Below are 57671 nucleotides of genomic sequence, written 5' to 3' on the forward strand. Positions count from 1 at the left end.
ATGAGTGAGCAAGATGGCTTCAGGAAAAAGTGCGTGCTGAGCGAGTGCGTCAAGCACTGGTGACGCTTCACCAGGATCGACGATCACACAGCGGTTTTCTTTATTGCTCAATAGCCAAATGTAGTTGTCCTGAAGTGCGGGGATACTGATAAGATTCATTCATCACCTCTTATTTGCTAGTAGCCTGAGGACGAGAACAGAAGATGAAATCGGCACAAATCCCTCAGACCATTGTTGCACCTGATTCATGGGATGATATCACCTGCGGGCAGTTTTATCGCGAGTCGCTTGAGCTGGCTTTGTCGTCGTGGTGGCCAAAACTCTTTGGTTTCCATCTTATCAAGGTCGGGGCGCTGAGTGCGGAAATCAACATAACGGAGTGCGCGATCGCGCATCAGGTTAACGTGGCTCCACACGGTGATAATCTTCATGTCGTGGCTGATGCTCATCAATTACCTTTCTCTGAAAAGTCGATCGATGCTTGCCTGCTTGCCCAAACGCTATCTTATTCCTCAGATCCGCATCGTGTGTTGCGTGAGGTTGACCGTGTTTTGGTTGACGATGGCTGGTTAATCTTGAGCACGTTTAATCCGATCAGCCTCGTTGGTCTGGGTAAATTGATTCCCAGACTCAATAAAAAGCATCCTTATTGCAGTCGTATGTTTACTCAAATGCGCATCACGGACTGGCTGGGGCTATTGAACTATGAGGTTATCCACCAGACGCACTTTCACGTTACGCCATGGCGAAGAAATAAAGGGAAGTTGAATAAGCATATCCCGATGCTAGGGTGCCTGACGCTGATTATTGCCCGAAAACGCACGATTCCGCTGACGTTTACGCCGATGAGGGCGCGGTTGCGTAAAGCATCAGTGCGCCGCACGGTGGGCGCAACAAAGATATATCGGAGATGAGGCGGACGCTTACGGTGATTTACTCAGCCTGATAACCCGTGTCATCGAGCGTTGGTGCACCGGCGGCGGCGCGAGCAAGTTCATCACAGCGCTCATTTTCCGGGTGCCCGGCGTGTCCTTTTACCCATTCCCAGCGTACGGAATGGCGTTGAATCGCAGTATCCAGCCTTTGCCAAAGATCGACGTTTTTGACCGGTTTTTTGTCGGCGGTTTTCCAACCTCGCTTTTTCCAGTTATGAATCCAACTGGTGATCCCCTGACGAACATATTGGCTGTCAGTGCAGAGCACCACATCACACTCGGTCGTCAGCGTTTCAAGCGCTGCAATAGCGGCCATCAGCTCCATCCTGTTATTCGTGGTAAGACGATAGCCTGCACTTAACGGTTTTTCGTGCTGCTTGTAGCGCAGCAGGGCGCCATAACCGCCGGGGCCGGGATTACCGAGGCAAGATCCATCGGTGAAAATTTCTACCTGTTTGCGCATCTCTGGTAGACTCTCCCTTATGGTAAAAACGGCAAGTCTGACATAAACGAAAACGATGAGCACTGAAATTACGCGACAAATCGTCCTGGATACAGAAACCACCGGTATGAATATGCTGGGGGTTCACTACGAAGGGCATAAAATTATCGAGATCGGTGCGGTTGAAGTGATCAACCGCCGCCTGACGGGCCGTCATTTTCACGTCTATATCAAACCCGATCGTTTAGTGGATCCCGAAGCGTATAACGTGCACGGTATCAGCGATGAGTTTCTTGCCGACAAACCGACGTATGCGGATATTGTGGATGATTTTCTCGATTTTATCCGTGGCGCGGAACTGGTCATCCATAACGCAACGTTTGATATCGGCTTTATGGATTATGAATTTCGGTTGCTAAACCGAGATCTTCCCAAGACAGAGACGTTTTGTAAGATCACCGATAGCCTGCTTATGGCGCGGAAGATCTTTCCCGGTAAGCGTAACAGTTTGGATGCGCTCTGCGATCGCTATCAGATAGATAACAGCAAGCGTACGCTGCACGGCGCATTGCTCGATGCCGAGATTCTGGCTGAAGTTTATCTGGCGATGACCGGTGGTCAAACGTCTCTGACTTTCTCGATGGAAGGCGAAACGCAGCAGAAGAACGAGAATACCGAAACGATCCAGAGAATTATCCGCCCTCAATCGGCGTTAAAGGTGCTTTATGCCGATGAAGCTGAGCTAGTCGCACATGAACAGCGTCTGGATTTGATTGCTAAAAAAGGCGGTAGTTGCCTGTGGCGAGCGGAATAACGCCGCCAGCGTATCGCCCTCTGTGTTGCAAAATGGCGAGGCCGCTCACACCATGGGTGAGAGAATAGTCAGTAAGATGAAATTATAAGCAAACAGAAACGGTTAGTTATAAAAAGCATTGACGTAATAGTGCCATCATCTTAGTATTCATCCCGCTCAGTGAGCATGAGTGGAGCGGTAGTTCAGTTGGTTAGAATACCTGCCTGTCACGCAGGGGGTCGCGGGTTCGAGCCCCGTCCGTTCCGCCACTTATTATGAAAGCCCTGAATCAGAAATGGTTCAGGGTTTTTTCATTTCTGGGCTATCAGAAATACTGTAGAAAAGCGTTTGTAGGAAAATGCGGCCACCCAGAAAGCAGTGGCCGTTTTTTTAGAAGTCCCAATCTTCATCTTCGGTGTTGACGGCTTTACCGATGACATAAGATGAACCAGAGCCAGAGAAGAAATCGTGGTTCTCATCAGCATTTGGCGATAGCGCTGAGAGAATTGCGGGATTCACATCCGTCATGCTGGCGGGGAACAACGCTTCATAGCCCAGATTCATCAGCGCTTTGTTCGCGTTATAGTGGAGGAATTTCTTCACATCCTCCGTCCAGCCGACGCCGTCATAGAGTTCCTGTGTATATAACACCTCGTTGTCGTACAAATCTTGTAGCAGATCGTAGGCGAAATTTTTCACCTGCTGCTGACGAGCAGGATCGGCTTTCGCCAGTCCGCGCTGGAATTTGTAGCCAATGTAGTAACCGTGTACCGCTTCGTCGCGGATGATCAGCCGGATTAAATCCGCCGTGTTAGTCAGTTTGGCGCGGCTTGACCAGTACATCGGCAGGTAGAATCCAGAGTAGAACAGGAACGACTCCAGAAACACGCTGGCGACTTTCTTCATCAGCGGATCGTCGCTGCGGTAGTGCGACAGAATAATGTCGGATTTCTTCTGTAGCGCCGGGTTCTCTTCACTCCAGCGATAGGCATCATCCACTTCGCTGGTCAGGCACAGCGTCGAGAAAATTGAGCTGTATGAACGGGCATGCACCGCTTCCATAAAACTGATGTTAGACAGCACGGCTTCTTCATGCGGCGTCACGGCATCAGGCATGAGCGTCGGCGCGCCCAGCGTATTCTGGATGGTGTCCAGCAGCGTCAGACCGGTGAATACACGAATCGTCAACTGACGCTCGCGGGCATTCAGCGTACTCCACGATGGAATATCGTTAGAGAGCGGCACCTTTTCCGGCAGCCAGAAGTTAGAGGTTAGCCGATTCCAGACTTCCAAATCTTTGTCGTCTTCAATTTTGTTCCAGTTAATCGCCTGGACGCGAGTGAGTGCGGTCATGCTTTCGATTTCCTTCCGCGATGGCTTATAGCGCACAGGACACACAGCCCTGAACTTCGGTGCCTTCCAGCGCCATTTGCCGTATGCGAATGTAATAAATAGTCTTAATACCTTTTGTCCAGGCGTAGATCTGCGCTTTATTGATGTCTCGCGTGGTGGCGGTATCACGGAAAAACAGCGTCAGCGACAGCCCCTGATCGACGTGCTGCGTGGCGGCGGCATAGGTGTCGATAATCTTCTGCGGCCCAATCTCATAGGCATCCTGGTAATACTCGAGATTGTCATTGTTCATGTAAGGAGCGGGGTAGTAGACGCGGCCGATCTTGCCCTCTTTACGAATTTCGATGCGTGACACAATCGGGTGGATACTGGACGTCGAGTGGTTGATATACGAAATCGAACCAGTCGGTGGAACAGCCTGCAAGTTCTGGTTATAAATGCCGTGGGCAATAACAGATTCGCGTAGCGCCGCCCAGTCCTGCTGAGTAGGAATGTGGATGTCGGCTTGTTCAAACAGTTCACGGGCGCGCGCGGTTGTGGGTTCCCAGCACTGTTCAATGTATTTATCAAAATACTCGCCTGTGGCGTATTTGGAGTGCTCGAAGCCTGAGAAGCGCTGGTTCCGTTCTATGGCTAACGCATTAGATGCCCTAATCGCGTGGAAAGCGACGGTATAGAAATAGATATTGGTGAAATCGACGGCTTCTTCTGTGCCGTAAAAGATACGCTCTTTCGCCAGATAGCCGTGCAGGTTCATCTGACCTAAACCAATCGCATGGGATTCGTCGTTGCCTTTTTCGATGGATGGCACGGAGCGGATATGGCTCATATCGGAAACGGCGGTCAGTGCGCGGATCGCCATCTCAACCGTCTGGCCGAAATCGGGCGAAGCCATCGCGTTAGCAATATTCATTGAACCGAGGTTACAGGAGATGTCCTTGCCAATGTGGCGATAGCCAAGATCGTCATCGTACAGGCTGGCGTCGTTGACCTGCAAAATCTCAGAGCACAGGTTGCTCATATTGATGCGGCCGTGAATCGGATTTGCGCGATTCACCGTATCCTCAAACATCATGTAGGGATAACCGGACTCAAACTGGATTTCGGCGAGGATCTGGAAGAATTCGCGCGCCTTGATTTGGGATTTACGGATGCGCTTATCGTTTACCATCTCGTGGTATTTTTCGGTGACGCTAATTTCTGATAGCGGTACGCCATAAACCTGCTCGACGTCATAAGGCGAGAACAGGTACATCACCTGATTATTCTTCGCCAACTGGAACGTGATATCGGGAATGACCACACCCAAAGACAGTGTTTTGATACGAATTTTCTCATCGGCATTTTCCCGCTTGGTATCCAGAAAACGCAGAATATCCGGGTGATGCGCATTGAGGTACACTGCGCCAGCCCCCTGACGAGCACCAAGCTGGTTGGCGTAGGAGAACGCGTCTTCAAGCATTTTCATGATCGGAATAATGCCGGACGACTGGTTTTCGATGCGTTTGATCGGCGCACCGGTTTCGCGGATGTTGCTGAGCATGAATGCCACGCCGCCGCCGCGTTTTGAGAGCTGAAGCGCGGAGTTAATGGCTCGACCAATCGACTCCATATTGTCTTCAATACGCAGCAGGAAGCAGGAGACCAGCTCGCCGCGCTGCTTTTTACCGCAGTTGAGGAACGTGGGGGTGGCGGGCTGGAAGCGCCCGCTGATGATCTCATCGACCAGCGCGCCAGCCAGTGCGGTGTCCCCTTTGGCGAGGGTTAGCGCCACAAGGCAGACGCGATCTTCGTAGCGCTCCAGATAGCGCTTGCCGTCAAAGGTTTTTAGCGTATAGCCGGTGTAGTATTTGAATGCGCCCAGGAAAGTTTGGAAGCGGAACTTGTGAGCGTAAGCCTGCTGGAAAAGACTCTTGATGAAATCGAAGCTGTATTGATCCAACACTTCCGCTTCGTAGTAGCCTTCTTCAACTAAATAACGCAGCTTTTCTTCCAGATTGTGGAAGAACACGGTGTTCTGGTTGACGTGTTGTAGGAAATAACGGCGCGCCGCGAGCTTATCCATCTCGAACTGGATATTCCCCTCTGCGTCGTAGAGGTTGAGCATCGCGTTCAGCGCGTGGTAATCGAGTGAGTGGGCATCTGAGTCGGCCTTGGTTGCCTTTGCACTCACGTGGTCTGTTGTTGCCAAAATTCAGTTACTCCCTTACGCACATTTGCAACGTCTTCTGCCGTGCCGAGCAATTCAAAGCGGTACAGGTAAGGCACCTGGCATTTCTGCGCAATGATGTCGCCGGCGATGCAATACGCTGCACCGAAATTGGTATTGCCTGCGGCAATCACGCCGCGCAGGTAAGCGCGATTGTGCGGATCGTTGAGAAAGATGATGACCTGACGCGGCACAGCCCCTTTCGTGCTGCCTCCGCCGTAGCTGGGGACAACCAGAATATAGGGGCGATCAACTTTCAATGCAGGCTGTTCTGTCGCTATCGGGATTCTCAGGGCTGGCAAGCCAACCCTGGAAATGAAGCGATGCGTGTTTTCCGACTGGCTGGAGAAATAGACCAGCGGGTTCATATTGCCCCCTTACTGCAATTGCAAGGCGGCGTTCAACGTACTGATCTTGTCTGGGCGGAAGCCGCTCCAGTGATCGTCGGCCGTCATCACGACGGGCACCTGCTGATAGCCCAACGCTCTTACCTGCTGTAACGCCTGTTCATCTTCAGTTAAGTCCACCAGTTGATAGTGAATTCCTTGCTTATCCAGCGCACGACATGTGGCGTTGCATTGAACACAATCTGGCTTAGTGAAAATAGTAATACGCATGATTCGTATTTACCCTTTGGCGTGAAAGAAGTATGTCGGAGCGGCTATCCTCAGGGTATGTGTACCCGAACCGATCCACTGGGTTGCGACGCGTTACGCGAGCGCCACACAAAGAATACTAGATGTAGGTGTTTTAAATTTCAACCACACAAGATATATGATTTTTAGTTGGCCTTAGACAAATTGATGCAAACCCAGATGCAGCAAGGCTGGCAGAGAATGCAAGTAAAAAATGCAGAAAGAAATAAATGTGATGCGCATCATTTTTGACGAAATAGTGTGCGACGAAATGAAGGGTAATGTGGGAAAGACAAAAGCCAACATGACTAATCCAGCTTTCCTTTGGTAAAAGCGGGCTTCTTAGTAACGCTTTTTATGCTGACTAAGAGACAGTTTCGTGCGCAATGATACCGTCATTTTCATGCTACTTCATAGCATGCGCCCGACGCAGGGCGCTCAGTCGCCGCCGCCCTGCGAACCCAGGCTTCCGGCTAAATTATGCCGCTACGCGGTTCCATCGGTGTCCATGCCCGCTTTTCGAGCCGCCAGCGACATGCTCCCGGCATGGCGCTGGCTTTCGCGACGTCCTGTCGCTCACTCGGCGGTCAAGCGCACCGCTGCATAATTTTTACGCCGGATAACGGCAAAATCCTTGATGCCCTTATATTTGTGACTAAGAGACAGCCTTGTGAGGTGAGATGTATCGATTAGATCACGGGCAAGTTTCTGCCGTAATAGATTTCCTGCATTTCGTGATACAGCAGATCGGTAATTCTTTTCCGTTCAGCAGCGCTGAGTTCTTCTGGGCTGACGTTGAACAGGTAGTGTTTCAGGTCGAAGTCTTTCAACAACATCTTGGTATGGAAGATATTTTCCTGATACACGTTCACGTCCATCATGTGATAGAGCGATTTCATGTCCTCGGACATGAAGTTCTGAACTGAATTTATCTGGTGGTCGATGAAATGTTTTATGCCATTGACATCACGGGTAAATCCTCGCACGCGATAGTCGATGGTCACAATATCGGATTCCAACTGATGGATGAGATAGTTCAGCGCCTTCAGCGGTGAAATCACGCCACAGGTAGACACTTCGATATCCGCGCGGAAAGTACAAAGCCCGCCTTCTGGATGGCTTTCTGGATAGGTATGAACACAAATATGGCTTTTATCCAGATGGGCAACGACGGAGTTGGGTAGAGGCCCTGGGTGCTCTGAGGTATCAACATCTCGCGGGTCGATGGGTTCTTCGCTGACCAGAATGGTCACGCTAGCACCTTGTGGTTCATAGTCCTGACGCGCGATGTTAAGGACATTGGCACCGATAATGGAGCAGGTTTCAGTGAGGATTTCTGTTAAACGGTTAGCGTTATATTGTTCGTCGATATAGGCGATATAACCGTCACGATCGTCGGCCGTTTTGGTGTAACAGATATCGTAGATACAAAAACTCAGGCTTTTCGTCAGGTTGTTAAAGCCGTGTAGTTTCAGCTTGTGCAATTTACGTCACCCCCTTGTGGTTATGTGATCACCCTAAGTGATGGATTATTGCGCATTCTGTAGCGCGCTTAACAGATACTGTGGCAGGGCAAAACTGCCGATATGAACATCAGGCGTGTAATAGCGACAGGTAATCCCTGATTGCGCAAAACGTTGGCGCAGTGTGATGGCGTCTATCTGGCGCAGTGCCGGGTTATTGCTGGCCCAGGCGAACGTCATAATACCGCCGTAGTACGTTGGGATCGCCGCCTGATAAAAGCCGACATCCTTGAAATAGTGGCTGAGCTTTTTATGGCTGCCGACGGCTTCATCCTGTTGCAGGAAACACACGCCATTCTGCGCGACGAAAACTCCGCCTTCATTCAGGCAGCGGGCGCAACCCTGATAGAAATCAGAGGTGAACAGGCTTTCGCCGGGGCCGATGGGGTCGGTGCAATCGGAAATGATGACGTCAAACTTGTCGCTGCACTGTCTGACGAAATTCACGCCGTCATCAATCACCAGATTAAAACGCGGGTCGTCATAGCTACCAGCGCTGTGATTGGGCAAATACTGGCGACAGAATTCCACTACGCCCGCATCGATCTCCACCATCGTGATATGTTCGACGCCGTGATGTCGGCTGACTTCCCGCAGCATACCGCCATCGCCGCCACCGATAATCAGTACGCGTTTGGCGTTGCCGTGTGACAGTAGAGGGACGTGGGTGAGCATTTCGTGATAGATGAATTCATCGCGCTCGGTGGTTTGCACCACGCCGTCAAGCGCCATTACACGGCCTAATGCGTCGTTTTCAAAGATGATGAGATCTTGATGATCGGTCTTCTCGTGATACAGCACGCGATCAACCGAAAAATACTGGCCAAAGTTGGCATGTAGGGTTTCATACCAAATTTCTTTCTGGGACATGTTAGGGCTTCCTCCGCGATAACAGCCATGAAAATTGGCGCGCCATCATAGCCGACTCTTTTGTCGCTTGCACGGTCAAATTTCAGTCAGCGCGGAGGAGGAAGGAGGGGATTACTGCGCGTAGGAGAGCAAGCCGAGTGAATTACGTGCCAGAGACTGGCATTTCTTTGGGGTAGGAATCGCAATTTTACTCAGATCGCGATAGCTGTCCTCGCCCATCGCCGTCATATCATAAGCGCTGTAATTGCTGAGATCCCAGCGGTTTTGCTGGGCAAAGGCGACCAGCGTCCGGCGAATCTGTTCATTCGGTAGATCTTGATAGCCGCAGTGGTTTTTCAGATAAACAAAGATCGCGGTCAGATCGGCTAGATCTTCCGCTTCAAATTCATTCAGCGCCTTGCTGGCGGAAGAGAAGCTCATCAGGCTTAGCAGGAGCAGAGCCAGCGCAGAGTTTTTCATGGTTGAACCTGTTCCAAATATCGTCAGATGACGTTATCACAGATATCCCATGCGGTTCCAAGTTTTCTTACGGGAAACATCTGATTGCGAGAAAAAGTCGAGGCCAAAAAGGCGGAAAAATAATAAGCGCAATCTTTTGAAATGGTTAATATTTATTTTACTGACGTGTGGTGATGAAAATCACCTTGAGGCAATCGCAGGATTAAAGCCCATTTATCGTTGTTTGATACGATGACGCCGCCGTCAGGCTCTGTTATTAATAACAGCGATCTCATCCAATACAGTTTTGATTCTATGATCTCCGGTGTCTGGCGCGTCAGTAGTTGGTTGTTGGCGGGACTGTTGCTGCTTCCTTTAGCAACGGTTTTTTATCAGGCTTTTTTTGCCGATGGGATGGGATTCGCCCAACTATGGCAAATCGGGTTACCCACCTACCTGATACATTCTGTCGTTATCGTGATTGGCACGCTTCTCTTCAGCTTACTGTTTGGGTTGCCTTCGGCCTGGTTTATCGCCATGTATCGCTTTCCCGGCCATCGTGTATTGCAATGGGCGCTTTGCCTGCCGATCGCGATGCCCGCGTTCTTGCTTGCTTACCTTTATACCGATGCGTTACGACATCTGTCGCCGTTGTTGCGGGAAGGCGGTCTGCAGATTGTATCGTCGTGGGAGGAATTCCACGTTGCTGGGCTATCTGTTTCACTGGGCTGCGTAAGTCTGGTGTTAGCGCTGGTGTTGTATCCCTACATTTACCTGTTGGTACGCGAGGCGCTAGTGAAGCAGCCGGCCAGCTTGATTCACTCGGCTCGTTTACTGAACCAAACGAGTTCCCAGGTTTTGCGCCGCTTATGTTTGCCTATTGCGCTACCTGCAATTGCCTGCGGTGGCGCGTTAGTGGTGGTCGAGACATTGGGCGATTATGGCGCGGCGTCCTACCTTAATATTCCAACCATGACAACACAGGTGCTGGATATCTGGCAGAAGCAGGGCGATCTCGGCGCAGCAGCACGCCTTGGTGTCCTGATCTTGCCTGCGATCTTCCTCTTGATGTTTCTGGTTAATCTTTGGCGCCGTAAGCAGAAAATTTATCAAGCTCAAGCGAACGCCTCTCAGGTGGCTCCGCCCGTGTTGAGTGGGTGGCGCAGCAAGGTGGTGCGTGGCTACTGTTGGGGAATCGTTTGTCTGTCGTTCCTGTTCCCGGTGCTGTATCTGTTATTTCTGGCGCTCCGGCACATGATGTCGGTATGGGATATGGCGTTCCTCCACGCGATAATGAATAGCCTGTTAGCCTCCGCTACCGCGACAGGCATCATTACGCTGATGGCGCTATCGTTTATCTTCTACACGCGCATGGCTGGGATCTTTGCCAATCAGACGCCAGTTCGGCTGGTCAGCCTGAGCTTTGCTTTACCCGGTGCGGTATTGGCCGTTGGGCTATTTACCTTGCTGTCGCTGGTGGATCACGGGATTAATCTGTTTGCCCACGCAGCGGGGTTACCGACTGCAGATGCCCTGCTGGCCGGGTCGCTGTTTATTCTTATCCTTGCCTATAGCGTTAAATTCGGGCGTCTGATGCTGGACAGCCTTGAGCGCAGTATGGACGCCATTCCGCGCTCGCTGGACAGCGCGAGCCTTGTACTGGGCGCCTCTCCCCTCAGCCGTTGGTCGCGCGTGCATATTCCGCTGTTGCGTCGCAGCCTGTTCATCGGGGCGCTGCTGATTTTTACGGAAAGTATGAAAGAGCTGAATGTCTCGCTCCTGCTGCACCCTTTTGGGATTGATACGTTGGCAACGTATGCTTTCCGCTTTACGGCGAGTGAGCAGGTTGCGTCATTTGCCTTTCCTGCGCTGGTGCTGGTGGCGGTGGGGCTTATCCCCGTTTTCTGGCTGAATCGCGCACTGAATATAAAAGGATAATCACATGGCCGCGTCGATAGATATTCTGAACGTGCAGGCGGTAAGCTGTACATTGCAGCAATCCCCTGTGTTGGAGAACATCTCATTTGCCGTACGCGACGATGAGACAATCTGCCTGCTAGGCCGAAACGGCTGTGGCAAAACGGCGCTATTACAGGTGATAGCGGGTTTGCTACCAATTACTCAGGGCAAGGTTTTGCTGGAAGGTGAACCCGTCAGCTCGCCGCAAGCGTACGTTCTGCCCGAACTGCGTCAGGTTGGTTTGATTTTTCAGGATTACGCGCTCTTTCCGCATCTGACCGTGGAAGGCAACATTGCGTTTGGGCTATATGGCCGCCCTGAAAGCGAGGTGAAGCCAATCTGTGCGGAAATGCTGACGCTCCTGCAGTTGGATGAGGTTGCTGCACGTTATCCACATGAATTATCGAATGAACAGCAACAGCGTCTGGCGATTGCCCGTGCGCTGGCCTGTGAGCCGAAACTGCTGTTGCTGGATGAGCCGTTTCCCGGTCTGGACAGTCAGACCCGTTATCGTCTGATTACCGAATTACGGCAGGTTCTTAAACAGCGGCATGTCGCGGCGGTTTTTGCCACGCATAGCCGGGAAGAAGCCTTTGCCTGCGCCGACCATCTGATTCTGCTGGATGAAGGGAAGATTATGCAGCAGGGTTATCCCTCCGAACTGTACCATCGCCCGAATAGCCGCTTTGTGGCTGATTTTATGGGGAATACAAACTATTTACCCGTGAAAATCATGAGCGACCACCAGTGGCAAAGCCCATTGGGCGATCATCATGCGACTCATCCACTCAATCAGCCGATGGATTCACAGTGCGACTGGATGGTACGACCGGCAGACGTGGCGCTGGCGCTCGATCCCGATGGTCCGGCGTCGATAGAAGATCGGCTGTTTATGGGGACATCAAACTTGTATCGGGTGAAGCTGGGAGAATTGATGCTGTTGGTGCAGACCGGTAACTGGTTTGAACCGGGGCAGCAGGTACGTTTAAGCATTAAGACGGATCCGCCAGTCTTGTATCCTGCTTTACCGGCCGCCAGCACTCCGGCTGACGGCTCTGAAAAGAAATAATTACGCCTCGTCGTGTAAATCTGCCGCAGGCATAAGCCAGGTGCTATTGTGCTTTTCAAACCCTAATTTTGGGTAGTAATCCACCGCCAGCGGCGCGGCCAGCAAAATGATTTTGCAGCCTTTTTCCAGTTGCTGAGCGGTTTGTTGAATCAGTTTCTTGCCTATTCCCGCATGCTGACACTCCTCTGACACCGCCAGGTCGGACAGATAGCAGCAAAAATGAAAATCCGTCACGCTGCGCGCAATGCCAACCAGTGTCTCCCCTTGCCATGCGGAAACCAGCAGGTTGGCGTGCTTAAGCATACCGGCAATCGCGGTCTCATCATCCAGAGGGCGGCGCGGCCCTAATGAGGTTTTCGCCAACAGCTCAACGAACTGCTGGCTGGAAAGCGGGGCATTCACTTTGTAGCAAACATCCACTGATGACGTGCTCATGATGTCTCCTTCATGGTGTGGTTTCTGATATACTTCGCGCGCCTGGGCATTGCCCAGACTGATGTAAACATCAGCATTGGCGCATCATCGATAATGAGTCTGTAATTCTGCCGATGGTGCTGAATACCTTACTTCAAAGAGTTATCAGTATGATGAAACATACCGTGGAAGTCATGATTTCTGAGCAGGAAGTGATGGCGCGGGTTACCGAACTGGGGCAACAGATCAGCGAACACTACCGTGATAGCGGCAGCGATATGGTGCTGGTAGGGCTATTACGCGGATCGTTTATCTTTATGGCCGATTTATGCCGGGCGATCGACGTCCCTCACGAAGTGGATTTCATGACGGCATCCAGCTATGGCAGCGGTATGAACAGTACGCGCGATGTGAAGATCCTGAAAGATCTGGATGAGGATATTCGCGGCAAAGACGTGTTGATCGTTGAAGACATTATCGACTCAGGTAATACGCTGAGCAAAGTACGGGAAATTCTGCAACTGCGTGAGCCGAAATCGCTGGCTATCTGTACGCTGCTGGACAAACCAGAGCGCCGTGAAGTGGCAGTGAAGGTCGAGTGGGTGGGGTTCTCGATTCCTGATGAGTTCGTCGTGGGTTACGGTATCGACTATGCTCAGCACTATCGCCATTTACCTTACGTCGGCAAGGTTGTTCCGCAGGAATAATGACAAGACAAGGCCGATGCCATGAGCGACGCCCAGCGAGTGGGCGTCAGGCAGTGAATCAAGGCAGAGAGGAAATCGCGCGGCGATAACGCTGTTCCAGCGTTTCCCGGTTGGTCGCTGTCACTTCCAGATCGCGCAGACGGCCATCCTGAATACCGTAAACCCAACCGTGTATCGTGACTTTCTGTCCACGCTTCCATGCGGACTGCATGATGGTGGAGTGGCCGAGGTTATACACTTGCTCGACAACGTTGATTTCACAAAGCGTGTTCAGGCGCTGTTCGGGAGGCAATTCCCCCAGCAGCGAACTATGCTTGTACCACAAATCACGGATATGCAGCAGCCAGTTGTTAATCAAACCCAGTTCTGGGTTTTCCACCGCAGCCTGAACGCCGCCGCAGCCGTAGTGGCCGCAGATGATAATGTGTTCGACTTCGAGAACTTCGACGGCATATTGCACGACAGACAGGCAATTGAGGTCGGTGTGAATAACCAGATTTGCGACATTGCGGTGAACAAACAGTTCACCAGGCTCAAGGCTGGTCAGACTTTCCGCAGGTACGCGACTGTCCGAGCATCCAATCCATAGAAAACGGGGACGTTGTGCCTGCGCCAGACGTTCAAAATAGCCAGGATCCTCTTCCACCATCGTTTTAGACCAAAGCTGGTTGTTCGCGATGAGCGTTTCGATTTCTTTCATGAAAGTAAATGACCTGTAACAAACAAGGGGCAGTGGGGAGTAATATAAGGCAACATGCGTCGTTTGAAAAACGATAGTTTATACTCGTCATACTTCAAGTTGCATGTACGTTGGCTGCGCTACTCGGCCCACTCGCGTGGACCTCGCCCCGTTGGGGGCGCTGCAAGCAGCGTTCAAATCTGCCTCTGGCAGATTTGTCAGTCACCCGAATCACTTACCTGAGTAAGCTCATCGGGATGAAATGAGAGACATCCTGTCTCTCACCGGAGGCCAGCCGTTGGCTGGACAAATTCGTTCCCGACGAATTTGTCCTTCTCTTGCCGCGTTACGATGCTCATAGTTGAGCATCGCCCTAAAGAGCCAACGCGTTGCGTTGTTCAAAACGTTAACGTTTTGTCCTGAAACTTGAATTATTTAGAGTATTAATTTGTCACACTTCGAACCTGTAGAACTCACTGATAATAAGGCAATCCATTTCTTATGACATATGCACTGGAACTGGCGCAATTAACCAAAACCTATCCGGGAGGCGTCAAAGCGTTACGGGGGATCGACCTGAACGTGGAAGCGGGGGATTTCTATGCGCTGCTGGGGCCAAATGGCGCGGGAAAATCCACCACGATTGGGATTATCAGTTCGCTGGTGAACAAAACCGCCGGTAAAGTTCGCGTCTTCGGCTATGACCTTGAGCTGGATAAAGTGAATGCGAAACGCCAACTGGGGCTGGTCCCGCAGGAATTTAACTTCAACCCGTTCGAAACGGTATCACAGATTGTGGTTAACCAGGCTGGCTACTATGGCGTGAAACGCCAGGATGCATTGCTGCGTGCCGAAAAATACCTGAAACAGCTGGATCTGTGGGAGAAACGCAGCGAAAAGGCGATGATGTTATCCGGCGGGATGAAGCGTCGTCTGATGATTGCGCGTGCGTTAATGCACGAGCCTAAACTGCTGATTCTTGATGAACCGACCGCCGGTGTAGATATCGAATTACGTCGTTCTATGTGGGGCTTTTTGAAGGAGCTGAACGCACAGGGCACCACGATTATCCTGACGACGCACTATCTGGAAGAAGCGGAAATGTTGTGCCGCAACATTGGGATCATCCAGCGGGGAGAGCTGGTGGAAAATACCTCAATGAAGCAGTTGCTTGGCAAGTTGAAATCAGAAACGTTTATTTTCGATCTGGCGGCGAAAAGCCCACTGCCGCAGCTTGAAGGCTACACGTTCCGCCTGACGGACACGTCAACGCTGGAAGTCGATGTGATGCGTGAGCAAGGTCTGAATGCGCTATTCAGCCAGTTGAACGCACAGGGGATAACGATATTAAGTATGCGTAATAAAGCGAACCGGTTGGAAGAGCTGTTTGTCACGCTGGTGAATGGGACAAGCGGTAAGGGAGATAAGGCATGATGCATTTGTATTGGGTGGCGCTACAGAGTATCTGGGTGAAAGAAGTTACCCGATTTGGGCGTATCTGGATTCAGACGCTGGTGCCGCCAGTGATCACCATGACGCTGTATTTTATTATTTTTGGCAACTTGATTGGTTCACGCATTGGCGAAATGCATGGTTTTACCTACATGCAGTTTATCGTGCCGGGTTTGATCATGATGGCGGTGATCACCAACGCGTATGCCAATGTGGCCTCTTCCTTCTTCAGCGCCAAGTTTCAACGCAATATTGAGGAACTGCTGGTTGCACCAGTGCCGACTCACGTGATTATCGCGGGCTATGTTGGCGGGGGTATCGCTCGTGGCCTGTGCGTGGGAGTTTTGGTAACGGCGGTATCGCTGTTCTTCGTCCCGCTGCACGTTCATGCCTGGTGGGTCATTGTTCTGACGCTGTTATTGACGGCAATGCTGTTCTCGCTGGCGGGATTATTGAACGCGGTATTTGCGAAAACCTTTGATGATATCAGCCTGATTCCGACGTTTGTGTTAACGCCGCTGACCTATCTGGGCGGGGTGTTTTACTCACTGACGCTGCTGCCACCGTTCTGGCAGGCTGTGTCTAAACTGAACCCGGTGGTGTACATGATTAGCGGCTTCCGTTACGGTTTCCTCGGAATTCAGGACGTGCCGCTGCTATTCACGATGTCGGTACTGATTGCCTTTATCGTGGTGTTTTATCTGCTGGTCTGGTGGCTGATTGAACGCGGGCGCGGGTTGCGGACGTAGTATGTGAATGAGAAGGCGGTGGTAACACCGCCTTTTGCTTAGCGATCAGGCAACCTGAACCGGAATCGCTTTGGCCTGACGTTGCAGCTCGTTATCGCCAGAGAAATAAGCAACCTTGGGGTTGTGGCTTCTGGCTTGCTCGTCGGACATCTGCACATAGGAACAGATAATCAGTTTGTCGCCCACGCAGGCAAGGCGAGCGGCGGCGCCGTTTACGGAGATAATGCGTGAACCTCTTTCTCCCGCAATCGCGTAGGTAGAGAAACGCTGACCGTTATCAACGTTGTAGATATCAATCGCTTCGTATTCCAGAATGCCAGCGGCATCCATGAAATCCTGATCGATGGCGCAAGAGCCTTCATAATGCAAGTCAGCCTGAGTCACTTTGACCCGGTGCAGCTTGCCTTGCAGCATGGTACGTATCATCGCTTTGTTACCTCGGTTCATACAGTCAAATCGACCTGGTGGTTATCAATCAATCTGGCCTTGCCTAACCAGGCAGCCATCAAAATCACTGCTCGTGTGCTGGCAGTGTTCAGCGGTTGTAGCGTATCAGCATCGCGGATGAATAGTTCATCAGGCGTAAAGCCCGCTTCGCGCAACTGCTCTGCGGTTTGTTCCAGCATGGTCTCTATCTGGCGATCGCCGTTGTCCAACTGCGCTGAAAGCGCCATCATCAGCTGATAAAGTATGGGTGCCAGTTGGCGTTCTTCAGCACTGAGATAACCATTACGCGAGCTCAATGCCAAACCGTCTTTGGCACGCACGATAGGGACACCGATGATATCAATGTCATAACCCATATCGCGGACGAGCTGCCGAATCAGCGCTAACTGCTGGTAATCTTTTTCACCGAAGCAGGCTACATCCGGCTGTACCAGATTGAACAGCTTGCTGACGATGGTGGCTACGCCGCGAAAATGGCCGGGACGGCTGGCGCCTTCCAACATAGAAGACAGTCCAGGCACATCGACAAACGTTTGCGACTCCAGTCCATTTGGGTATATCACATCCGGGCTCGGTGCGAAAACCAGATCGGCACCGCGGCGATTCAATTTCTCGCAGTCTTCCTGCAACGTCCGGGGGTAGCGGGCTAAATCATCTGGCCGCTCAAACTGCATGGGATTGACAAAAACGCTGACAATAACGATATCGGCGCGAGCTCTGGCTTCATCGACCAGCGTCATGTGCCCGTCATGCAAGTTACCCATGGTGGGAACCAAAGCAATGCGTTTCCCTTCCTGACGCCAGCGACGGACTTCGCGGCGCAGCAGCAGAGGGGTTTCGATTATTAACACACTCGTACTCCTAAAAAATATACCCGTCATACTTCAAGCTGCATGTGCGTTGGCTACGTTCACTCACCCGAATCACTTACTCAAGTAAGCTCATCGGGATTCTTTCTCTTGCCGCCTTCCTGCAACTCGAATTATTTAGGGTATAAGTCCGATTAACGGAATGCTCGTTTTTTAATGAAATGAATGTTCTTCGGCCGGATAGATACCCTGTTCGACTTCTTGTGCATACAGGCCTACCGCCGCGCGGATATCACCGCCGCTTTGCGCCAGAAAGTTCTTGGCAAACTTAGGCGTTTTGTCACCGGTAATGCCGAAAGCATCATGCATAACCAGAATCTGCCCGTCGGTAACGTTGCCTGCGCCAATGCCGATCACTGGAATCGATAGCGCGTCGGTGACGCGTTTAGCCAGCGCGACCGGTACGCATTCCAGCACGAGCAGCTGCGCTCCTGCTTCTTCAAGCGCGAGCGCATCAGCTAGCAGTTGATTAGCATCGCTTTCGCTCCGCCCCTGAATTTTATAGCCACCGAAGATGTTAACGGACTGCGGCGTCAGACCCAAATGACCGCAAACTGGCACGGCGCGTTCGGTCAGCATTTTTACCGTCGGTGCAAGCCAGCTTCCGCCTTCCAGTTTCACCATATTCGCGCCTGCGCGCATTAGCTCTGCGGCCTGGCTGAAGGTTTGTTCCGGTGTGGCATAGGTCATAAAAGGCATGTCGGAGAGAACCAGCGCCAGCGGTGCGCCACGGCGAACACATTGGGTGTGGTAAACGATATCGCTGGTGGTTACAGGTAAGGTGGAATCGTGACCCTGCACGGTCATGCCCAGTGAGTCACCTACCAGCATCACACGGATGCCTTGTTCAAAAAACAGGCGAGAGAAGCTGGCGTCGTAAGCCGTAATCGTAGCGAATTTTCGCTGCTCTTGTTTCCATTGGCGCAAATGGGAGATAGTCGTCGGTTTCATGACGGTCTTCCTATGTCAATAGGGCGAAGAATTGAGGGGGACATTCTAATGTAAGCTGACGAGTAGCGATATACCCGTCGCGCTTCAATCTGCTTGTAGGTAGGCTTTATTATGGCTTAGGCGGGATTGCTGTTGTCCCACAATGTCAGACCGTTGCGATCGACATGGGTTAGCCGTTGGGCGAGTGTTTCACCGTCGGGGAATGTCAGTTCAGGGGCGATTTCCGCGAGCGGGTAGAGCATGAATTCGCGATTCTTCATGTCGTAATGCGGCACGGTCAGGCGTTCAGTCTGGATGACGGTATCGCTGAACAGCAGAATGTCCAAATCCAACGTGCGCGGCCCCCAGCGGTGTTCCTTACGTTCACGGCCTTGTTCCAGCTCGATTGCCTGTGTGCGATCGAGAAGCGACTCGGGGGCTAATTCAGTTTCCAGCTCAACGACGGCATTCAGGTAATCCGGCTGATCCTGCGGGCCGAGCGGACGACTACGGTAAAACGAGGAGCAGTGAACGACGCGGGTTTGTGGAATCGCATCCAGCGCAGCCAGTGCAGCGCGTACCTGTTGCAAAGGCTGGGCAAGGTTGCTGCCCAGCGCCAGATACACTCGTGCCATCAGGCTTGATCCCTGCGTGTCGTAGTCGGTTTACGCGGGCGGCGAGGGCGGGAGCGACGGTGTGGCGTCGGGCCATCATCCAACGATTTCAGCATGTTTTGCTGGCGTGGCGGCGCAGCAACCTGGAATTCCCCCCACCACTGAGCCAGACGCAGCAGCTCCTGATGGTTTTCAATTTCGGCACGCAGGCAAAGCAGGTCATACGCGGCACGGAATTTAGGATGTTCCATCAGCTTATAAGCGCGTTTACCCTGACGACGAGACAGACGCGTTTGCAGTTGCCAGATATCACGGACTAACGAAGTAATGCGTTTAGGAATCGCCAGAGAACGGCATTGTTCATCCAGTACATCGTTTGTTGCCAGTGAGAAGGCATCAAAGTAGGCCAGACCACTTTCCTGAGCCAGCTTTTGTGCATGTTCAATCAGCGGGTACCACAGCATGGCAGAGAACAAAAATGCCGGATTGACCCGCATATTGTTTTGCAGGCGCTGATCGGTATTTTTCAATACCTGTGCAACCATACGCTCCAGCGTAGAATCGCCGTTTGGTGTGAAATAGCGACTCAACAGCGGGAAAAGCGGCTGGAACAGCTGATATTCACACAGCATTTTATAGGTTGGATAGCCATGCCCTGACTGAAGCAGCTTCAGCGACTCTTCAAACATACGCGCAGCAGGGATATCGTGCAGCAGCGAGGCCAGACGAGGAATTGGTTCGGCGGTTTCCGGGCTGACCGTCATGTTCAGCTTGGCGGCAAAACGGACGGCGCGCAGCATACGCACCGGGTCTTCACGGTAGCGTGTTTCAGGATCGCCAATCATACGGATGACGCCCTGACGCAGATCGTTCAGGCCACCGGTATAGTCACGGACGCTGAAATCAGCGATGCTGTAATAGAGGCTATTGATCGAGAAATCGCGACGCTGGGCGTCTTCTTCAACCGAGCCGAAAATATTGTCGCGTAGCAGCATGCCGCTCTGTGCCTGCTGAGAAGAATTCTTGGTTTCCTGCTGTTCCTGATGCTGATCGTGGTGACCACGGAACGTGGCAACTTCAATCACCTCTGGCCCGAACATAATATGGGCGAGACGGAAACGACGTCCAACCAAGCGGCAGTTGCGGAACAACTTGCGCACCTGATCGGGTGTGGCGTTAGTGGTGATATCAAAATCCTTCGGCTTTTTACCCAGCAGCAGGTCGCGTACGCCGCCGCCAACCAGATAAGCCTCGTAGCCCGCTTTGTTCAGGCGATAAAGTACTTTCAGCGCGTTATCGCTGATGTCGCTGCGTGAAATAGTGTGTTGGTCACGCGGAATCACCGTCAGATGCTGATGTGGTTCCTCTAATTCGACCATGTCGTTCTCACGATTCAGTACTTTACGGCAAAAATTAGCAACTCGGGAAAAGATAATACACCTCGATAGTGATGGATAAATCAACGGCACAGCAAAAAACGTCCGGGAGACATTTTTGACATCGCCCCGGTGACGGCCTGCAAGGGTGACGGCTAAGAATGGCGCGTCACTAAAAATAGCGGCTAATCATAGCTCACCAATGCCCCTTTGAGAATGCTGATGTGATCGCGGACGCGTTTATTGCCGCCTGTAGCGGGATGACATCAAGGGACCAGTGCGCGACAGACCATGCCAGCAGTGCAGAAAGCGTCATGTCCTGAGCGTGTTCCGGCAGCGGTTGATGCAAAAATTGCAGTGCGGCAAGCAGCACGGGACGCGGATCGCTAGTCGGTAACGCCGGTGCATGATTTTGTTTGGAAAGCTTATTTCCGTCTGTATTCAGAACCAGCGGCAGATGAACATAGGTCGGGATCGCATAGCCTAACTGCTGATAGAGCGAAATTTGTCGGACTGTTGGCTCGATGAGATCGGCGCCGCGTACGATCTCCGTAATACCCTGATCGTTATCGTCGATCACGACGGCCAGATTATAGGCAAATAGTCCGTCGCGGCGGTGAATAATAAAATCTTCCTGCGCGAGTGCCGTGTCGGCATACAACTCACCACGCAATCTATCGTGAAAATGGAATACTGGCGTCGTTTGGCGCAGGCGTAGTGCGGCGTTGTCGGCGGGAAGATTACGCGTCCGACAATAGCCGTCATAGTGCCCACCTAGCTGCTGAATACGGCTACGCGTACAGGTGCAGTAATAACTCATTCCCTGCTGTTGTAACTGCTGAAGAATCTCACGGTAACGTGCATGGCGTTGTGACTGGTAAATCACATCGCCGTCCCAGTACAGGCCGTAGTGTTCTAACTGGGCAAGTATGCGGGAGGCGGCACCGGGAATTTCCCGTGGCGGATCGATGTCTTCAATGCGTACCAGCCAACGCCCTTGTTGGGAACGCGCTTGCAGATAACTACCCAGTGCGGCGATGAGTGAGCCAAAATGCAGATCGCCAGAGGGAGAAGGCGCAAAACGTCCGACATAGTGGTCGGTTTCAGTAAAGGGTGGTGATTCAGGAGAAGGGCTGGTTTCAGCAAGACGATTAATTTCAGTAAAACTATTAGCTTCAGTAAAACCATTAATTTCAGCAAAACGGTTTTTTTCGGTACAACCAGCGGTTCCAGACATAAGAGGTTGGTGCTATCTCGTCAGCGTTTTATCCAGACAAGAAGATAGAGTGATGAACATCATTCATCAGCGGTAACATGCCTGGAGCCGGCTCCTGCGGGGCAGGAGCCGATTCTGAGCAGGAAGATTATCCTGCCATTTGCTTTTCGCGTATCTCTGCCAATGTTTTGCAGTCGATACACAGATCGGCGGTCGGACGTGCTTCCAGACGGCGGATGCCAATCTCGACGCCACAGGATTCGCAGAATCCGAAATCCTCTTCTTCGATTTTCACCAGTGTTTTGGCGATTTTCTTGATCAGTTTGCGCTCACGGTCACGGTTACGCAGTTCGAGACTGAACTCTTCTTCCTGCGCAGCACGATCCACGGGATCGGGGAAATTAGCGGCTTCATCGCGCATGTGCGATACAGTTCGATCCACTTCATCCATGAGTTGGTTGCGCCATGCTTCAAGAATACGCTTGAAATGAGCCAGCTGAGCGTCGTTCATATACTCTTCGCCCGGCTTCTCCTGGTACGGCTCTACTCCGGCAATTGCGAGAATGCTCAGAGAAGATGTCTTACGGTTTTGCCCTTCTTGCATGTTGCTTCTCCTACATAACACGACACGCATAATACCCTTTTATGCAGTGAAGTTGCGGCGTTGTCGACCAGAACTTCAGCTATCTGGGTATATCGGCCCCAAAGGGGGAAAAAACAGGCCGCTATAAATAGCAGATGGAGATGGGGTTGGCAATGCTTCCTGACACCGGCCTGATAAAGTGTGAGGAACAACCTGCTTATACCTGTCATACTTCAAGTTGCATGTGCGTTGGCTTCGTTTAGTCACCCGAATCACTTACCTATGTAAGTGATTCGGGACTCCTTCCCTTGCCGCATTACGAGACTCATAAATGAGCCTCGCCCTTACGGGCCAACGCTTTGCATTGTTCAAAACGCTAACGTTTTGTCCTGAAACTCGAATTATTTAGGGTAACCATTAAATAATAAACAATGTGTTACGCCTTTGGTGGTACGTTCGGCGTGTTATGCAATGCTTGTGTGTCATCCCAACAACGGTAACTTGTGCGTCAATGTAATACCGTCAGGGCATAATGTGGAGCCGTAACATAAAATTTCAACCCCTGCCCGTTGTGCTTCTGTAAATAATTCCGCATAGCGTGAATCAATATGCCGTGCGGGAGAAACCTGCTGGATTCCTGAATGGAGCACCGCGAAAAAAAGCACCGCACGTTTTCCATTAGAAACCATCTGTTGCAGCTCACGCAGATGCTTTTGCCCTCTGAGTGTAACTGCATCGGGAAAGTAACCACATTCATGTTGCAATAATGTGACTGATTTCACCTCAATATAGCAGTCAATCTTGTCCGGCGCCTGTAAAAGCAGGTCGACTCGGCTATTTTCCGTACCGTATCTCACTTCCGTTTTTACGTCTGAATAGCCCGACAGTTCTTCTACGCGATTCTCCAATAAGGCTTCGTATAATAATGTGTTGGCACGCAGAGTATTGACACAAATCCAGTGATTTTGTTGCGTTTCTGTCAGCTCCCAGCTGTGCGGATACTTACGTTTAGGGTTATCGGATGTGGAGTACCAGACAGTATCGCCGGGCGTCGCACAGCCCGTCATCGCGCCAGTATTGGCACAGTGCAGCGTGAGCGTCTCGCCTTCCGGGGTCACGACATCGGCCAAAAAGCGTTTGTAACGTTTAATCAATCGGGCGGGTTGTAAACGTGGGGTATAGTTCATGCGTATCCTGTTTTATGCGTTTATTCGCCTACTCACTTATTTGATAAATGACCAGCTTTCCAACTGCTGATAGCGGGTTTTACCATTGTCGAAGAGTGACTCGTAAAGCGAGAATTGCGTCATATCGACCTGCCAACTGAAGGTTGCGGGGGGAATCGCAACAGGACGAGTCGCGCCGCGCAATAGCGTAATGTGTGGATGAAAAGGTAATGCCGTTTGATAACAGCCGTTGCGTGCAGCTTGAGAACGCAACAGTTCCGCGAGCTGTAGCAGGCCACGCGGCGCGCGGCGGCAGCCCAACCAGACAACGCCGGGGCGCGGCCAGTGTCCGGCGTCATTCAGCGTAAGGGAAAAGGCGGGCTGACGGATGCGGCCTGCCAATGTCTGTAAGACCTGTGCTTTTTGTTCACTCACGTCACCCAAAAAAGCCAGCGTCAGATGAAGATTGGCCGCCGCGACCGGACGACCCGCTTCCAGAGGGAAGTGCTCGGCACGCCAGCGGATAATCTCTTGCTGTGTGGTTTCCGGTAGTGATAGGGCAAAAAACAGGCGGCGAGGGGCTGACATGGCGATCTCTCTGTTCTGATTCCATCAGATGCTACATTTATCCTGATGCTACAATGCTCGCCGCTGAAAGTTAACCTTATACGGAGATGTCTGTGATTTTACCGCCCGTCAGCGCCGTGCTGGACGATGTCATAACGGCGCTACATACCGCGCCTCAGGTGCTGCTCAATGCCCCTACAGGAGCGGGGAAATCGACCTGGCTGCCGTTGCAATTGCTACAACAGGGCAACGTGAACGGTCGCATCATCATGCTGGAACCGCGTCGTCTGGCGGCGAAAAGCGTGGCCTGGCGACTGGCGCAGCAGCTCGGTGAGGAACCGGGACAGACGATAGGGTATCGCATGCGGTCAGAAAGCCGGGTGAGTGACGCAACGAAGCTGGAAGTCGTCACCGAAGGGATGCTAACCCGTTTGCTGCAACAGGATGCGGAGCTGCAAGGTGTAGCGCTGATCATCCTTGATGAATTTCATGAGCGCAGTGTGCAGGCCGATTTGGCATTGGCGCTGCTGCTCGATGTGCAGCAAGGGCTACGCGACGATTTAAAACTGCTGATTATGTCCGCAACGCTCGACAATGCGCGGCTGGCGTCGCTGCTGCCGGAAGCCACCTGCGTGGTTTCCGAAGGTCGCAGCTATCCGGTTGAGCGGTGCTATGCGCCGTTAAATAATCAGGAGCGTTTGGAAGACGGCGTTGCGCGACAGGTGCGACGTTTGCTCAATGAAGAAGACGGTTCGTTGCTGCTGTTTTTGCCCGGCGTCGCGGAGATTCGACGTGTGCAGGTGCTGCTGGAAAATAGCGTGTCGAGCGAGACGGATCTCTGTCCGTTATACGGCGCATTGACGCTGGCGGAACAGCAAAAGGCGATTCTGCCCGCTGAACCGGGGCGTCGCAAGGTGGTGTTAGCCACCAATATTGCAGAAACCAGTCTGACGATTGAAGGGATCCGGCTGGTGGTGGATAGCGGTCTTGAACGTGTCGCCAGCTTTGATGTGAAAAGCGGCGTTACCCGACTGGTGACACAGCGAATCAGTCAGGCCTCTATGGTGCAGCGCGCCGGGCGTGCCGGACGGTTAAGCCCCGGTATTTGCTGGCATCTGTGCTCGCGTGAACAGGCAGAACGCGCAGCGGCGCAAAGCGAAGCTGAGATACTGAATAGCGATTTAAGTAGCGTCTGGCTGGACTTATTACAGTGGGGCTGTACCGATGTCGCGCAGTTAACCTGGCTGGATACACCACCCGCTCCCGCGCTGTATGCCGCCCGCAAGCTGCTACGTCAGCTTGGTATTACCGATGAGCAAGATCGGCTGACCGCTGAAGGACGGAAGATCGCCGCACTCGGCAGTGATGCGCGTCTGGGGACGATGTTGTATGCCGCGTCACAGCAAAGTTCAGAAGCGTTGGCCACCGCGGGGTGTCTGGCAGCGATACTCGAAGAGCCGCCACGTAGCGGGTCGATTAATCTGGCTGACTGGTTACATCGCCCATTACCGCACTGGTTGCGGCGGGCAAAGCAGCTGACGCGCCGTTTATCGACGGTTTCGGGACAAATTGACAGCGGAGAAGCTGACTGGCTGCTGGCGCAGGCTTTCCCAGACCGCATTGCCCGGCGGCGCAGTCAGGATGGGCGCTACCAGCTTGCTAACGGAAGCGGCGCGATGATGTCGGCTGATGAGGCGTTATCAGGCACGGAGTGGTTGCTGGCTCCGGCGCTCTTACAAAATAATCAGAACGCAGAGGCACGGATCCTGCTGGCGTTGCCGCTGGATATTGAGCGGCTGGAACGGCGGCTACCCGGACTAATAAATGAACATAACGTGGTGCACTGGGACGAAGAAAAGGGTACTCTGCGCGCCAGCCAGCGTGACCAGATAGGTTGCCTGACCCTGAGAACACGCCCGCTGAACAAGCCTTCCGATGAAGCACTGCAGCAGGCGCTGTTATCCTGGATTCGGGAGCAGGGGATTGATGCATTAAACTGGGACGCCACGGCGTTGCAGCTACGCGCCCGGCTACAGTGTGCTCATCAGTGGTTGCCTGAAGTTGACTGGCCGCGAGTGGATGATGAAACGCTGCTGGCAACGCTGGAAATCTGGCTACAGCCGTCACTGTCCGGCGTGCGTGATTTACGAGCGCTGCACCAGATTAGTTTGAGCGATGCGCTGCTGCGGCTGTTGGACTGGCCTCTGCGCCAGCGGCTGGATAGCGCATTGCCCACGCACTACACGGCACCCGGAGGCAGTCGCTTGCCTATTGCCTATTATGACGATAAACCCCCGGTGCTGTCGGTACGGATGCAGGAAATGTTCGGCGAGCAGCAGAGCCCGCTGCTGGCGGAAGGTCGTGTGGCGCTGGTGTTGGAGCTTTTATCGCCAGCACAGCGTCCACTACAGATTACGCGTGATTTAGCCGCATTTTGGCAAGGCACGTACCGCGAGGTGCAAAAAGAGATGAAGGGGCGTTACCCCAAGCATGTCTGGCCGGACGATCCGGCGAATACGGCTCCAACGAGGCGTACCAAGAAATATCAGAATCACTAATTTCAGACGTTTCCGCTTTCCCAAAAAAGGGGCTGGAAACAGAGTAGGCGGCTTGAGCGCAGAGCAGATAGCCGTGAACAACCTGATGGAGAAGTTATTGTAATGTCTCGGGATGACCGCGAACCTATCGGACGTAAAGGGAAAGCGCCAAAACGTAAGCCTGAACGCAAACAGGCCATACGACGTCGCAGGGATGACGACTATGATGATGATGACTATGACGATTATCAGGACGACTATGACAACGATGACGACGACGGCGATGACACCATGACGCGGAAATCGCAGAGAAGACGGCGCTGGCTGGGGCTGGCTATCAAGCTGTTCCTGATCTTTGCCGTCGCGATGGCAATCTATGGCGTGTATCTCGACAGCCAGATCCGCAGCCGTATTGAAGGCAAAGTCTGGCAGTTGCCTGCCGCCGTCTATGGCCGTATGGTCAACCTTGAGCCGGGTATGGCCTATAGCCAGAAAGAGATGATCAGCCTGCTGGAAGGTATGCAATACCGTCAGGTGAGCCGCATTACCCGTCCGGGTGAATTCAGTGTGCGCGGCAACAGCATCGACATGCTGCGCCGTCCGTTTGATTTCCCTGATGGGAAAGAAGGGCAGATTCAGGCGCGCCTGACGTTTGCCAACGATCGTCTGTCGCAGATCCAGAATCTGGATAATCAGCGCAACTTCGGCTTTTTCCGTCTCGATCCAAAACTGATCACCATGATGCAGTCGCCGAATGGCGAACAGCGTTTATTCGTGCCGCGTTCCGGCTTCCCCGATCTGCTGGTTGATACGCTGGTCGCGACCGAAGACCGCCATTTTTATGAACATGATGGTATTAGCCTGTACTCGATTGGCCGTGCGTTTTTAGCCAACATCACGGCAGGACGCGCGGTACAGGGCGGCAGTACGCTGACGCAGCAGTTGGTTAAGAACCTGTTCCTGACTAATGAACGTTCGCTGTGGCGTAAAGCCAACGAAGCCTATATGGCGCTGATCATGGATTATCGCTACAGCAAGGATCGTATCCTTGAGCTGTATCTCAACGAGGTGTACCTCGGTCAGAGCGGTAACGATCAGATCCGCGGTTTCCCGCTTGCCAGCCTGTACTATTTTGGTCGTCCGGTGAATGAACTGAGTCTCGATCAGCAGGCACTGCTGGTGGGCATGGTGAAAGGGGCGTCGCTGTACAATCCGTGGCGTAATCCGGAGATTACGTTAGAGCGACGCAATCTGGTGCTGCGCCTGTTGCAGAATCAGCAGGTGATTGATGCCGATCTGTACAACATGCTGAGCGCGCGTCCGTTGGGCGTCCAGCCGAAAGGCGGCGTCATCAGCCCTCAGCCTGCGTTTATGCAGCTAGTGCGTCAGGAACTGCAACAGCGGCTTGGCGACAAGGTTAACGATCTCTCCGGCGTGAAGATCTTTACCACGCTCGATCCGGTCTCGCAGGATGCGGCGGAAAAAGCGGTAGAGGTCGGCGTTCCGGCACTGCGCGCAGGCCGTAACGTGAGCGATCTGGAAGCGGCGATGGTAATTGTCGATCGTTTTAGCGGTGAAATTCGCGCGATAGTTGGCGGCTCTCAAACGCAGTACGCCGGGTTTAACCGTGCGTTACAGGCGCGTCGCCCCGTCGGGTCGTTGGCGAAACCGCCGACCTATCTGACCGCGCTGAGCCAGCCGGACACTTATCGTCTGAACACCCTGCTGGCGGATGAGCCGCTGTCGATCAAGCAAGCTAACGGTCAGCTATGGCAGCCGAAGAACTACGATCGTGAGTTCCGCGGCCGTGTCATGCTGGTCGATGCGCTGGCGAACTCGCTGAACGTTCCGACCGTTAATCTGGGGATGGCTGTGGGGCTGGATCAGATCACGGCAACGCTGAAGCGTCTGGGGATCCCGGAAAACGTGATTCAACCTGTACCAGCGATGCTGCTGGGGGCGATCAGTCTGACGCCGATGGAAGTAGCGCAGGAATACCAGACGATCGCCAGCGGCGGCAACCGTGCACCGCTTTCCTCGTTGCGGTCAGTGATTGCGGAAGATGGCACGGTGCTGTACCAGAGCTTCCCGCAGGCTGAACGGGCGGTTCCTGCACAGGCGGCCTATCTGACGCTGTATGGTATGCAGCAGGTTGTCGAACGTGGGACGTCACGTTCGCTGGCGGTGAAATTCCCGAATTATCATCTGGCGGCGAAAACGGGGACCACCAATGACCTGCGTGACAGCTGGTTTGCCGGAATCGACGGTAAAGAAGTGGCGATTAGCTGGGTAGGGCGCGATAACAACGGCCCGGCCAAGTTGACGGGGGCGAACGGTGCGCTGACGATTTATCGTCGCTATCTGGAAAACCAGACGCCTCTGCCGCTCATGTTGACGCCGCCGGAAGGCATTACGACCATGACGGTGGATGCCAGCGGTAACTTTATCTGTAACGGCAGCAGTGCCGGACGTGTCTTGCCAGTCTGGACGGATAACCCGCAGGCGCTGTGTCAGGCCAGCCAGCCGCAGCCTTCCGCACAGCAGGGACAACAAGATGGAGAAGGCGTCGCCGACTGGATCAAACAAATGTTTGGTCAATAATCTATCGTTGCTTCAACTAGTTGCCGTCTCTTAGCTATATCTTATGCAGCCTGAGAGACGGTTTCGTGCGCTTACAATACGGTTATTTTATGCTACCGCGTAGCACGCGCCCGACACGAGGCGACTCAAACGCCGCCGCCCCGTGACCCCAGGCTTTCGGCGGAAATTATGCCGCTGACGCGGTACCTTCGTCGGTATCTGGCTTAGCGGACCGCTTGCGACACGTTCCCTACGTGGCGCAAGCTTTCGCCGCGTCCTGCGGCTCATCCGAAGCCAGCTACCTCCTCAGCATAATTTTTTACGCCTGACCACGGCAAAAACCGCGATACTTCTAGACTTGTGTATAAGGGACAGGATTAATTTGGGGGTATTTTTTTGTGCCTGCTATTTTGAGACGAGCACCGCATCCTGCCTGAGACCGCTTTTCCTGTCATGCCATTCCGGTTCCGACAGGTAAAAGTCTTGCGATTGGTATTCTGTTGCGCCTATCATGCTGCCTTTATCGTAATCATTATCGTTCTCTTTTAGCCCGGTTGTTACGCGGGGAATTCGAGAGTGACGGGCGTTGCGATCGCGGCTTACTCCTGTCCTTCAGTGACACTAAAAACCAAAAACGCTATGCAAAATCAAACTGTACTGCCTGATACCACCTTCAGACTGGACGACGTCAGCTTTTCCGTCGCCGGGCGCACGCTACTACATCCGCTCTCCATCACATTCCCTGTCGGGAAAGTATGCGGTCTGATTGGGCATAACGGCTCAGGTAAATCGACCTTGCTGAAAATACTGGGCCGTCACCAGCCTGCCAGCAGCGGAACGGCATTGCTGGGAGAACAGGTGATTGGAAGCTGGGACAGCAAATTGTTCGCCCGTCAGGTGGCTTATTTACCGCAGCAGCTTCCTGCCGCCGAAGGGATGACCGTGCGTGAACTGGTTGCTGTAGGGCGTTACCCGTGGCATGGCGCATTAGGCCGTTTCGGTAGTGCCGATCGGGAAAAGGTCGAAGAAGCCATCACGCTGGTAGGACTAAAGCCATTCGCGAATCGTCTGGTGGATAGCCTGTCCGGCGGTGAACGGCAACGAGCCTGGCTGGCGATGACGGTGGCGCAGGATAGCCGCTGCCTGTTACTGGATGAACCGACCTCCGCACTGGATATTGCCCATCAGGTTGAGGTGCTGGCACTGATCCAGCATATGAGCCGCGAGCGCGGTATCACCGTCATTGCGGTGTTGCATGATATCAATATGGCTGCCCGCTACTGCGATCACTTGGTGGCGCTGCGGGGCGGCAACATGATTGCGCAAGGTGAGCCTGTCGCGCTGATGCAAGGGGACGTGCTGGAAAACATCTACGGTATTCCCATGGGCATTCTGCCTCATCCGGCTGGTGGCGCACCGGTCAGCTTCGTTTGTTAACTCGGTTTTTCTGCTCATGATGCCTGAACGTTTTTCTTCTCCATCCTCTCCCGATCCGCTACGCCGTCGTTTGCTGACGGCGCTGCTACTGTCGCCGCTGGTGTATTCGGCGGCGAGCAGAGGAGCCACGACCACATTTCCCGATCTACACCGTATCGTGGCGCTGGAATGGTTGCCCGTTGAGCTGCTTCTGGCGCTAGGCATTACCCCCTTTGCGATCGCGGATAAGCATAACTATAACCTGTGGGTGAAAGAGCCTGCGCTGCCTGACTCGGTGATTGATGTGGGGCTGCGTACCGAGCCGAATATGGAGTTGCTGACGCAGATTCGCCCGTCCATGATTCTTTACTCTGAAGGCTACGGCCCTTCGGTCGCGAAAATGTCCCGCATCTCTCCGATGCTGGGTTTTGGCTTTAGCAGTGAACAGGGTAAACCGCTGACGGCGGCACAGTCCTCGGTCATGAAACTGGCCGATGCGCTAAATATGAAGGCGGCTGGGGAACGGCACCTGACGGAGCTGGCGCAGTTTCTCCAGCAGGAAAAAATCACGCTTCAACCTTATACCCAGCGGCCGCTGTTACTGATTACATTGGTCGATAGTCGCCATGTGTTGGTGATTGGCAAGAACAGCCTTTTTCAGGAAGTGATGGATCATATCGGGATAGAAAATGCCTGGCGTGGTGAAACCAGCTTCTGGGGCAGTACGATTGTGGGTATTGAAAGTCTGGCGGAGATCGGCGATGCCAACGTGCTCTGCTTCGAGCATGGCGATAGCGCCATTATCGCGCAGCTTGATAAGAACCCGCTCTGGCAGGCGATGCCGTTTGTGCGTCAACGGCGTGTGCAACGCGTGCCTGCCGTCTGGCTGTATGGAGGGACGCTTTCGGCGATGCGCTTCTGCCGCGTATTGAATCAGGCCATGGAGGCGAGAAATCATGCCTAGCCCTCTGTCTGTCGGTTCCTCACACGCGCACCAGCGCGTTGGTCATCCTCTGGTGCTGCCAGTGGTCGTGATGGGTTTTCTGCTGATCGTGATGCTGGGAATGGGCAGCTACAATTTGCAGCAGCAATTACCGGTATCACAATGGGTTGCAGGGCTGACTCAGCCCGTTCAGGACAATATGCAACAGCTTCTGTTTCATTACAGCCTGTTGCCACGCATGGTGCTGGCGCTGCTGATTGGGGCGGGGTTGGGGCTGTGCGGCGTGCTATTCCAGCAGGTCTTGCGTAATCCGCTGGCCGAGCCGTCAACGCTGGGGATTGCTACGGGCGCACAGCTCGGGATCACGGTCGTCACGCTGTGGGCGCTGCCTGGCGGTGCCGTGATCCAGCAGGCCGCAGCCATGATAGGGGCGCTTGTGGTTGGCGCGTTGGTTTTTGGCGTCGCCTGGGGTAAGCGTTTATCACCAGTGACGCTGATACTGGCGGGGCTGGTGCTGAGTTTCTACTGTAGCGCGGTCAATCAACTGCTGGTGCTCTTCCATCATGAGCAACTTCAGGGCTTATTCCTGTGGAGCAGCGGCGTACTAAACCAGCAAGACTGGAGCAATGTGCAGTTCGTGCTTCCGCGTCTTCTGGTGTGTTTCTGTCTGGCGCTGCTTCTGATTCGCCCGCTAACGCTGTTGGGGCTGGATGACGGCGTCGCGCGTAATCTGGGGCTTGGGCTGTCGCTGGCACGTCTGAGCGCGCTTGGGTTGGGGATTTTCCTGTGTGCGCAGTTGGTGAATGCGGCGGGCATTATTGGTTTTATCGGCCTATTTGCGCCGCTGTTGGCGAAAATGTTGGGCGCACGGCGTTTACTTCACCGTCTCTTATTCGCGCCGTTGCTCGGTGCGTTGCTGCTCGGTGTTGCCGATCAGGGCGTGATCTGGCTGAGCCGCGTGTGGCTTGACGTCCCAACGGGCGCAGCGACGGCGCTGATTGGTGCGCCGCTGCTGCTGTGGCTGCTGCCGCGTCTGCGCAATAGCGGCCAGCCCGCGATGACCGACAGTAACAGCACGCCAGCAGTTGAACGTCGCCTGTGGGGAACCTGGCTGGTACTTGGCATCATGCTGCTGGGAATAGTCGTGGGCGCAGCGCTGATGCTAGGGAAAGACGCGCAAGGCTGGCAGTGGGGCGGCGGCGATGTGTTCGGTCAACTGCTCTCATGGCGCTGGCCGCGGGTGCTGGCGGCGCTCACGGCTGGCGTGATGCTGGCGGTCGCGGGAACGTTAATACAGAAGCTGACGGGTAACCCGATGGGGAGCCCGGAAGTGCTGGGGATTAGCTCCGGTGCGTCGTTTGGCGTCATTATTTTGCTGTTCTTCGTTCCCGGTAATGCGTTCGTGTGGCTGCTTCCGGCTGGTAGTGCAGGGGCGGCGTTGACGCTGCTGATCATGGTGATGATTGCCGGACGTGGTGGTTTCTCCACGCAGCGTATGCTGTTGGCTGGGATCGCGCTGAGCATGGCGTTCACCACCGTGATCGCGCTGCTGTTGGCCAGTGGCGATCCGCGCATGGGAACCGTGCTGACCTGGCTGTCGGGCTCAACCTACGCGGTCGAACCGACAGACGCGATACGCACGGCGGTGATTGCCCTTCTGCTGCTATTGATCGTCCCGCTGTGCCAGCGCTGGCTGCGTATTCTGCCGCTTGGCACCACAACGGCCAGAGCACTTGGCGTGGCTGTCACGCCAGTTCGTCTGCTGGTTTTGCTGCTGGCATCGGTGCTGACCGCGATGGCAACGTTGATGGTCGGGCCGATGAGCTTTGTCGGGTTAATGGCACCGCATATGGCGCGGATGCTGGGCTTTAACCGCGTGTTGCCGCAAATCGCCAGCTCGGCATTGATTGGTGGCGCGCTGATGGTTATTGCGGACTGGTGCGGCCGAATGATCCTCTTTCCGGCACAGGTTCCGGCGGGGCTGCTCGCGACGTTTATCGGTGCGCCTTACTTTGTTTATCTGCTCCGCAAGCAGGTGAAATAACGATAACGCGGGCTGAGGCGGGAAGAAAAACCCGCCTCAGCCGTGTGATTAGCGGGAGAGATTGATGGCTTCAACCAACATCCAGCATGTGGTGAGTAGCAAAGAGAACGCCATAATGCCGTTGAAGGCTTTCAGTTTCCACGGTTCCTGAAGATGTTTGCCGATACGATCGCCGAGCGCTGCCCAGACTAAAACGCAGGGCAGATTGAGTGCCATAAAGGCGATGACCGTGGTGAAAAGGCCACCGCTGGCGGTATAAAGCAGCGCGATGTTGCTGGCCATTAGCCAGGTCTTCGGGTTCACCGCTTGAAATAGCGTTCCTTGCAGTGCAGTCATCGGCTGTACTCGCCCTTGTAATTCCGGTGCCGATGAGCGCACGATTTTCCACGATAGCCACAGCAGATAGACGCACCCCAGCACGGTCAGAGGGAGGCGAATAACGCTCATCCAGCTCAGCAGAAGTTCCAGGGCCACACCCATCAGTGCCGTTTGTATTCCACAGCCAACGGTAATTCCCACCATCATCGGTAACGTACGACGCAGGCCAAAATTGACGCCTGAGGTTGCCAGCAGCAGATTATTGGGGCCTGGCGTGATGGACATGACGGTGACGTAGCTGAAAAAAGAAGGGTCGAGCATGGTGTTATCCTGGTGATGGGGAAGAGCACTATAGTAGGCAGAAAAAATAAATGGTTACAGATACACAAAACGATTATTGTGATGGGTACAAATTGCATTAATCGTTAACTGTACTCATCGGCTGGCGGGGGAACTGTGTCCATCATCGACTCACAAGAAAGTACGCTCTATCAACAGCTCGCGGAAACCTTCGCCACGGCGATTCATCAAGGGACGTTAGCGCCGGGAAGCCGCTTGCCTTCTATTCGTCGCGTCGCCGGATCGCATCAGGTGAGTGTCAACACGGTATTGAATGCCTGGCGTATTCTCGAAGATCGCGGGTTGATCGAAGCGCGGCCGCAGTCGGGCTATTTTGTTCGAGGTCGTCTGCCGTCGCTGACGGAAAGTAAGCCGCATCGTGCGCAGGTGATTGTGCCGGGCAGTGAGAAACTGGATCTGATTGATACCGTTTTTGCTGCCCAGACACACCCGGATTACACCAACATATCTCTGGCGTGCCCACAGCATGCCGATTTCTATCCGACCGAAAAGATTAGCCGTATTACCGCTTCCCTATTGCGGCGACAGCCCGACCTGATTGGCCGTTATGCGCTACCGCCGGGCAGTGAGCGACTGCGGCGCGAAGTGGCGCGGCGTGCGATGGATTTGGGCATGACCCTGACTCGTGAAGACATCACGATCACCCACGGCTGTATGGAGGCGCTACAGCTGGCATTGCGCACGGTAACGCAGCCGGGCGACTGTGTCGGGCTGGAAACGCCAACCTATTTTTATCTCTTTCCTCTGCTGGCCAGTCTGGGATTGAAAACGGTGGAGATTCCCACCGATCCACAACGCGGCCTCGCGCTGGATGCGCTGGAACTGCTGCTGTCAGAAGGGCGGCTACAGGCGATTATCGCGATGCCGAACGCACAGAATCCGCTAGGGTGCAGTATGACGCTAGAGGATAAAAAGCGGCTGGCAAAGCTGGTGAATGACTATCAGGTGCCGCTTATTGAGGATGGGTTATACAGCGAACTTCAGTTTACCTGGCCGCTGTCGCCGACGGTGAAAGCCTTCGACCGCGAAGGCTGGGTGATTTACTGTTCCAGCTTCACGAAAACGCTGGCACCGGATTTTCGCATTGGCTGGATGGCGTCGGGCCGTTTCCGTGCCAAAGTTGCACGGCTGAAAGCGGTCTCGTCAATGGCGGAATCGGCGCTGCTATCGGAAACACTGGCGCAGTTTCTGGAGTCCGGCGGTTACGATCACCATCTGCGTACGCTGCGCCGTCGCTATGCCGCACAGATGGATGAGGCTCGTGGGCTCATCGCACGACATTTTCCACAGGGGACGCGGGCGACGCAGCCGCAGGGCGGTTTTGTCTTCTGGCTGGAATTACCGGGCGGGGTGGATGGTGTTGAATTGTTCCATCGCCTGCTGCAAGAGCAGATTTGCGTCACGCCCGGCGAGCTTTACACGCTGAGCGGGCGCTGTAAGCACGGGCTTCGGCTATCGTGCTGCTACCCGTTTGATGAACGCTATACGTATGCGCTTAAGCGCGCGGGGGCGCTGGCGTGTGAGATGAGCGGTATCGGGCCGGGTAGCGCAACGTAGTCTTACTTCTATGAACATCGCGTTATGGCGTGCCGTTTCGTCCCCAGGTCAGGTAGCCTGCGCGCTCGCTTAAGCGCTCATAGTAGGCACGGACGGCGGGATAGTCCGTGTGTTCCAGTGGCGTTTCATACCAGCGGTTTACTGATAGTCCGATGGGAATGTCGGCCAGCGTAAACGCTTGTCCTGCAACGTAGTGGCCGGTTCGCTCCAGTTGCTGATTCAAAATGCCCATGGTACGTGACCAAAGATTGCAGGATGCCGTCAAGAGCTGGGGATCCTGGTGGGCGGGAGACTGACGCACCAGCGACATAAAAGCGTAACGCCATGAAGGATTGAGTTCGTTCGCTTGCCAATCGATCCATTGATCGACCGTCGCACGGCTACGCGGATCCTGCGGGTAGAGCCAGGCGCCGTCCTTTGCATTGGCGAGGTAACGTATAATCGCGTTCGATTCCCACATGACAAAATCGTCATCCTGAATAACCGGTATCATGGCATTAGGATTGAGCGCCAAAAACGCTGGTGATTGCGGTGACTGATAGCCCTCACCCCAGTCTTCTCGGTGAAAGGGAATCGCCAACTCATCGCACAGCCACAGCACTTTCCGAACGTTGATCGACGATGTGCGCCCTAGAATTTTTAACATGACCTCTCCGCTATTTTCAGGAACAGACACTTACTCATAACCAATTTGAGACGGCTTGTCATTCTCAAACGAGAACCCTGACGAAAAAAAGGGAGGAAGGGATAAATTGAGTCGCGACGGCGTCAGCGAGTGACGCCGTCGAGGTAAATTTACAGGCGTGAGAAGCAGAGCTGTGCGGCTTCGATGGTGCGGTCAATGTCCTGTGGCGTATGCGCCAGCGACATAAAGCCCGCTTCAAAAGCGGACGGTGCGAGATAAACTCCTTCTTCCAGCATCATGTGGAAGAACAGCTTAAAGCGCTCGACGTCGCACTTCATCACATCCTGGTAGCAGGTAACGCTCTCGGCATCCGTGAAGAACAGACCAAACATACCGCCCGCCTGATTCACGACTAGCGGAATATTTTCGGCTTTCGCGGCAGCCAGCAGGCCTTCTGCTAGCTGATTGGTCAACGCGGTGAGCTTTTCATGGACACCGGGTTTCGCCACTTCCGTCAAACAGGCAAAGCCTGCCGCCATAGCAATCGGGTTGCCGGACAGTGTTCCCGCCTGATAAACCGGACCGGTCGGTGCCAGCGCCTGCATGACTTCACGCTTGCCGCCGAATGCGCCAACTGGCATGCCGCCGCCGATGATTTTCCCCAGACAGGTCAGATCCGGCACCACGCCGTAGTGCGACTGTGCACCCGCCAGTGCGACGCGGAAGCCGGTCATCACTTCATCGATGATGAATAAAGCACCAAACTCGTCGCACAGGGCGCGCAGGCCAGGAAGGAAATCCGGCAGCGGTGGAACGCAGTTCATGTTGCCCGCAACGGGTTCGACAATGATTGCAGCGATTTCGTCAGGGTATTGTTCAAACGCCGCGCGTACAGATGACAGATCGTTATAGACGCAGGTTAGCGTATGGCGGGCGAAATCAGCAGGAACGCCGGGAGAGTTCGGTTGACCCAGCGTCAGCGCGCCGGAACCGGCTTTCACCAACAGGCAATCGGCGTGGCCGTGGTAGCAGCCTTCAAATTTAATGATTTTGTCGCGACCGGTGTAGCCACGTGCCAGACGGATTGCGCTCATGGTGGCTTCGGTGCCGGAGTTGACCATCCGCACCATGTCCATGCTGGGCACCAGTGAGGTAACCAGACGTGCCATCTGCACTTCCATCTCGGTCGGCGCGCCAAAACTCAGGCCGCGTTCTGCGGCGGCGATCACCGCATCACGAATTGCCGGGTGATTGTGCCCCAGCACCATTGGACCCCACGATCCCACGTAATCAATGTACGCTTGTTCGTCGGCGTCGTAGAGATAAGCGCCATCAGCCCGTTCGATGAACAGCGGGGTACCGCCGACGCCGTTAAAAGCACGAACGGGTGAGTTTACACCGCCGGGAATAAGTTGCTGTGCCGCAGCATACAGGCTTTCAGATTTGTTCATTACGCGGTCCTGACTGGTCTTAATCGTAAAATGTAGGGGTATTCTAATAAACTGACCGCCGTTATGAAATCGCTGTATCAGCAGATGCGGGTCTCTTTGTCTTCTGTTCTGGTCAAATAGGCAGTTTTATCCTTAAGGGGTAACATAGTGACTCTTATTTCTCTTTTTTGGTTATGACCGTTGTGATCAGACTTTCTGCACCCGTTTCTTCTGCGGCGGAGCGCCGCGCTGCCATCGCACAATTTATGCGGCGCGATAAAACCCCCGCGTTGATTCTTCTGCTGGCGGCGATAGTAGGAACGTTAACCGGGTTGGTCGGCGTGGCATTTGAACGTACGGTGAACTGGGTTATACAACAGCGAATGGCACTCTTGACGCATTTTCCTGAAAGCGGGGTGAGCTGGCTTGCTGCTGCGGCGGTGTCGGCTGTACTTGCGGTATGGGGGTATTTTCTGGTTCGGCGATTCGCTCCAGAAGCGGGTGGATCGGGGATTCCCGAAATTGAGGGCGCGTTAGAAGAACTCAGACCGGTACGCTGGTGGCGCGTATTGCCCGTTAAGTTTTTTGGCGGTATTGGCACGCTCGGGTCGGGAATGGTGCTGGGGCGTGAAGGGCCGACGGTACAACTGGGGGGAAATATTGGCGGCATGGTTGCGGACATGTTGCCCAAAAGGCAGCAGGACGGGCGCCATTCATTATTAGCTACCGGTGCGGCGGCCGGGCTATCCGCTGCCTTTAATGCGCCGTTGGCCGGAATACTTTTTATCATTGAGGAAATGCGCCCTCAGTTCCGCTATAGCCTCATCTCAATTAAAGCGGTCTTCATTGGCGTCATTATGTCGAGCATCGTATTTCGTCTCTTCAACGGCGAACAGGCTGTGATCGATATAGGGCAATTGCCTTCCGCACCGCTCAAGACGCTGTGGTTATATTTGGTGCTTGGGATTATTTTTGGCGTCGTCGGTGTGGTGTTTAATGCTCTGGTGTTACGTACTCAAGCGCTGTTTTTGGCCTTCCACGGTAAGCGGATGTCTCGCTTCCTGCTGGTCGGCGCACTGGCGGGCGGCCTCTATGGCGTGCTGTCTATTGTTTTTCATGAAGCAACCGGAGGCGGGTTTTCGCTTATTCCCCTTGCGGCGGCGGAGCATTACAGCATTAGTATGCTCTTTGTGATCTTTATAATCCGCGTCTTCATGACGCTGCTTTGTTTCGGATCGGGCGCGCCAGGGGGGATTTTTGCACCGATGTTGGCGTTGGGAACACTGCTTGGAGCTGCGTTTGGTATGGCGGCCAGTCAGTTGTTTCCTGATTATGCGATTGGCGCCAGTACGTTTGCTGTGGCGGGTATGGGAGCACTGTTCGCGGCATCGGTTCGTGCTCCACTTACCGGCATCGTTCTGGTGTTGGAAATGACTGACAACTACCAGTTGATCTTACCCATGATCGTGACGTGTCTGGGCGCGACACTGTTGGCGCAGTTTCTGGGAGGGAAGCCGCTATATTCTTCTATTCTGGCGAGGACGCTGCAGCGACAGGCGTTGGCTGAGCAGGAGCAGCAGATTAATTCAACAATTTCTGTCAAATCTTGAACGTTTTCGCAGACTGCCGGATAATAAGCGTATGAGTATGGGTCTATCACCTGATAAGCCCTGAGTTGGGAGTAAAAATATGAGCGACGATATAGCAGCACTGCCTCTGCAATTTACTGATGCAGCGGCAAGCAAGGTGAAAAACCTGATTGCTGATGAAGAAAACCCAGAGCTGAAACTGCGCGTGTATATCACGGGTGGCGGCTGTAGCGGCTTCCAGTACGGTTTTACCTTTGATGATCAAATCAACGACGGCGATATGACCATTGAGAAGCAAGGGGTGTCGCTGGTGGTTGACCCGATGAGCCTGCAATATCTGGTTGGCGGTGCGGTGGATTATACCGAAGGGCTGGAAGGTTCTCGCTTTGTCGTGACGAATCCGAATGCGAAATCCACCTGTGGCTGTGGTTCCTCTTTCAGCGTCTGATCCCGCATTGCGGTGATGGGCCGACTAAGAAAACAAAAACCGTGTCTTGGTAACAAGACACGGTTTTTTTATAGTAAACCAGCAATCTGTCACAAGAGGCGCTAATTAAAAGAATACGCCGCGTATTTTTACTGTGATTACCATTCAACCGTAATCAGACGCGTTTCCGGACTCTGCGTAGTTTTTGCCGCAGAAGCAGAAAGTTTTGCCTGATCGATCTGAATACGTGACTCAGTAATCTTAGGTTGTGGGACAGAGACTACGTTACATGTCATTTGATATTGACCGGATTGAGGTGTTACGCCGCACGCCGGTAGTATCGTCAGTTGAGCGTTAATTTGCCCACCCTGATTCCCTGCATATGCCGTGGTACAGGCTACCATCAGTAAGCCCGCGTAAAGCAACGCATTTTTCATAGTTAAAGCTACCTGGTGTTAAAGGAACCGCTACCGGTTCAAAATTTTCTCATTTTGTATTGCTTTGGCTTTATCGCCGGGTGGTAATTAATGCCATCAATGATGCCTATAATTCCACCGTTACGCTCAGATTATCGGCAAATGTTGGCGAAATAAAAGCCTGTGAGTGTTACAACTTGTATATTAATGAAGCTATTGTTATCGAAGTGATTTCACAGTGTTAATTAACAATCACTTTGCTGACGAAGAGCCGGGGCTTAATGCTGTTAATTGAGAACAAATTTGTTGAGCCGCCAATAGCAAACGTGGGCCGCTACGGCTAAACCAGTCTTCATTCACGGTAATCACCGGCACTGCTAATTGCGGCTGCCAAAACGTCTGCACGCTGGCAATTTTATCTGGCGAACCGCCGATAATAATGGCCTGTGGTTGTCGCCTTAACACCTGTTCACGGCTAACCTGCGGCCAGGGCACTGGGCTATCGCTAAAGATATTTTCTGCGCCGCACAGCGAAACGATCTGGCTTTGCAGCGTCGCTTGCGACGAAGTAAACAGCGGCTGAGTGCCGAATTGAATGAATACCCGAAGTGATGCTGCGTTCTGCCCCTCGCCCGTGTGCCGTAGCCTGCCTATTTCCTGCTGAAAATCTGTCGCAGCCCGTTCGGCTTGCTCTGGATGGCGGCTGTAGGTCGCCAACTGTCGCAATGACGCGGGGATATCGTCTAACGTTTTTGCATCCAGATAAACGATGGGAATCGAGAAGTTGGCGAGCTGTTCCAGCGGCCGTTGTGGATTGCCCTCGCGCCAGGCCAGAATCAGATCGGGCTTAAGCGCGAGGATCCGCTCCAGGTTGATTCCTTGCCAGGAAGCCACCTGTTCCAGCTTTTTCGCTTCTGGTGGGTAATCTGACCAGGCGCTGACCGCAATCAGCTGTTCGCCCATGCCTGCGGCATAGGCCATTTCCGTTGCGTGTGGTGCGAGGCTAATGACACGCTGTGGAAGGGCATAAGCGGCGGTGCAAAGCAGTAGCCCGGTCAGCCAGCAGAGGAACCTGACAGTCACGATTAGCGTGCGGCCAGCTTGGCCAGAATCGCTTCCACCATCCGCGTTGATTGCTGCGCTGCAACGCTTAGGAATTCATCGAAACTCAGGTGTGATGCTTTATCGGCTACATCAGAAATGGCACGCACAACCACAAACGGGACGGCGAACTGATGGCAGACATGGGCGATCGCCGTCGCTTCCATTTCCACTGCGATTGCTTTCGGGAAGGTCGTGCGGATGCGTGCTAATGGTTCTGCGCCGTTAATGAAGGCATCACCGCTGACAACCAGACCGCGTACGGCGTTTAGCTGTAAATCAGCAATCGCTTCCTGTGCCAGTGCGATGAGTTTTTCATCGGCAGCGAAAGCGGCAGGGCAGCCCGCCATCTGGCCGGGTTCATAGCCAAAGGCTGTGACGTCGGCGTCGTGGTAGCGTACTTCATCGGAAACCACGATATCACCCACGTTCAAGCTAGGTGCCAGCCCGCCTGCGGAGCCGGTGTTAATTACGACGTCTGGCTTGCTGTGCTCCATCAGCAGCGTGGTGCCCAGCGCGGCGGAAACTTTGCCGATACCGGATTTCAGCAGGGCGACATCTACCCCGTTGATTTGCCCAGTGTAAATTTCACAACCTGCACGCTGGAAGGTTTGACGGTTTTCAATCCGATCGCGCAGCAGCGTTACTTCTTGTTCCATCGCGCCGATAATACCGACTTTCATAAGGTTCCCCGCAAATTCTGTTATAAATGGAAGGCGTGTAGCTGGGGTTAGTCTATCATGGCTAGCGGGATGAGATGGAGTGTGCATTATTTTGCTGTAGCGGGATGATAGGGAGAACCGTATGTCTGATATCGATTTCGCCAAAAAAATGAGCTTTCAGCGACATTTTAGCCGACCTAAAACGGCTGATGATGCTTATACGATCGTGCGCCAGTTTGAGAGCGATCGGGGGCGTATTATTAACTCCGCCGCCATCCGCCGCTTACAGCAAAAAACTCAGGTCTTCCCGCTGGAACGTAACGCGGCTGTTCGTTCCCGTCTGACCCATTCGATGGAAGTTCAACAGGTGGGGCGTTATATCGCCAAAGAGATTTTGCACCGTCTGCAAGGCGATGGGCGACTCGCAGAGTTGGGTCTTGACGATAGACAAACGCCGTTTGAAAGCATGGTCGAAATGGCGTGCCTGATGCATGACATCGGTAATCCGCCTTTTGGGCATTTTGGCGAATCGGCAATTAACCAATGGTTCAGAAAATGGCTGGATAGCCACTATCTGGACAGTGAATTCCCTGAGCATGTCGATGATTGTAAATCCCCTGTGCTGCGGATGCAGCAAGACGGCTTGGATGAATTGCGTGGGAAAATCCGGCAGGATCTGAGCCATTTTGAAGGCAACGCACAGGCGATCAGACTGGTTCACACGCTGCTGAAACTTAACCTGACCTACGGACAGGTCGCCTGTATTTTGAAATATACCCGCCCCGCGTATTGGCACGGTAAGCTTCCGCCAGACTATGACTATTTAATGAAGAAGCCGGGCTACTATCTGGCAGAAGAAGCGTTTGTCGCCACACTGCGTGAAGAGCTGGATATGGGGGAATTTCATCGCCATCCGCTGAGCTACATTATGGAAGCGGCCGATGATGTGTCCTACTGTATTGCGGATCTGGAAGATGCCGTCGAGAAAGATATGCTTACGATCGAAGAACTTTACGATCGCCTGCGCGAGAATTGGGGTGAGGGAGAAGAGAAAGACATCTTCGCTAAAACGATCGAACGTGCTTACAAAGAACGTAAGCGTTTGCAATGGCGCAGTCAGGATGATCAGTTTTTCATGAATCTTCGCGTTTATACCGTGGGGCAAATGGTGCCGCATGCTGCACTGCGTTTTCTCGATAACCTTCCTGAAGTCTATGCCGGCTCGTTCAATCAGGCGTTGCTTGAGGATGATAGCCCGCAGAACCGCTTATTAGGTATTTTCAAACGCGTCGCCTTAAAACACGTTTTTAATCATCATGAGGTTGAACAGCTGGAGTTACAGGGAGATCGCGTCATTCGCGGCCTGCTGGATATTTATAGTCCGCTGCTCGAAATGCCCTATCAGGATTTCAGTCAGCTTGTCCGAGACGACACGCACAGACGCTATCCGATTGAAACGCGGCTTTATCACAAGCTATCCAGCAAGCACTGTCTGGCCTATTGCGAAGCGGTTGCCGCGTTGGAGCCATTACCCGAAAACGAGCGAATCGTCCGTGAATATTACTATCGCGCGCGTCTGATTCAGGATTACATCAGCGGTATGACGGATTTGTATGCCTACGATGAATACCGCAAGCTGATGGCGGCAGACTAGCGATGAACAGACGGCAATGGAAATCGCGAGTTTTGTAAAGCCGTTCAATATTTCCTTACGCTTCACGATCTTCCCCTCGGGAACATTGTTGGTCCATATTTATCTCATACAGCACGACCACTGAGTGTACCCGGTGTTGGGTACACGGGCCGTAAGACTCGCGTGTTGATTACTATGAGATATATTCCTATGAAAAGAAAATCACTGGTTTTGAGTGCGCTGGCGTTAAGTCTGGCGATGGCGATGGGTACTACCACGGCGAATGCGGCTGAGTCAGCGGCGTCTGCCGCGTCATCGGGTCAATTACCCAGCCTGGCTCCTATGCTGGAAAAGGTCATGCCTTCCGTCGTAAGCATCTACGTGGAAGGGCATACCACTAAAGAAAACAATGCCGGCAAAGAAGGCATTCCGCCGCAGCTTCAGCCGTTTTTTGGTGAGAACTCGCCTTTCTGCCAGGACGGCTCGCCGTTCCAGTCGTCGCCGATGTGTCAGGGAGAAGGTGACGACGATGGCGACGGCCAGCAGCAACCAAAACAGGAAAACTTTCAGGCACTGGGTGCGGGCGTTGTGATTAATGCGGAAAAAGGCTACGTGGTGACCAACAGTCACGTGGTGGAGAACGCCGATAAGATTCAGGTTCGCCTCAGTGATGGCCGCAAGTATGACGGCAAAGTGTTAGGCAAAGACCCGCGTTCTGATATCGCGCTGGTGCAGTTGAAAGACTTTAAAAATCTGACCGCGATTAAGGTCGCCGATTCCGATCAACTGCGGGTTGGTGATTACACGGTAGCGATTGGTAACCCGTATGGTCTGGGCGAAACGGCGACATCGGGCATTGTGTCCGCGCTGGGGCGTAGCGGGTTGAATATTGAAAACTACGAGAACTTTATTCAGACCGATGCGGCGATTAACCGGGGGAATTCCGGTGGCGCGTTAGTGAATCTGAATGGGGAACTGGTTGGTCTGAATACCGCGATTCTTGCGCCAGATGGCGGCAATATCGGGATTGGCTTTGCTATCCCCAGCAATATGGTGAAAAGCGTCGTGGCACAGATTGTCGAATTTGGTGAAGTGAAGCGCGGCGAGCTGGGTATCACCGGGACGGAATTGAACTCCGAACTGGCGCAGGCAATGAAGGTTGATGCCCAGCGTGGCGCGTTTGTAAGTCAGGTGCGGCCGAAATCGGCGGCAGACGAAGCAGGCATCAAGGCGGGGGATGTGATCGTCACGCTGAATGGCAAAGCGGTCAGCAGCTTCTCCGCGTTGCGTGCGCAGGTTGGCTCGCTGCCGGTGGGGAGCAAAGTGGCGTTGGGGCTGCTGCGTGAGGGTAAACCGCTGACGGTAGAGGTGACGCTGCAACAGAGCAATCAGGCTCAGGTGGCTTCCGGTAATCTCTACTCTGGCATTGAAGGTGCCGAGCTGAGCAATACGCAGGTGGACGGCGCAAAAGGCGTCAAGGTGGATAACGTTAAACCGGGGTCCGCTGCGGCTAAAATTGGCCTGAAGAAGGACGACATTATTCTCGGTGTCAACCAACAGGCCGTACAGAATATTGGCGAGTTGCGCAAAATTCTGGATAGCAAGCCGGCTGTATTAGCCTTGAATGTACGCCGTGGCGACAGCACGATTTATCTGCTGGCTCAATAACCGCTCTGTTCAACGTGTAAGTTGATAATTGCCTTTTAAGACAGCTTGTTACGTTGATTATCTGGTCGGGCACTCCGGTGCCCGACGACTTCTTGCTTCTCCATGAAAGCGCTTTTGTGAGTTCTTCCACAGATTTAATCTAATTCCCGTTTCTTTGTTAATTTGCACAATGTGTGGCGCACGGTGTGGCGGTATGCTGGTGCAATTGTCAATGTTCCTCTCAGAGGTAAAAATGGCGTCGTATCATCTCAATGCCAAGATGGCACAGGATATTGTCGCGCGGACCATGCAGATCATTGATAGTAATATCAACGTGATGGATGCTCGCGGTAAGATTATCGGCAGTGGCGATCAGGAACGATTGGGGGAACTGCACGAAGGGGCGCTGCTGGCACTTTCGCAGGGGCGAGTCGTTGATATTGATGATGCCGTGGCGCGCCACCTGCACGGCGTGCGTCCGGGGATCAATTTACCCTTGCGCATCGACGGTGAAATCGTTGGCGTTATCGGTTTAACGGGCAATCCAAGCCAACTGCGACAGTACGGCGAACTGGTCTGTATGACGGCGGAAATGATGCTGGAACAGGCGAGGTTGTTGCATATGCTGGCGCAGGATAGCCGTCTGCGTGAAGAGTTGGTGTTGAACCTGATCCGTACTGACGATCTTTCTCCCGCCCTCATGGAGTGGGCGCAGCGCTTAGGCATCGATCTGAATAAGCCACGCGTCGCGGCGGTGATCGAAGTGGACAGCGGGCAGCTCGGGGTGGATTCCGCCATGGCGGAGCTACAGCAGTTGCAGACGCTGCTGACTACGCCGGAACGTGACAACCTGATCGCGATCGTTTCCCTGACAGAAATGGTGGTGCTAAAACCGGCGTTGAACAGCCACGGGCGTTGGGATGCAGAAGATCATCGGCGGCGGGTGGATACGCTGATGTCGCGAATGGCGGAAAGCAGCCGGCTGCGGGTGCGGCTGGCGCTGGGGAACTATTTTGCCGGCCCCGGCAGTATCGCGCGTTCCTATCGCACGGCGCGCACGACCATGAGCGTGGGCAAACAGCGTATGCCTGCTCAGCGCTGTTATTACTATCAGGATCTGATGTTACCCGTACTGCTGGACAGCCTGCGCGGCGGTTGGCAGGCAAATGAACTGGTGCGGCCGCTCTCGAAGCTTAAAGCGATGGACGGCAATGGTCTGCTGCGTCGGACGCTGGGTGCCTGGTTCCGTAATAACGTTCAGCCCGGCGCGACGGCGAAAGCGCTATTTATTCACCGCAATACGCTGGAATATCGCCTCAATCGCATCTCTGAGCTGACGGGTTTAGATCTGGGAAATTTCGACGACCGTCTGTTGCTGTACGTGGCTTTGCAGTTGGATGAAGAAGAGTAGGGCTGAAAATTGACGGTTTTTACTTAACCCTGTTTGTTCTCCGCCGTACTCACCTGATGCCGTAGGGCATCAGGGTTATCTCAGTTTTACTCGCAAAAAAGAGCTCTGCTGCAATAAAATTGCTTAGATTGAAAACTATTACATAACCATTAACAATATAACGCGATAGCATAAATTATCGCGAAACAATATTTTTGCCCCCTCCCTATATCCACTATTGTCACTTCCATGTTGTCAGCCTGATATACCTATCCTATTTCAAGCTGCATGCGCGCTGTGCAAAACGATCGTGTTTTGCCCTGCAAATCGAATTATTTAAGTTATGAATCAGTCACATCCGTCATGATTTTATCTGATACTTTCGAGCATTAGGGAGTGATAAGAATGTCAATACGTCGTCTGGGGTTATCTGTTGCTACGGCAGCACTGTTGTTTTCCGGTGTGGCCTCGGCGGCTACCGAATTATTAAACGTGTCTTACGATCCGACGCGTGAACTGTATCAGCAATACAATGCGGCGTTTATTAAGCATTGGAAAGCGACCACTGGTGAAGATATCACTATCAAAAATTCGCACGGCGGTTCTGGAAAGCAGGCGCGTTCGGTGATTGACGGCTTGCAGGCCGATGTGGTGACGCTGGCGCTGGCCGGTGATATTGATGCATTAAACCTGAATCAACAGCTGATCGAGCCTAAGTGGCAGGCGCGTTTGCCTGACAACAGCACGCCTTATACCTCCACCATCGTTTTTCTGGTGCGTAAAGGTAATCCAAAGCAAATCAAAGACTGGAACGATCTGGTGAAGCCGGGCGTTGAAGTCATCACGCCAAACCCGAAAACTTCTGGCGGCGCACGTTGGAACTTCCTGGCTGCATGGGCGTATGCCAAAGCGCAACCGGGCGGTAATGATGAAACCGCACTGAAATTTGTGACTGAACTGTATCGTCATGCGCCCGTTCTCGATACCGGTGCGCGTGGGGCAACCATTAGCTTTGTACAGCGTCAGTTAGGCGATGTGCTGCTGGCATGGGAAAACGAAGCGTACCTGTCTCTGCAAGAGCAGGGCGGCGATCAGCTTGAGATCGTCACACCATCTCTGTCAATTCTGGCTGAACCGCCGGTTGCCGTTGTGGACAAAGTCGTTGAGCGCAAGGGAACGCAGAAACAGGCTGAAGCTTATCTGCAATACCTTTACAGCGATGAAGCGCAGCGCATCATCGGTAAAAATTTCTACCGCCCACGTAACGCCAAGATTGCCGAAGAGTTTAAGGATCAGTTTGCACCGGTGAATCTGGTGACGATCGATAAGGACTTCGGTGGCTGGAAAGCGGCACAGGATAAATTCTTTAACGATGGCGGCGTGTTCGACGCAATCTTTAAAGAGATCAATAAGTAAGTTTTAACGTCTGACGGATTAAGGCCGCTATCACCTAGCGGCTTTTTTCAGGTTAAAAGGCTGGCGAGAGCCGCCCGAAACCTTCTGTCAGGTAGCGCGTGTCGGCAAGCAGTTGTTGGCTGGGTAGTGAGTATGAAAATTAAAGGCACGGTATGTCACAGCGTTCTTCCTCAGTGATTCCCGGTTTTGGGCTAACGTTAGGGTTTAGCCTGAGCTATTTAGGATTAATTGTCCTCATTCCGTTGGCGGGGATGTTTTTATATGCCAGCCAACTAACGTTCGGCCAGTTTTGGGATCTGATAACCAGCCGCCAGGTGCTTTTCTCCCTGCGGCTTTCGTTTGGTACGGCGCTGGCTGCGGCTTTTATTAACGGTATTCTCGGGACGCTGCTGGCCTGGGTTCTTGTGCGTTATACCTTTCCCGGCCGTAAAGTGATCGATGCCATGATCGATATGCCTTTCGCGCTGCCCACTGCGGTCGCGGGGATTGCCCTGACGGCGCTGTATGCACCGAATGGCCTGATTGGCTCGCTGTTTCCGTTCAAAATCGCCTACACCGGGATTGGCATCACGCTGGCGCTTATTTTTGTCACGCTGCCTTTCGTGGTCAGAACGCTGCAACCGGTACTGGCCGATATTCCGAAAGAAGTCGAAGAGGCTGCCGCCTGTCTGGGCGCGCGTCCGCTTCAGGTTTTCCGCCATGTTTTGCTTCCTGCGCTGTTACCGGCGTGGCTGACAGGCTTTGCACTGGCCTTTGCTCGCGGCGTGGGGGAGTACGGCTCCGTGGTGTTTATTGCGGGGAACATTCCGTTTAAAACCGAAATCCTGCCGCTGCTGATCGTCTCCAAGCTCGATCAGTATGACTACAAAGGAGCAACCGGGATCGGCGTGTTCATGCTGCTGGTTTCTTTCATTATGCTGCTGCTGATTAACGTGTTGCAGCGCCGCATTCAACCGAAACTGTAAGGGCTGGTCGTCATGGAACAGGTTATTTCCGCTCAGGCCAGCGCGGCTAAAAGAAAAAAGCAGCCCGCAGCCTATTACATTCTGGTTTCACTCGCGTGGATCGTCTTTTTTCTGATTCTGGTTCTGCCGCTGATGATGGTGGTGACACAGGGACTGGATAAAGGCGTCGGCGCATTTTGGGACGCGATTACCGAACCGGATGCGATCTCTGCGCTCAAGCTGACGCTGCTTGCGACCGTCATTTCCGTGCCGTTAAACGTGGTGTTCGGATTGGCGACGGCGTGGTGTGTAACGAAATTCGAGTTTCGTGGTAAGAGCTTTCTGCTGGCGTTGATCGATTTACCGTTTTCCGTTTCCCCCGTTGTGGCGGGGTTGGTGTATGTGCTGCTGTTTGGTGCACAGAGCAAGATCTATCCCTTCCTGCTCGAACACGATCTGCAAATTGTTTACGCCGTACCGGGCATCGTGCTGGCGACGATTTTCGTCACATTGCCTTATGTTGCCCGTGAGCTGATTCCGCTGATGGAAGAGCAGGGTTCTCAGGAAGAAGAAGCGGCACGTCTGCTGGGAGCGAACGGCTGGCAAATGTTCTGGCATATCACGCTGCCGAATGTGAAGTGGGCGCTGATTTACGGCGTGGTGCTGTGTACTGCGCGCGCGATGGGCGAGTTTGGTGCCGTTTCCGTTATATCCGGCCATATTCGCGGCCTGACGAACACGCTGCCGCTGCATATCGAAATTCTTTATAACGAGTACAACATCGTTGCGGCCTTCAGCGTGGCGATTCTGCTGCTGATCATGTCGCTGGTGGTGCTGCTACTGCGCCAGTGGAGTGAAGGTCGATTGACGAAGCAAATACAGAAACAACAGGAGTTGGCCAAAAATGAGCATTGAGATTCGCAATATTAATAAACAATTTGGCCAGTTTCGGGCGCTGAACGAGATTAATTTGTCGATCCACAGCGGCGAGCTGGTGGCGCTGCTGGGGCCATCGGGCTGCGGTAAGACAACGCTGCTGCGTATTATTGCCGGACTGGAACAGCCGGATAGCGGCAGTATTATTTTCCACGGTCAGGATGTGTCCGTCCACGATGTGCGCAAACGTAACGTGGGGTTTGTCTTCCAGCACTACGCGCTATTCCGTCACATGACGGTGTTCGATAACGTCGCGTTTGGACTGCGAATGAAGCCGAAAAATATTCGGCCTTCGAAGAGCGATATCGAAAAGAAAGTACATGAGCTGCTGAATCTGGTGCAACTGGACTGGCTGGGGGATCGTTATCCTGAACAGCTTTCCGGCGGCCAGCGTCAGCGTATTGCACTGGCACGTGCGCTGATCGTCGAACCGAGCATCCTGCTGCTGGATGAACCCTTTGGCGCGCTGGATGCCAAGGTGCGTAAAGAGCTGCGCCGCTGGCTGTCTCAGTTGCATGAAGATATCGATCTTACATCGGTATTTGTGACGCACGATCAGGAAGAAGCGATGGAAGTGGCTGATCGTATCGTGCTGATGAATAAAGGCGTGATTGAACAAATCGGTACGCCGGCAGAGGTGTATAACAACCCGGCCAGCGAGTTTGTTTACCATTTCCTCGGCGACAGTAACCGACTGAAAGTGGCGCAAACGGAAGAGACGATTCTGTTCCGTCCTCATGAAGTGTCGCTATCCGTTCAGGCGCAGGACGGCTATCAGGCGGTGACGGTACGCGATATTCGTCCACTCGGCGCCTTAACGCGCCTGTCGCTGAAGCTGGGCGAACAGTCTGAACTGATTGAAGCGGAAGTCGCAAAAGACGATGTGAGCTTACAAGGGCTCCAGAAAGGCGATGTGATTCAGTTCAAGCCTAAGCGCTATAGCCACGATTGGGAAATCTGATCGGAAGATAGTTGCAATAAAAAACCCGCGAAATTCGCGGGTTTTTTGCTTTTGTCGGAAATACCTGCCGTATGGCAAGGATTAGCGATAAGCGGGGTTAGAGGCAACAGAATAACGGCCGCTGCCAACCAGCATGATGATAATGCCAGCAAAGAAATAGAGTGCTTCCAGTTCCAGCGCCCAGGCACCAACGTCGGTCAGGGTGAAGAATTTACCCATGCCAACCATCAGCGTTGCCACAACCAGCGTCAGCGCGGCAATCAGGCCTGAAATACGGGTAAATACGCCCAGAATAATCAGAATCGGTGCAACGACTTCGCCCACGTAGACACCGTAAGCGATAAATCCTGGCAGGCCTGCGCCTTGCAGCATCTGTACAATCCAACCCACACCGTGCTCAATTTTTGCTACGCCGTGAAACAGCAGCAGAATACCCACGGTTAAACGCAGTAAAAGTTTACCTGCATCGGGATGATCGGTTAAACGCGTGAACCACTGATTCAACTGAGAAATCATACTAGACAACCTCGTGAGTTAGCGAAAAGTGCTATTGGATATAAGGCGGCAGTGTCGTCGATTTAACGCCTGAATAGAAAACAAATAAATTTGATATTTTCTGTCAAAAAATTAGGTGAAGCGTGTCAATCTGGATAAGCATCGCACCGCGATTGTAGAGAGCTAACGATAGATGGGCGTTCAACTCCCGTCTATCGCTGCTGTTTGAGAAGGCGCGTAATGGCAGCGCAGAACATCACGCTGCCGTATCGGCTACCTTGCGCTTCAATAGTCAATCGAATATGTCAGAGCGAACGTGCGTCCCTGTGCTGGCAGGCTGGAGATTTTGCCATAGGTGGCTTCGGCCTGTTGGCTGTAGACGGTTTTATAGTCACGATTGGCCAGGTTGTAGATGCCAAAGCCGACCTGGCCGCCCAGCAATGGGGCATGAGCGATGAAGTCGAACACGGTATAGCCCTGAATTTTTGCTGCTGGCGTGGAGCGGATGCTTGAGCTGACGGCGGCGGATTTGGCGTCATTATAAGCGCGGTCAGTTCCGCCAACCGTCAGGGATTGCAGGCGTAATCCGTAACCATCAGCGAACGTCCAGTCGCTGTATAACGTGGCTTTCAGCGGTGAGACACGGAACGCATTCAGTTCGCGCCATTCGCCAGCGGCGTCTTTATATTCACCCCGGGTATAGGCAAGCGTACCGCCAACGTTCCAGCTTTCGGACAGCGGGTATTGCAGGTTGCCTTCCATACCCCAGATTCGCTCGTCGGTATCGGCGACTGACACGCTATAGTCACGGTTGAACTGCACTACCTTGTCGGACGTGTTGTAGAACGCGGTAACGCCAGCACTCAGGCCGCGATTGTCTCTCATACGCCAACCGAGTTCATAGTTATTGACTTTGATGGAGTCGATACTGTCGCCGTTAATGGTGAATGTCGCCGGTACGTCGCGCAACATGCGCTGTGTGTCGGGCAGGCTGAAGCCTTGAGAGAAGTTGGTGAACAGTTGATGGGTATCGGTCAATTGGTACACCAACCCCAGATTATACAACGTTTCGCCATGCTTCACCTGGCCGCCTTCAAGCTGCCTGGCCTGATAGCCAGATACCCTATCCGCAGTGATGGCTTCGCTGTACGGCGTTGAGGTGGAAACTTTGTTGCGGATGGTCTCGTGGCGCAGGCCTGCCTGTAGGTTTAGGCGTTTAGTCAGCGCGTAGTCCGATTGCAGGAATAGACCGGTTTTGTCCACTTTAACATCTGGCCCCATGGCGTAACGGTTTTCGGCTTGATAACGCAAGCCGTTACTGGCAATGAAAGTGTTGAGGCCGTAGGATTGCCCGCTCTGGCTGTCTTTTTCCTGTTCGTAGTCAAGACCATAGGTTAGCTGTAGGTCGCGTCCTGCCAGACTCATGTTTTTTTGCAATGCGGTACGCACGCCCCAGACATCAATATCCGTGTTGGATTGCATTGCCACATAGGTGCTGCCGCCCGGCAGTGCAGAGTGTGTTACCGCGGAGACGGAAGGGAACCAGCGTGATTGTTCTTTGCGATAATAGGCTTCAGCCGTCAACTGCTGGTCGCCCAGTATGTCCCGATTCTGGTATTGGGTATTGACGCCGTAATGCCGGGTACGGGGCTGGTCGTCAAGCTGTAACCCTTTGAGGCCCTTGAGGCTAGGCTGGAACGTTGCCGGAGTGAACAATGCGGCCAGTCCGGGGCCATAATCGGGGCCGTAGTCGCTGTCTTGCTCATCATTGTAATACCTGAACGCGCCACTCAACTGCTGATTGTCATCCAGATGCCAGGTCAGCCGGCTATTGAAATCGAGACTGGTTGTGTCCTGGCGATCGGTTTGGGCGATTTCCGGTCCGATCCGATTCCCGTGGGCATTGCGCATGTCCCCTTGTGCGGTATAGTTCAGCCCGGCAAATCCGCTAATGTCATCGTTATGGAAAGAGGCGGTTTGTGTACCGCTGTAGGCCATACCTGATTTAGACGGCTTATCTGCGCTTTTCAAGCCAAATTGGCTGCTGAAAGCATAAGGTTCATCATCGGCATTACGGGTGATGATATTGATAATGCCTCCCGTCGCGCCCGCGCCGTAGAGGCTTGTGGCGCCTGATACGACTTCGACACGTTCGATCATCGCCGGAGAGATGCTGTTGAGCTGCCGCGAGCCGTCACGCGAACCCGTCAATGGTACGCCGTCGATCATGATCTGCACCGTACGCCCGCGCATGGTCATACCGTAGTTACTGGTGGTACCGGAGGCGGGAGCCAGGCCAGGCACCAACTGCCCGAGGATATCGGCGGTAGATCTACTCGCTGAGGATTGTTTGGCGATATCTTCGCGTTCAATGCTGTAAACCGTTCCAGCGATATCGGCGATGTTTTTCACCGAACGGGCAGCCGTTACCGTCATGATATCGGTGTCCTGCGTCTGGCTGCGAGTTTGCTGCACTGAGGTCACATCGGTCTGGGCATACACCTGAGCGCTGATTGCCAGACTCAAGAAAGTGACCCGCGCGGGGGGCGCAAGATATCGCATAATGTCTCCTGAATAACTGAATGATAAGGGTTAAATAGTTTTGGTCAGATGTTTTCTGATGAGCGGCCGACACAGCAAGACGCTCAGTAGCGACAGAACGCCGAGCAGCAGATAATAAGCGCCATAGCCCAGCCCTGCGGCGAGAAAGCCGGAAAGCGAACCGCCAAGGAAAAACACCAGGAGTTCAAAGCACACCAGCACAGTGAAATCGGTGCCTGCCTGTCGGCGTGAGCACAGGCGCATGAACAGTGCATAAAGGCTGGTCATTGCCATGTAGCGAATCGCCAACATGACGATGACCAGTGTGCCGAGCCAAAATCCTGAAGTCATGGTTGAACCGCTGTAGAGCAGCGCGGCGAGCAGCAGATAGACGCCACTGCGCAGCCAGCCAGCACGAAGCAGTAGTACGTCGGACGAGTAGCGTTTGAGTGCCCACGCTGTGGTGATGGCGCTCAGTAATCCGATCCCCGCCCCAGCCACCGACATCAGAAGGCCGATTTCCACCAGTGTCCATCGCTGATCGACCAGCAGCGGAGTAAGCATGGCCATTGCGGGAGCTTCAACCAGTCGATAGAGCAGAATAAGCAGCAAAGCCCAACGTATCTCACGACGCCTGAACGTATTGGCGAAGCTCGGGCGTTCGGATGCTGAGGATACTTGAGGGCGTTCATTAATCCAGATGACAGCGATCATGGTCAGCGCCGTCAAGACCGCCAGAGACAGCAATGCGCTGCGCCAGCCATACAGCTGATACAGTAGCAGGATGCCAGCGCCGCCGATCATGCTGCCCAGCGCCACGCCGATACTTTGCGCCATGCTGCCAAGACGATGATCTGACGCTGCCAGTGATTCCACCGTATAGCCGTCGATGGCGATATCCTGCGTGGCAGCCCAGGTCGAGATCCAGAGTCCAATCAGTACGAATGGGAGCAATCCGTAATCCAGTCCGGTGAATGCCAGAACCAGTACACCGGTTGCCAGTGCAATTTGCGTCAACCATAACCAGGTGCGACGACGCCCCAGGGCAGGCAGATAATAACGATCAATTAACGGTGCCCAGAGAAATTTACAGGCCCAGGGCAGATAAAGCAGTGAAAGCATGCCTATCCAGCGCAAATCCACCCCCTGACTACGCAGAATGCTCGGCATCGCAACATTGTAGAAATAGAGCGGCAGGGCATGCGCTAAATAGAGGGTCACGATCGCCGTCAGCCCTAATCGGCTGACCGGTGTGAATTCATACGCTCGTGCCATCATTCACCCATGTCCATCATGCGCTCGGCAATCCAGTGATAACCCCCGGACTTATCCAGTGTGACGAAGTACGGCACGCCCCAGGAGCGATGCAGTGCGGGGACATCCAGACGTGCCTGTTCGGCGGCGTCGCGGGCAATGCGTACCAGACCACGGCAGTAGTGCTGAAACGCGGGTTTGTGCTGTCGATACCAGAATGCCTGAATAGCTCGGTAATCGGGGGCGAATTCAGTGTGCGCGAGCGTGCTGGCGATGAAGAAAAAGGGTTGTTTCGATTCAAGGAGATGCTCGATGTGCGCTAGCCATTCACGTATTTCCTCAGCGCTGACGCTTTCCTGAAACACCGCCTCGACCAGCGCGGTGTGCGTGACACGTAAAACCATACGTTGTTACCCTTGAAATGAAAAATGTCACAGACCTTAGACAGTCGATTGCCGTCATGTTACAAATGAGAATACTTCTAATTCAAAACGTCCGCTTAGGCTAAAAAAAGAAAAATTTAGGCGCGACGAAATTTATTCAGGTACGTTTCATGCGTGTATTTACCTGTGGTCAGTTAAGTCAGTCTGCCAGTGAACAGGGAGGGAAACTGCACTTCGGTCATGAGTTACCGAGCGACCAGCCTGTGTTGGCTGGCTGGCAGCGGATTCAGTCCTTGGGAAATGGTCTGGTGTTGTATCTGAGCCAGAGTGAAGACCTGATCGACGCCTTTAGTCAGAATTTGCTGTCACCGGGTATTACTGCCGCGTTTCTGCTTCAGGGGCAAGCGGATGTGAGTCTGGCTGGTCAGCGTTTGCGTTTCGATGCCCATTCTGCCCGCCAGCGCGCAATGCTGGTTAATCTGACGGATAGCGATCAGTTTCAGCGTCATTGGCAGGCTGGTCGACGGGAAACCAAGATCTGTCTGAGTTTCAGTCCGGCCTGGTTTGAACGGTTCGCCAGCGAGAGTAGTCTGTGCAGTAGCCGTTTGTTGCAATTCAGGCGCGCGCACTGGCAAAGCCTTTCCTGGCAACCCGCACCGGATGTCCTGCAGCGTGCCTGCCAATTGGCTTTTGACGATCGTTCTCCGGTCTCGCTTATCCAGCGTTTGCAAGGCGAGAGTTTTGCGCTGGATCTGGCGACGGACATTCTACGAAGTATTGATGCCACTCCTCAGCAAAAACGTTTTGGCGCCCATCTTGAATGCTGTCTGGTGCGTTTGAAAGAGTGGCTGGATAGCGGCGAAGCCGATCGCCTGAGTATCGGCCAGATGGCTAAAACGTTAGGTACTAATCCGGTCGATTTGCAGAATGGTTTTCGCACCCGTAACGGTATCACTATTGCTGCCTACCTACGTAAGCATCGGCTGGAACGAGCCTATCAGGCACTCCACCGACATGTGGTGTCGGTGGATGAAGCCGCCGCGCTGGCGGGCTATGAACATGTCAGTAGTTTCAGCGCGGCGTTTAAAAAGCAGTATGGGTTTCCGCCTTCACAGGTCAGATAGGGCAGGGGGCAACCATCATCAGGTTGGGCAGCCTATATCTCAATTTTTTCTTCTTTTGATTTTGGTAATGAGGAGAGGTAGGTGGAGTGTGCGGCAGGATGACTTGGCCTTTGGCCTTGCATTCTCGCGTTAACGCGGACGATATTGTCTTGCTTGCAAAGCAGATGCAATAAAAAACATTAGGTGGATTTATTTCAGAGAGGTATCACTTTGCGGAAGTGGTGGGTCGTGCAGGATGACTCGGCCTTTGGCCTCGCCCCTTCGGGGTCAACGCTAGCGCGTTGTTGTCTCGCTTCGCTCGGCTCGAACCTGAACGCAGATTCTCACCTACACGACACGTGCAACATATAACATTAGGTGGATTTACTTCAGGAGGGAATCACTTTGCGGAAGTGGTGGGTCGTGCAGGATTCGAACCTGCGACCAATTGATTAAAAGTCAACTGCTCTACCGACTGAGCTAACGACCCGCAGAAGTGGTGGGTGATGACGGGATCGAACCGCCGACCCCCTCCTTGTAAGGGAGGTGCTCTCCCAGCTGAGCTAATCACCCACTTCTGTACTACATTTACTTCTTTATTTACTTCAACTTCTAATAAGAAGACCAGCTGGTATGAGATTGGTGGGTGATGACGGGATCGAACCGCCGACCCCCTCCTTGTAAGGGAGGTGCTCTCCCAGCTGAGCTAATCACCCAATCTCAAATCTTCTTACTCTACACAGCGAGCTACTCTTATTTAAAACTCAAAAGAGTGGTGGGTGATGACGGGATCGAACCGCCGACCCCCTCCTTGTAAGGGAGGTGCTCTCCCAGCTGAGCTAATCACCCCCGCTGTGTGGAGTCGCATTATAGGGATCCTTGAATGTGAGTCAACGCTTTTTAAAACTAAAATGATTGTTCGTTGCAAAATTAGTCAAGGCGTCGTATTTATCGCCGCTGGTGCTGCA

General features: G+C 53.4%; 53 protein-coding genes, 5 tRNA genes and 1 other RNA gene (1 of these 59 only partly in view). 24 read left to right on the top strand and 35 right to left on the bottom strand.

Annotation, left to right across the window (positions count from 1 at the left end):
- Positions 1-159, bottom strand: partial view of a hydroxyacylglutathione hydrolase gene (gloB, locus tag I2D83_RS05940; RefSeq protein WP_205947710.1) — the 5' portion only. 597 nt of this gene lie to the left of the window's left edge; 159 of the gene's 756 nt are visible here — the first part of the coding sequence; the start codon lies at positions 157-159; its stop codon lies beyond the left edge, outside the window.
- 44 nt (positions 160-203) lie between these two features.
- Here gloB and I2D83_RS05945 point away from each other — a divergent pair, with 44 nt between their 5' ends.
- Positions 204-914, top strand: a complete 711-nt coding sequence (locus tag I2D83_RS05945) for a class I SAM-dependent methyltransferase (RefSeq protein WP_015841301.1) — start codon at positions 204-206, stop codon at positions 912-914.
- Positions 915-933: 19 nt separating this feature from the next.
- Here the strand turns inward: I2D83_RS05945 and rnhA are convergent, their stop codons facing one another.
- Positions 934-1500, bottom strand: coding sequence for a ribonuclease HI (gene rnhA / locus I2D83_RS05950; RefSeq protein ID WP_181830611.1), 567 nt, complete (start codon positions 1498-1500; stop codon positions 934-936).
- Here rnhA and dnaQ point away from each other — a divergent pair.
- Both dnaQ and I2D83_RS05960 read left to right on the top strand, forming a co-directional pair.
- A complete protein-coding gene (gene dnaQ / locus I2D83_RS05955; RefSeq protein ID WP_181830610.1) occupies positions 1454-2191 on the top strand; it encodes a DNA polymerase III subunit epsilon in 738 nt (245 codons plus the stop codon). The genes rnhA and dnaQ overlap by 47 nt on opposite strands.
- A gap of 171 nt (positions 2192-2362) precedes the next feature.
- Positions 2363-2439: transfer RNA gene (locus I2D83_RS05960), tRNA-Asp, on the top strand.
- A 121-nt stretch (positions 2440-2560) separates the two neighbouring features.
- Here the strand turns inward: I2D83_RS05960 and nrdF are convergent.
- The 7 genes from nrdF to I2D83_RS05995 all read right to left on the bottom strand — a co-directional run bounded on the left by nrdF (position 2561) and on the right by I2D83_RS05995 (position 9219).
- Positions 2561-3523, bottom strand: a complete 963-nt coding sequence (nrdF, locus tag I2D83_RS05965; protein WP_015841298.1) for a class 1b ribonucleoside-diphosphate reductase subunit beta — start codon at positions 3521-3523, stop codon at positions 2561-2563.
- 25 nt (positions 3524-3548) lie between these two features.
- Complete coding sequence (nrdE, locus tag I2D83_RS05970; RefSeq protein WP_241007305.1) at positions 3549-5630, bottom strand: class 1b ribonucleoside-diphosphate reductase subunit alpha; 2082 nt, start codon at positions 5628-5630, stop codon at positions 3549-3551.
- A 62-nt stretch (positions 5631-5692) separates the two neighbouring features.
- Positions 5693-6100 (bottom strand): class Ib ribonucleoside-diphosphate reductase assembly flavoprotein NrdI, encoded by a 408-nt coding sequence (nrdI, locus tag I2D83_RS05975; protein ID WP_010280810.1) that lies wholly within the window; start codon positions 6098-6100, stop codon positions 5693-5695.
- A 9-nt stretch (positions 6101-6109) separates the two neighbouring features.
- Entirely contained in the window at positions 6110-6349 is a 240-nt protein-coding gene (gene nrdH / locus I2D83_RS05980) for a glutaredoxin-like protein NrdH (RefSeq protein WP_039352306.1), read from the bottom strand.
- Between the two features lie 707 nt (positions 6350-7056).
- Positions 7057-7851 carry an adenosylmethionine decarboxylase gene (gene speD, locus I2D83_RS05985; protein WP_180779634.1) on the bottom strand — a complete coding sequence of 265 codons (795 nt, stop codon included), beginning with the start codon at positions 7849-7851 and terminating at the stop codon, positions 7057-7059.
- 45 nt (positions 7852-7896) lie between these two features.
- Positions 7897-8760 carry a polyamine aminopropyltransferase gene (gene speE / locus I2D83_RS05990; protein ID WP_205947712.1) on the bottom strand — a complete coding sequence of 288 codons (864 nt, stop codon included), beginning with the start codon at positions 8758-8760 and terminating at the stop codon, positions 7897-7899.
- A 111-nt stretch (positions 8761-8871) separates the two neighbouring features.
- Positions 8872-9219 carry a YacC family pilotin-like protein gene (locus I2D83_RS05995; RefSeq protein ID WP_010280797.1) on the bottom strand — a complete coding sequence of 116 codons (348 nt, stop codon included), beginning with the start codon at positions 9217-9219 and terminating at the stop codon, positions 8872-8874.
- 231 nt (positions 9220-9450) lie between these two features.
- Between I2D83_RS05995 and I2D83_RS06000 the strand changes: the two genes are divergently transcribed.
- Positions 9451-11136 (top strand): ABC transporter permease, encoded by a 1686-nt coding sequence (locus I2D83_RS06000; RefSeq protein WP_205947713.1) that lies wholly within the window; start codon positions 9451-9453, stop codon positions 11134-11136.
- A gap of 4 nt (positions 11137-11140) precedes the next feature.
- The gene (locus tag I2D83_RS06005; protein WP_181830605.1) at positions 11141-12226 is read left to right on the top strand and encodes an ABC transporter ATP-binding protein; all 1086 of its coding nucleotides are present in this window, start codon (positions 11141-11143) and stop codon (positions 12224-12226) included.
- On the opposite strand, the gene I2D83_RS06010 is transcribed toward I2D83_RS06005, so the two are convergent.
- Complete coding sequence (locus I2D83_RS06010) at positions 12227-12661, bottom strand: GNAT family N-acetyltransferase (protein ID WP_015841291.1); 435 nt, start codon at positions 12659-12661, stop codon at positions 12227-12229.
- 152 nt (positions 12662-12813) lie between these two features.
- Here I2D83_RS06010 and hpt point away from each other — a divergent pair, with 152 nt between their 5' ends.
- Entirely contained in the window at positions 12814-13347 is a 534-nt protein-coding gene (gene hpt, locus I2D83_RS06015) for a hypoxanthine phosphoribosyltransferase (protein ID WP_172644812.1), read from the top strand.
- Between the two features lie 58 nt (positions 13348-13405).
- Here the strand turns inward: hpt and can are convergent, their stop codons facing one another.
- Entirely contained in the window at positions 13406-14047 is a 642-nt protein-coding gene (can, locus tag I2D83_RS06020) for a carbonate dehydratase (RefSeq protein ID WP_010280785.1), read from the bottom strand.
- Positions 14048-14527: 480 nt separating this feature from the next.
- Here can and I2D83_RS06025 point away from each other — a divergent pair, with 480 nt between their 5' ends.
- Positions 14528-15460 carry an ABC transporter ATP-binding protein gene (locus I2D83_RS06025; RefSeq protein WP_181848669.1) on the top strand — a complete coding sequence of 311 codons (933 nt, stop codon included), beginning with the start codon at positions 14528-14530 and terminating at the stop codon, positions 15458-15460.
- Positions 15457-16227, top strand: coding sequence for an ABC transporter permease (locus I2D83_RS06030; protein WP_015841289.1), 771 nt, complete (start codon positions 15457-15459; stop codon positions 16225-16227). The genes I2D83_RS06025 and I2D83_RS06030 overlap by 4 nt, the downstream gene beginning before the upstream one ends.
- A 45-nt stretch (positions 16228-16272) precedes the next feature.
- On the opposite strand, the gene panD is transcribed toward I2D83_RS06030, so the two are convergent.
- The 9 genes from panD to thpR form a co-directional block, all read right to left on the bottom strand.
- Positions 16273-16653 (bottom strand): aspartate 1-decarboxylase, encoded by a 381-nt coding sequence (gene panD / locus I2D83_RS06035; protein ID WP_015841288.1) that lies wholly within the window; start codon positions 16651-16653, stop codon positions 16273-16275.
- A gap of 17 nt (positions 16654-16670) precedes the next feature.
- Positions 16671-17525, bottom strand: a complete 855-nt coding sequence (gene panC, locus I2D83_RS06040; RefSeq protein WP_015841287.1) for a pantoate--beta-alanine ligase — start codon at positions 17523-17525, stop codon at positions 16671-16673.
- 171 nt (positions 17526-17696) lie between these two features.
- Positions 17697-18494, bottom strand: a complete 798-nt coding sequence (gene panB / locus I2D83_RS06045) for a 3-methyl-2-oxobutanoate hydroxymethyltransferase (RefSeq protein ID WP_205947714.1) — start codon at positions 18492-18494, stop codon at positions 17697-17699.
- A 116-nt stretch (positions 18495-18610) separates the two neighbouring features.
- Entirely contained in the window at positions 18611-19108 is a 498-nt protein-coding gene (folK, locus tag I2D83_RS06050; RefSeq protein WP_015841285.1) for a 2-amino-4-hydroxy-6-hydroxymethyldihydropteridine diphosphokinase, read from the bottom strand.
- On the bottom strand, positions 19108-20520 hold the full coding sequence (gene pcnB / locus I2D83_RS06055) for a polynucleotide adenylyltransferase PcnB (protein ID WP_155116519.1): 1413 nt from the start codon (positions 20518-20520) through the stop codon (positions 19108-19110). The genes folK and pcnB overlap by 1 nt, the downstream gene beginning before the upstream one ends.
- Positions 20521-20659: 139 nt before the next feature.
- Positions 20660-21700, bottom strand: a complete 1041-nt coding sequence (gene gluQRS, locus I2D83_RS06060; protein ID WP_241007279.1) for a tRNA glutamyl-Q(34) synthetase GluQRS — start codon at positions 21698-21700, stop codon at positions 20660-20662.
- 127 nt (positions 21701-21827) lie between these two features.
- Positions 21828-22283 carry an RNA polymerase-binding protein DksA gene (dksA, locus tag I2D83_RS06065; RefSeq protein WP_010280759.1) on the bottom strand — a complete coding sequence of 152 codons (456 nt, stop codon included), beginning with the start codon at positions 22281-22283 and terminating at the stop codon, positions 21828-21830.
- A gap of 461 nt (positions 22284-22744) precedes the next feature.
- The gene (gene sfsA / locus I2D83_RS06070; protein WP_181848667.1) at positions 22745-23449 is read right to left on the bottom strand and encodes a DNA/RNA nuclease SfsA; all 705 of its coding nucleotides are present in this window, start codon (positions 23447-23449) and stop codon (positions 22745-22747) included.
- Positions 23450-23485: 36 nt separating this feature from the next.
- The gene (thpR, locus tag I2D83_RS06075) at positions 23486-24016 is read right to left on the bottom strand and encodes an RNA 2',3'-cyclic phosphodiesterase (RefSeq protein ID WP_015841281.1); all 531 of its coding nucleotides are present in this window, start codon (positions 24014-24016) and stop codon (positions 23486-23488) included.
- A 92-nt stretch (positions 24017-24108) separates the two neighbouring features.
- Here thpR and hrpB point away from each other — a divergent pair, with 92 nt between their 5' ends.
- The 5 genes from hrpB to fhuB all read left to right on the top strand — a co-directional run bounded on the left by hrpB (position 24109) and on the right by fhuB (position 33515).
- On the top strand, positions 24109-26553 hold the full coding sequence (hrpB, locus tag I2D83_RS06080) for an ATP-dependent helicase HrpB (protein WP_205947715.1): 2445 nt from the start codon (positions 24109-24111) through the stop codon (positions 26551-26553).
- A gap of 102 nt (positions 26554-26655) precedes the next feature.
- Positions 26656-29133, top strand: coding sequence for a bifunctional glycosyl transferase/transpeptidase (gene mrcB / locus I2D83_RS06085; protein WP_205947716.1), 2478 nt, complete (start codon positions 26656-26658; stop codon positions 29131-29133).
- A 618-nt stretch (positions 29134-29751) separates the two neighbouring features.
- Entirely contained in the window at positions 29752-30549 is a 798-nt protein-coding gene (gene fhuC, locus I2D83_RS06090) for a Fe3+-hydroxamate ABC transporter ATP-binding protein FhuC (RefSeq protein WP_205947717.1), read from the top strand.
- A gap of 16 nt (positions 30550-30565) precedes the next feature.
- Positions 30566-31492 (top strand): Fe(3+)-hydroxamate ABC transporter substrate-binding protein FhuD, encoded by a 927-nt coding sequence (gene fhuD / locus I2D83_RS06095; protein WP_205947718.1) that lies wholly within the window; start codon positions 30566-30568, stop codon positions 31490-31492.
- A gap of 70 nt (positions 31493-31562) precedes the next feature.
- Positions 31563-33515, top strand: a complete 1953-nt coding sequence (fhuB, locus tag I2D83_RS06100; RefSeq protein WP_413232276.1) for a Fe(3+)-hydroxamate ABC transporter permease FhuB — start codon at positions 31563-31565, stop codon at positions 33513-33515.
- Positions 33516-33563: 48 nt separating this feature from the next.
- Here the strand turns inward: fhuB and I2D83_RS06105 are convergent, their stop codons facing one another.
- Positions 33564-34154 carry a LysE family translocator gene (locus I2D83_RS06105; RefSeq protein WP_180779622.1) on the bottom strand — a complete coding sequence of 197 codons (591 nt, stop codon included), beginning with the start codon at positions 34152-34154 and terminating at the stop codon, positions 33564-33566.
- Between the two features lie 135 nt (positions 34155-34289).
- Between I2D83_RS06105 and I2D83_RS06110 the strand changes: the two genes are divergently transcribed.
- Positions 34290-35750, top strand: coding sequence for an aminotransferase-like domain-containing protein (locus I2D83_RS06110; protein WP_181830597.1), 1461 nt, complete (start codon positions 34290-34292; stop codon positions 35748-35750).
- Between the two features lie 22 nt (positions 35751-35772).
- Here the strand turns inward: I2D83_RS06110 and I2D83_RS06115 are convergent, their stop codons facing one another.
- Positions 35773-36396, bottom strand: a complete 624-nt coding sequence (locus tag I2D83_RS06115) for a glutathione S-transferase family protein (protein ID WP_205947720.1) — start codon at positions 36394-36396, stop codon at positions 35773-35775.
- A 149-nt stretch (positions 36397-36545) separates the two neighbouring features.
- Complete coding sequence (hemL, locus tag I2D83_RS06120; protein WP_015841272.1) at positions 36546-37826, bottom strand: glutamate-1-semialdehyde 2,1-aminomutase; 1281 nt, start codon at positions 37824-37826, stop codon at positions 36546-36548.
- A gap of 173 nt (positions 37827-37999) precedes the next feature.
- Here hemL and clcA point away from each other — a divergent pair, with 173 nt between their 5' ends.
- Positions 38000-39415, top strand: coding sequence for a H(+)/Cl(-) exchange transporter ClcA (gene clcA / locus I2D83_RS06125; protein ID WP_205947721.1), 1416 nt, complete (start codon positions 38000-38002; stop codon positions 39413-39415).
- A 79-nt stretch (positions 39416-39494) separates the two neighbouring features.
- Entirely contained in the window at positions 39495-39842 is a 348-nt protein-coding gene (gene erpA / locus I2D83_RS06130; protein WP_015841270.1) for an iron-sulfur cluster insertion protein ErpA, read from the top strand.
- A gap of 137 nt (positions 39843-39979) precedes the next feature.
- On the opposite strand, the gene I2D83_RS06135 is transcribed toward erpA, so the two are convergent.
- The 3 genes from I2D83_RS06135 to mtnN form a co-directional block, all read right to left on the bottom strand.
- Complete coding sequence (locus I2D83_RS06135; protein ID WP_205947722.1) at positions 39980-40258, bottom strand: hypothetical protein; 279 nt, start codon at positions 40256-40258, stop codon at positions 39980-39982.
- A 231-nt stretch (positions 40259-40489) separates the two neighbouring features.
- Positions 40490-41320: a vitamin B12 ABC transporter substrate-binding protein BtuF gene (gene btuF / locus I2D83_RS06140; protein WP_181845587.1), complete on the bottom strand. Its 831-nt coding sequence runs from the start codon at positions 41318-41320 to the stop codon at positions 40490-40492.
- 2 nt (positions 41321-41322) lie between these two features.
- Entirely contained in the window at positions 41323-42021 is a 699-nt protein-coding gene (mtnN, locus tag I2D83_RS06145; protein WP_205947723.1) for a 5'-methylthioadenosine/S-adenosylhomocysteine nucleosidase, read from the bottom strand.
- Between the two features lie 121 nt (positions 42022-42142).
- Between mtnN and dgt the strand changes: the two genes are divergently transcribed.
- The 7 genes from dgt (at position 42143) to I2D83_RS06180 (ending at position 50927) form a co-directional block, all read left to right on the top strand.
- Complete coding sequence (gene dgt / locus I2D83_RS06150; protein ID WP_205947724.1) at positions 42143-43654, top strand: dGTPase; 1512 nt, start codon at positions 42143-42145, stop codon at positions 43652-43654.
- Positions 43655-43843: 189 nt separating this feature from the next.
- Positions 43844-45301 carry a serine endoprotease DegP gene (degP, locus tag I2D83_RS06155; protein WP_180779613.1) on the top strand — a complete coding sequence of 486 codons (1458 nt, stop codon included), beginning with the start codon at positions 43844-43846 and terminating at the stop codon, positions 45299-45301.
- Between the two features lie 232 nt (positions 45302-45533).
- On the top strand, positions 45534-46691 hold the full coding sequence (locus tag I2D83_RS06160) for a CdaR family transcriptional regulator (RefSeq protein WP_015841264.1): 1158 nt from the start codon (positions 45534-45536) through the stop codon (positions 46689-46691).
- Positions 46692-47081: 390 nt separating this feature from the next.
- Complete coding sequence (locus I2D83_RS06165; RefSeq protein WP_413232275.1) at positions 47082-48086, top strand: sulfate ABC transporter substrate-binding protein; 1005 nt, start codon at positions 47082-47084, stop codon at positions 48084-48086.
- 152 nt (positions 48087-48238) lie between these two features.
- Positions 48239-49051, top strand: coding sequence for a sulfate ABC transporter permease subunit CysT (gene cysT / locus I2D83_RS06170; RefSeq protein ID WP_010280704.1), 813 nt, complete (start codon positions 48239-48241; stop codon positions 49049-49051).
- A 12-nt stretch (positions 49052-49063) separates the two neighbouring features.
- Positions 49064-49945, top strand: a complete 882-nt coding sequence (gene cysW, locus I2D83_RS06175) for a sulfate ABC transporter permease subunit CysW (RefSeq protein ID WP_015841263.1) — start codon at positions 49064-49066, stop codon at positions 49943-49945.
- Positions 49935-50927: a sulfate/molybdate ABC transporter ATP-binding protein gene (locus I2D83_RS06180; RefSeq protein WP_180779612.1), complete on the top strand. Its 993-nt coding sequence runs from the start codon at positions 49935-49937 to the stop codon at positions 50925-50927. Before cysW ends, I2D83_RS06180 begins: the two co-directional genes overlap by 11 nt.
- Before the next feature lie 81 nt (positions 50928-51008).
- Here the strand turns inward: I2D83_RS06180 and I2D83_RS06185 are convergent, their stop codons facing one another.
- The 4 genes from I2D83_RS06185 to I2D83_RS06200 all read right to left on the bottom strand — a co-directional run bounded on the left by I2D83_RS06185 (position 51009) and on the right by I2D83_RS06200 (position 55621).
- Positions 51009-51443 carry a DoxX family protein gene (locus I2D83_RS06185; protein ID WP_015841261.1) on the bottom strand — a complete coding sequence of 145 codons (435 nt, stop codon included), beginning with the start codon at positions 51441-51443 and terminating at the stop codon, positions 51009-51011.
- A gap of 264 nt (positions 51444-51707) precedes the next feature.
- On the bottom strand, positions 51708-53984 hold the full coding sequence (locus I2D83_RS06190) for a TonB-dependent receptor (protein WP_205947726.1): 2277 nt from the start codon (positions 53982-53984) through the stop codon (positions 51708-51710).
- Positions 53985-54014: 30 nt separating this feature from the next.
- Positions 54015-55241: an MFS transporter gene (locus I2D83_RS06195; protein ID WP_205947727.1), complete on the bottom strand. Its 1227-nt coding sequence runs from the start codon at positions 55239-55241 to the stop codon at positions 54015-54017.
- Positions 55238-55621 carry a hypothetical protein gene (locus I2D83_RS06200; RefSeq protein ID WP_205947728.1) on the bottom strand — a complete coding sequence of 128 codons (384 nt, stop codon included), beginning with the start codon at positions 55619-55621 and terminating at the stop codon, positions 55238-55240. The genes I2D83_RS06195 and I2D83_RS06200 overlap by 4 nt, the downstream gene beginning before the upstream one ends.
- 149 nt (positions 55622-55770) lie before the next feature.
- On the opposite strand from I2D83_RS06200, the gene I2D83_RS06205 reads away from it, so the two are divergent.
- The gene (locus I2D83_RS06205; protein WP_181848656.1) at positions 55771-56724 is read left to right on the top strand and encodes a helix-turn-helix transcriptional regulator; all 954 of its coding nucleotides are present in this window, start codon (positions 55771-55773) and stop codon (positions 56722-56724) included.
- A gap of 219 nt (positions 56725-56943) precedes the next feature.
- Here I2D83_RS06205 and I2D83_RS06210 read toward each other — a convergent pair.
- From I2D83_RS06210 to I2D83_RS06230, 5 genes are all read right to left on the bottom strand, one after another.
- Positions 56944-57071, bottom strand: a non-coding RNA gene (locus I2D83_RS06210) — RtT sRNA.
- Positions 57072-57117: 46 nt separating this feature from the next.
- A tRNA-Lys gene (locus tag I2D83_RS06215) sits at positions 57118-57193 on the bottom strand.
- A gap of 7 nt (positions 57194-57200) precedes the next feature.
- Positions 57201-57276, bottom strand: a tRNA-Val gene (locus I2D83_RS06220).
- Between the two features lie 67 nt (positions 57277-57343).
- A tRNA-Val gene (locus I2D83_RS06225) sits at positions 57344-57419 on the bottom strand.
- Between the two features lie 57 nt (positions 57420-57476).
- A tRNA-Val gene (locus I2D83_RS06230) sits at positions 57477-57552 on the bottom strand.
- Positions 57553-57671: the final 119 nt, after the last annotated feature.

The organism is Pectobacterium aroidearum (assembly GCF_015689195.1).
In the GTDB taxonomy this organism is placed as follows: Bacteria; Pseudomonadota; Gammaproteobacteria; order Enterobacterales; family Enterobacteriaceae; genus Pectobacterium; species Pectobacterium aroidearum.

What these genes read in the sequence shown, in the direction of transcription:
- I2D83_RS05945 (WP_015841301.1), top strand. Translation starts at nt 204, where the DNA reads ATGAAATCGGCACAAATCCCTCAGACCATTGTTGCACCTGATTCATGG.
- dnaQ (WP_181830610.1), top strand. Translation starts at nt 1,454, where the DNA reads ATGAGCACTGAAATTACGCGACAAATCGTCCTGGATACAGAAACCACC.
- nrdF (WP_015841298.1), bottom strand. Translation starts at nt 3,523, where the DNA reads ATGACCGCACTCACTCGCGTCCAGGCGATTAACTGGAACAAAATTGAA.
- nrdE (WP_241007305.1), bottom strand. Translation starts at nt 5,630, where the DNA reads ATGCTCAACCTCTACGACGCAGAGGGGAATATCCAGTTCGAGATGGAT.
- nrdI (WP_010280810.1), bottom strand. Translation starts at nt 6,100, where the DNA reads ATGAACCCGCTGGTCTATTTCTCCAGCCAGTCGGAAAACACGCATCGC.
- nrdH (WP_039352306.1), bottom strand. Translation starts at nt 6,349, where the DNA reads ATGCGTATTACTATTTTCACTAAGCCAGATTGTGTTCAATGCAACGCC.
- speE (WP_205947712.1), bottom strand. Translation starts at nt 8,760, where the DNA reads ATGTCCCAGAAAGAAATTTGGTATGAAACCCTACATGCCAACTTTGGC.
- I2D83_RS05995 (WP_010280797.1), bottom strand. Translation starts at nt 9,219, where the DNA reads ATGAAAAACTCTGCGCTGGCTCTGCTCCTGCTAAGCCTGATGAGCTTC.
- I2D83_RS06000 (WP_205947713.1), top strand. Translation starts at nt 9,451, where the DNA reads ATGACGCCGCCGTCAGGCTCTGTTATTAATAACAGCGATCTCATCCAA.
- I2D83_RS06005 (WP_181830605.1), top strand. Translation starts at nt 11,141, where the DNA reads ATGGCCGCGTCGATAGATATTCTGAACGTGCAGGCGGTAAGCTGTACA.
- I2D83_RS06010 (WP_015841291.1), bottom strand. Translation starts at nt 12,661, where the DNA reads ATGAGCACGTCATCAGTGGATGTTTGCTACAAAGTGAATGCCCCGCTT.
- hpt (WP_172644812.1), top strand. Translation starts at nt 12,814, where the DNA reads ATGAAACATACCGTGGAAGTCATGATTTCTGAGCAGGAAGTGATGGCG.
- can (WP_010280785.1), bottom strand. Translation starts at nt 14,047, where the DNA reads ATGAAAGAAATCGAAACGCTCATCGCGAACAACCAGCTTTGGTCTAAA.
- I2D83_RS06025 (WP_181848669.1), top strand. Translation starts at nt 14,528, where the DNA reads ATGACATATGCACTGGAACTGGCGCAATTAACCAAAACCTATCCGGGA.
- I2D83_RS06030 (WP_015841289.1), top strand. Translation starts at nt 15,457, where the DNA reads ATGATGCATTTGTATTGGGTGGCGCTACAGAGTATCTGGGTGAAAGAA.
- panD (WP_015841288.1), bottom strand. Translation starts at nt 16,653, where the DNA reads ATGATACGTACCATGCTGCAAGGCAAGCTGCACCGGGTCAAAGTGACT.
- panB (WP_205947714.1), bottom strand. Translation starts at nt 18,494, where the DNA reads ATGAAACCGACGACTATCTCCCATTTGCGCCAATGGAAACAAGAGCAG.
- folK (WP_015841285.1), bottom strand. Translation starts at nt 19,108, where the DNA reads ATGGCACGAGTGTATCTGGCGCTGGGCAGCAACCTTGCCCAGCCTTTG.
- gluQRS (WP_241007279.1), bottom strand. Translation starts at nt 21,700, where the DNA reads ATGTCTGGAACCGCTGGTTGTACCGAAAAAAACCGTTTTGCTGAAATT.
- dksA (WP_010280759.1), bottom strand. Translation starts at nt 22,283, where the DNA reads ATGCAAGAAGGGCAAAACCGTAAGACATCTTCTCTGAGCATTCTCGCA.
- sfsA (WP_181848667.1), bottom strand. Translation starts at nt 23,449, where the DNA reads ATGAACTATACCCCACGTTTACAACCCGCCCGATTGATTAAACGTTAC.
- thpR (WP_015841281.1), bottom strand. Translation starts at nt 24,016, where the DNA reads ATGTCAGCCCCTCGCCGCCTGTTTTTTGCCCTATCACTACCGGAAACC.
- mrcB (WP_205947716.1), top strand. Translation starts at nt 26,656, where the DNA reads ATGTCTCGGGATGACCGCGAACCTATCGGACGTAAAGGGAAAGCGCCA.
- fhuC (WP_205947717.1), top strand. Translation starts at nt 29,752, where the DNA reads ATGCAAAATCAAACTGTACTGCCTGATACCACCTTCAGACTGGACGAC.
- fhuD (WP_205947718.1), top strand. Translation starts at nt 30,566, where the DNA reads ATGATGCCTGAACGTTTTTCTTCTCCATCCTCTCCCGATCCGCTACGC.
- fhuB (WP_413232276.1), top strand. Translation starts at nt 31,563, where the DNA reads ATGGGTTTTCTGCTGATCGTGATGCTGGGAATGGGCAGCTACAATTTG.
- I2D83_RS06105 (WP_180779622.1), bottom strand. Translation starts at nt 34,154, where the DNA reads ATGCTCGACCCTTCTTTTTTCAGCTACGTCACCGTCATGTCCATCACG.
- I2D83_RS06115 (WP_205947720.1), bottom strand. Translation starts at nt 36,396, where the DNA reads ATGTTAAAAATTCTAGGGCGCACATCGTCGATCAACGTTCGGAAAGTG.
- hemL (WP_015841272.1), bottom strand. Translation starts at nt 37,826, where the DNA reads ATGAACAAATCTGAAAGCCTGTATGCTGCGGCACAGCAACTTATTCCC.
- clcA (WP_205947721.1), top strand. Translation starts at nt 38,000, where the DNA reads ATGACCGTTGTGATCAGACTTTCTGCACCCGTTTCTTCTGCGGCGGAG.
- erpA (WP_015841270.1), top strand. Translation starts at nt 39,495, where the DNA reads ATGAGCGACGATATAGCAGCACTGCCTCTGCAATTTACTGATGCAGCG.
- I2D83_RS06135 (WP_205947722.1), bottom strand. Translation starts at nt 40,258, where the DNA reads ATGAAAAATGCGTTGCTTTACGCGGGCTTACTGATGGTAGCCTGTACC.
- mtnN (WP_205947723.1), bottom strand. Translation starts at nt 42,021, where the DNA reads ATGAAAGTCGGTATTATCGGCGCGATGGAACAAGAAGTAACGCTGCTG.
- dgt (WP_205947724.1), top strand. Translation starts at nt 42,143, where the DNA reads ATGTCTGATATCGATTTCGCCAAAAAAATGAGCTTTCAGCGACATTTT.
- degP (WP_180779613.1), top strand. Translation starts at nt 43,844, where the DNA reads ATGAAAAGAAAATCACTGGTTTTGAGTGCGCTGGCGTTAAGTCTGGCG.
- I2D83_RS06160 (WP_015841264.1), top strand. Translation starts at nt 45,534, where the DNA reads ATGGCGTCGTATCATCTCAATGCCAAGATGGCACAGGATATTGTCGCG.
- cysT (WP_010280704.1), top strand. Translation starts at nt 48,239, where the DNA reads ATGTCACAGCGTTCTTCCTCAGTGATTCCCGGTTTTGGGCTAACGTTA.
- cysW (WP_015841263.1), top strand. Translation starts at nt 49,064, where the DNA reads ATGGAACAGGTTATTTCCGCTCAGGCCAGCGCGGCTAAAAGAAAAAAG.
- I2D83_RS06180 (WP_180779612.1), top strand. Translation starts at nt 49,935, where the DNA reads ATGAGCATTGAGATTCGCAATATTAATAAACAATTTGGCCAGTTTCGG.
- I2D83_RS06185 (WP_015841261.1), bottom strand. Translation starts at nt 51,443, where the DNA reads ATGATTTCTCAGTTGAATCAGTGGTTCACGCGTTTAACCGATCATCCC.
- I2D83_RS06190 (WP_205947726.1), bottom strand. Translation starts at nt 53,984, where the DNA reads ATGCGATATCTTGCGCCCCCCGCGCGGGTCACTTTCTTGAGTCTGGCA.
- I2D83_RS06195 (WP_205947727.1), bottom strand. Translation starts at nt 55,241, where the DNA reads ATGATGGCACGAGCGTATGAATTCACACCGGTCAGCCGATTAGGGCTG.
- I2D83_RS06200 (WP_205947728.1), bottom strand. Translation starts at nt 55,621, where the DNA reads ATGGTTTTACGTGTCACGCACACCGCGCTGGTCGAGGCGGTGTTTCAG.
- I2D83_RS06205 (WP_181848656.1), top strand. Translation starts at nt 55,771, where the DNA reads ATGCGTGTATTTACCTGTGGTCAGTTAAGTCAGTCTGCCAGTGAACAG.